The following is a 57,671-nucleotide window of genomic DNA, read 5'->3' on the forward strand; positions in this document are numbered from 1 at the left end:
ACCGCAATACCAACTATTGAAAAAAGAAATCGACGAATTGGTAGGTCGAATCAATGGGGAACTTTCCACTGTAAGCTGGACACCCATTTGGTATTTTTACAGATCGATGCCCTTTGATAACCTCATCGATTTGTACACAACGTGCGATATCGCCTGGCTTACCCCCATTAGAGATGGTATGAACCTTGTTGCCAAAGAATACATTGCCACAAGAACGGACAAGACCGGCGTGCTGATTTTGAGCGAAATGGCAGGTTCTGCAAATGAAATGAACGAATCCCTGTTGATAAACCCCAATAATTTTGAGCAAATTGCCGATACCTTGGATAGGGCCATCAACATGCCCCAGGAAGAGCAACAACAACGTAATTCCGTACTCCAAAAACGCTTGGAACGATATAATGTGGAGAAATGGGCGAACGATTTCATGAACTCATTGCTTAACCAAAAGGAAAAGGACCGTACGTATATTTCAAGAAGACTTTCGGTAGATCTGATGAATACGGTCATGAAGAAATATGTCTCGTCAAAAAAACGGCTCGTATTCCTCGACTATGACGGTACTTTGGCAGACTTCCACAAAGATCCCCAAATGGCAAAGCCAGATGAGCAACTTTATAAATTGTTGGATGAAATTGCCGCCCAGGAAAATACGGACATGTATTTGATCAGCGGAAGGGACAAAGAGACCTTTACCAAGTGGTTCATGCACAAGGGATATAATATGATTGTGGAACACGGGGTGTGGATTTCCCAGAATGGGGAGGATTTTAGGATGCTTGAGAAAGTTAAAAAGGATTGGATGGAAAAAATACATCCAGTCTTGGATTCCTTTGTGGACAGAACACCCGGAAGTTTTATCGAGGAGAAAAACTACTCCCTGGCATGGCACTACAGAAAGACGGATCCCGATTTCGGACAGAAACGTGCCGTGGAACTGAATACGGTATTGACCAGTTTGATCGCCAATGATGACCTCAGCGTTTTGAATGGAAATAAGGTAATGGAAATCAAAAGCAGCAACGTGAATAAGGGAAGGGCCTCCATGCGGGTATTTTCTGAACATGATTACGATTTTGTGTTTGCTATTGGGGACGATTGGACCGATGAATTTATGTTCCAGGAATTGCCTGAAGATGCCATTACGGTTAAAGTTGGAAGGCAAAAGACCCATGCCAAATACTTTGTGGACAACACAAAAAATGTTAGGGATATTTTAGGCCGATTTGCCGACATGCATTAAATTGGAACTTTATGAAATACGAATGAGTCGGTTACCAATCATTTCGCTACTCGCTTTATTTTTTTGTTTACAATGCTATTCCCAGTCGAGCACGGAAGTATTTCTGGCCGATTTGGAATGGAATGAGGGAACGCTCAAAATTGGGGAACCTAAGAATATTTCCAACAATGAAGGCTACGACAATCAACCTTCCTTTTACGATGATGACAGAATTCTTTTTGCTTCCACACGAAACGGACAGACAGATATAGCCCTTTACAATATTGATTCGGATTCAAAATCGTGGATCAACGATACCCCAAATGGAGGTGAATATTCCCCTTTGAGGATACAGGGCACGGAGGATATTTCTGCAATACGATTGGACGATGACGGCTTACAAAGATTGTATAAGTATGACTTTGAGACTGGAAATCACAAAGAACTTATTGCCGATTTAAAAGTAGGGTATCACGTATGGTACAGCGACCATATCCTAGTATGTACGGTCTTGATTGAAAACCGTATGGATTTAGTCGTCGTAAACCTTCAGGATAATACCCGCTACACCCTACAAAAAAATGTGGGCAGGTCGCTGCATAGGATTCCCAAAACGGAGATGATCAGTTATATTTCAAAAGAAAACGACACGGCCATGGTAAAATCCATGCATCCCATTTCTGGGGCAACAAGGAATATTGTTGGCCTTTTTGGTTCTGTAGAAGACGTAGTTTGGACCGATAGCGGTATGGTATTGGCAGGCTTTAGGAATAGCCTGTTGGGATTTGATTATATGGACGGGCAATCTTGGACACTTTTACATTCCTTTGACGAAAAGGAAATTCCGTCCCTATCCCGACTCTCCATAAGCCCCAATGGTAAAAGGATAGCATTCGTAACCGAGAATCCCAAATACAAAATCGTTCAAAAACAGGTGGAATCCTATAATTCGGGCGATTTGGATGCTTTTGTCAATTGTTATATGGAAAACGTATTAGTTCAAAATTTTCCGGCGGATACCCTTTATATCGGGCATCAAAAAATGCGGGAGAACTATCGGAACCTGTCCCCGAATAACAAAAAATATGATGTAGAAGTCGTAAACCGGATCACCTTGGGCAATTTTGTAATCGACCATGAAAAAGTTACGGGAGACGGAAGTATTTCTAAGCAAGTGGCCATATATGAAGTGTCCGACCGAATTTCGAGCATGACATTTATTTTTGAGAAAGGGTCGGAATCCAATCCCGAGAGTATCGTCCAGGACCAGTTGGATGCTTATAATAAAAGGGATATCGATGCATTTATGGCAACCTATACAGACACTGTTAAACTCTATAACTTCCCTAAAAACCTATCCACAGATGGACCTGAGGATATGCGAAAAAGCTACACCGAATTTTTTACATCCACCCCAGACCTCCATTGCGAAATCAAAAGCAGGATTGTCATTGGCAATAAAGTATTAGATGAAGAGCAGGTTACTGCCAATGGCAAAACGTTTTCCGCCGTAGCTATCTACGAAGTTGAAAATGGGAAAATAGCTAAAGTCACTTTCCTAAGGTAAATAAGGGGTTGAAACAAAAACCACACATTCTTCCAACGATTATAATTGCCCAGTTCGCATGTACATCACCATGGTTTGCAGGCAATACCATAGTGGATGAATTAATCCTAAAAACGGGCTTGGGCCACGAAATTATGGGTTGGGTGTTATCATCGGTCCAATTGGGTTTTATTGTAGGGACGTTACTTTTCGCCCTGCTTATGATTGCCGATAGGTTCTCGCCTTCACGGGTGTTTATGGTCTGTGCCTTTTTGGCCGCGCTTTGTAATCTCTACTTAATAACGGACCAAATGACCAAGTGGAGCTTGCTCTTGGCCCGTTTCGGTACAGGATTTTTCTTGGCGGGCATTTACCCGGTTGGAATGAAGATTGCAGCGGACTACTATGAAAAAGGATTGGGAATGGCATTGGGTTTTTTGGTGGGTGCCCTTGTTCTGGGTACCGGATTTCCCTACCTAATAAACAGTACGGCATGGGGAAGTGATCCTTATAGAATTATAGTGGCGACCTCTACCTTCACTTGTTTGGGAGGGGCATTGATGTACTTTTTGGTTCCGGATGGACCTTTTCTGAAAAAAAGCTTAAAAGTCAATCTATATTCAGGTCCAAGGCTATTCAAAATCAATGCATTCCGTAAGGCGGCATTCGGATATTTTGGGCATATGTGGGAACTCTATGCCTTTTGGGCCTTCACTCCATTGGCTATTTCATTTTACAATACGCTTCACGGAAGGGAAATTTTAGTGCCTTTATGGACAGGAATCATCATCGGCATCGGTAGTATTTCATGCGGTTTAGGAGGTATAATATCCGAAAAAATAGGAAGTAGAAAAGTAGCTATAACAGCACTCATCATATCTGGAATATGCTGTTTAATATCACCTATCCTGTTCGTGCTCCCTCCTGTTCTATTTTTAATGGTTTGGTCCTTATGGGGTTTTGCAGTGACTGCAGATTCACCCCAATTATCCAAATTAGTAGCAGCATCTGCCTCGGCCGATATAAAAGGTACGGCTCTTACCCTGGCCACTTGCATAGGTTTTGGCATTACCATCGTTAGCATTCAACTGCTTAGCTATTTACAGGACAGTATCGGCATCAACTATTTGTTTCTGGTATTGGCAATAGGTCCGGCGCTAGGAGTTTGGCATCTTTTAAAACTTAAAAACGTTTAATTTTTAATACTTTTAAGGACACTTCAAATGAAACCAAAAATGAAAAAATTGCTACTTCTAGGTCTTTTGACAATTTCGCTAACTTTAACGGCCCAGACGGACCAACGAATTTATGATATCATCGATGCCGTCTCTGCAGAACGTATAGAAAACGATGTTACCAAACTGGCCAATTTTGGCACTCGGCATACCCTGAGCGATACCGTTTCCCGAACCCGTGGTATTGGGGCCGCGAGGCGGTGGATCAAATCGGAATTTGAAAAAACTTCCCAGGCCTGTAATGGCTGTTTGAATGTCTTTTACCAGAAGGATTTAGTCAAAAAAGGGGCCAATCAACGTATTGTCCACGATGTGGAGGTAGTTAATGTCCTGGCCATTCAAAAAGGCACCAAATATCCCAACAGATATATCATTATGAGCGGGGATATCGATTCGCGCGTAAGCGACCCAACCAATTTTACGGACGATTCCCCCGGGGCCAACGACAATGCCAGTGGTATGGCCGGAACCTTGGAAGCTGCGCGGGTACTTTCTAAGTATACCTTTGAAAATAGCATCATCTACATGGGGCTTTCCGGGGAGGAACAGGGGTTGTTCGGTGGTGGCGGTGTGGCCCAATATGCCAAGGACCAAGGCTGGGAGATTATCGGGATTTTTAATAACGATATGATCGGTAACATCAAAGGGGTAGATGGCATTGTCAGCAATACCGATTTCCGAATCTTTTCCGAACCTGTTCCTCCCAATGAAACCGAGGAACAAAGACGCGCCAGAAGATTCTACGGAGGGGAAGTAGATGGTATCTCGAGACAATTGGCACGCTACGTACACAAAACCGTAAAAACCTACATGCCAGAAATGAATCCCATGATGATCTATCGTTTGGACCGTTTCGGGCGGGGTGGGCATCATAGGCCCTTTAATGACGCCGGTTTTGCAGGAATCCGGATTATGGAGGCGCATGAAAACTACACCCAACAACATCAGGATATTCGGGTAGATGACGGCATCGCCTATGGGGATGTATTGGAACACGTGAATTTCGAGTACGCGGCCAAACTCACCGCGGTAAACGCAATCAATTTGGCTTCCCTGGCATGGGCACCACCGGCCCCTAAAGAAGTTAAGATTGGGGGGATCGTAGAACCATCGGCGAAATTTCAATGGAGCAAGGTGGATGGGGCCAAAGGGTATAAAATTTATTGGAGGGATACCACTTCCCCTACTTGGGATAATAGCCGATACGTAGGGGATGTCACGGAGTTCACCCTAGAAGGCATCGTCATCGATAATTACTTTTTTGGCGTTTCAGCTGTGGGTGCAAACGGATTTGAAAGTCCGGTCGTGTTTCCCAATGGAATTTTTAGGTAATTTTCAAACCTGTCTGCTTTTAAAAACCTGACAGGTCTACTCAAAAAGCATATTTACTAGATATGAAATGAGCTATAACAAGTCTTGATACCTATTGAGCTGGTTACTGGCGAATTGCATCTGACCTATTAAAAGCAATAAAAATAAACAGATGAAAAACATAGTGTTGTATGTTGCCTTCTTGACTTACAGTCTTGGCATCTCCCAAACCTTTACGGAACAGGATACCCTTAGAGGCAGCATTACCCCGGAAAGGGCCTGGTGGGACCTTACTTACTATCATTTGGATATTTCCGTAGATCCCGATGAAAAATTTATTTCCGGTACGAATACCATCCGCTATAAGGTGCTCGATAAAAATCAAGTGCTACAAGTAGATCTCCAGCCACCTTTGGTTATCGAAAAAATTACACAAGATGGAAAAAACCTGTCTTTCGAAAGCAGTGGAAATGCCCATTTTGTTACACTCGAGAAAACTCAAAATGTGGGAGAATTTAACGAAATTGTAGTGCATTATTCCGGGCATCCCAAAGAAGCGGTGCGCGCCCCTTGGGACGGTGGCTTTTCATGGAAAAAAGATGAAAATGGGAAGGATTTTGTGGCCACCTCCTGTCAGGGTCTGGGCGCCAGTGTCTGGTGGCCCAATAAGGACCATATGTACGACGAGGTAGACAGTATGTTGATCAGCGTACAGGCCCCTAAAGGGCTCATGAACGTTTCCAATGGTCGGTTACGAAAAGTGGACGAAGAAACCAATACCTATCATTGGTTCGTATCCAGCCCCATTAACAATTATGGGGTCAATGTGAACATTGGGGATTACGTGCATTTTGGGGAAACCTATGATGGTGAAAAGGGCATGCTGGACATGGATTACTACGTTTTACGGGACAATCTGGAAAAAGCCAAGGAGCAGTTCAAACAGGCCCCCAAAATGATGGAAGCCTTTGAGCATTGGTTCGGCCCCTATCCTTTTTACGAGGACTCCTTTAAACTCGTGGAAGTCCCTTATTTGGGTATGGAACACCAAAGTTCCGTTACCTATGGCAATCAGTATGGGAATGGCTATTTAGGTCGAGATCTTTCAGGCACCGGATGGGGATTAAAGTTCGATTATATCATCATCCATGAGGCCGGACATGAATGGTTCGCCAATAATATTACCTACAAGGATATTGCCGATATGTGGGTACACGAAGGATTTACGATGTATTCCGAAAGCCTTTTCATTGAATATTATTATGGTAAAGAAGCGGCAGCGGAATATTTACTGGGCATACGAAAGAATATCCGAAACGACCGACCTTTAATTGGGCCCTACAACGTTAATAAAGCCGGGTCTGGCGATATGTACAACAAGGGAGCCAACATCCTACATACGTTCAGGCAAATCATGGACGATGATGAAAAGTGGCGGGCCACCCTACGCGGACTTAATGAGGAATTCTATCATCAAACGGTAACAACCAAACAGATTGAAAAGTATCTGGATGATCAAGTCGAAGGTGATTTTGAACCATTCTTTGAACAGTATCTCAGAACGGCCAATATCCCTGTTTTTGAATATGAAATCCAGAACGGCAAGCTAAAATACCGATTTACCAATGTCATCGATGGGTTTAAAATGCCCTTAAAGGTTGAGATGGCCGGAAAGACCGTTTGGATTACCCCTACCACAGCGTGGCAGTCAAAATCACTTAAAGGGAAAGATATACAAGTGGACCCAAACTTCTACGTGAACGTTAAAAAAGTATAAATAAAAGGCCTAAGATTATTTCAGGGGTAGCTGACAAATATCATATTCCCCAAACTGACAATATCCTTAAATTGCCCGTCGTTAGAGGAAATAGCAAATCATTGTTTTAAATACCTATTGATCAAAATGAATAGCATCCCTGAAAAAATATCGATACTTCTTGAAAAAAATCCCATCGATTGGCAAAACGTTTTGGAAGAGACGATCAGCCATTTTGATTGTTCCACCGGAACGTTGCACTTTTTAAGGCAGAACACTTCTATTTTGGAATTACAGGCTCAAAAAGGCATTCCCGATTTTTTGATGCCGAAGGTGTCCGAAATTCCCATAGGCAAAGGTATGGCGGGTATAGCCGCGGAACGGATGAAGCCCGTAGAGATGTGCAATCTACAGACCGATGCATCCGGCGTTGCGAGACCGGCAGCCAAGGAAACCAAAGTGGAAGGTTCCCTTGCGGCCCCATTGATCCACCAAGGAAAATTGTATGGCACCATTGGTATTGCCAAACCTGTTTCCTATGATTTTACCGAGGAAGAGATTTCATCCTTAATGGAGATTGGTAATCTCATTTGTCAAAAAATAAACTAAAGCTTCCAGAATTCTTTTAGTAACCATAAAATAAAAAAGCCCGCTTCATTGCGGGCTTTTTCCTGTACTAAATGATTATCTTTTACCTGAACATGGCTCCCGTCAAGGCGACCATGGATAGTTCCTTGCCTTCTTCGGCCTTGTAGGTTACATAATAAGGTCCATTGCCGGAAACGGTTCCGGTAATTGGTACGCTCACCTGTGTGCCCTGTCCTCCCGTCTGTGCAGGCATGGTTCCTTCACCAACAACAGGACCATCTGGGGTGTTCTCACGGATCTGGAAGGTAAAACTCAAATTAGGGGGACTTTGCCAACCAGCATTAAGTACTAGGGCATTCACACCTTTTAAAGAGGAATCCTTTAATTCCAACCATCCGGACGCACTGTTCAACAACATCAAATCCATACCACCAAATTTCATGGCCTGCATATTGCTTGTTTTCAAATCTTCCGTCAGTAATATGGTGCTACTGGGAATGGCCACCGCCTTGGAGCCGGTTAATGGAATGGTTCCTTCGGCGCCACCATCGGTATAACTGGCCGTCAAGACCAACATATTTCCGGGCGCTGAGGCTTCTGCCGTAATGGTACCATTTGTAGGCAATGATTTTTCTTCCTCTTTGTCCCCTACCAAAGAAAGGATGTATAGTCCGATCTGTCTTGTTTCGTCTGAGGTAATATTTGGATGTGCAGGCATGGTTACTTCGCCCCATACACCGCTACCTCCGGTTTTGATCCTAGACTGTAAATATTCCAAGGCATCCCTTCTATCCTTATATTTTTGGGCAACATCCATATAATTGGGTCCTATGGATGCTTCGGCTTCTTTATGGCACGTCTTGCAATCCATGGATTGTGCCAGAGCCTTTCCGGTTACCGCTGCAGATACCTGTTGATGACCGAGATTCATGGCTACCCTGTCCATTCCTTCCAAATAATCGACGCTCACGAAAATATTGCTCTGATCAATGGGGCTACCGTCCGGATCGCTAACGTTTACTTCATAATCGATTTTCTGACCAGCAAGATAAAAGGCAGGGGTCCCACCTTTTAAATTGATGGTAATTTCAGGTCTTGAATTTCCGGCAACTATATTGGTGCTTGAACTTATGGTAGCTTCACCCTTTTCGTCGGTCACCGTAACGTTCAAATTATACGATCCTGCATCTGCATAGGAATAACTTACCGTAGGTTCTGTAGTTTTCTTGGTTTCTCCGTTACCAAAATCCCAAGTGTAGGAAACACTATCATTCTCTCTGTCATGGGCCTCCACTGTTGCGGTGATAGCCAAGGGTGTCTGACCCGATGTGGTCTCCACAATCATATTATCGATTACCGGAGGCCTGTTTCCACCATTGTATTCAATATAGGCCAATCCGGAATTGGCATTTTGGGAGAACCAACCACTACCATATTCCAAGAGATATACCCTTCCATTGGGTCCCATCTCCATATCGATAAGATTGTTCAGTTTTACCTCTGGGGCAAAAGGTTCCATTCGGTTAAAACTTCCATCCTCTTTCAAGTGAACGGCAAACATCCAACCACGCATCCAGTCATAGATCAATACCTTACCGTCATAATAGCTAGGTAATTTTTCGTCCCCAGGATACAAATCTGAATAATAGGTAGGTCCCGCCATGGCATTTCTACCTCCAGTTCCCGTCTGTGGGAAATCACTGGATTCAACATAGGGATAGTACACGTAGGCCGGGGTTGCGGGTGGCAACTCAGTCAAACCCGTATTGTTCCTAGACGTATTCATTGGCTTTTCAGGGTCAAAAGCTTCTCCTGACTCTCCAGTTTCATAATTGTATTCATGGTAGGCATAATTGTCACCAATGAACATTGGCCATCCAAAGTTTCCTGGTTTGCGTGCCTGGTTCATTTCATCATAGCCCCTAGGACCTCTGGTTTCCAAACTATCGGCGCGGGCATCTGGGCCAACGTCGCCCCAATAAACATACCCTCTTTTTACATCGACTGAAATTCTATAAGGGTTTCTGTGTCCCATGGTATAAATTTCTGGTCGGGTTTTTTCAGTACCTACAGGGAACAAATTTCCTTCTGGAATATCATAACTTCCATCCTCGTTCACCTTGATTCTCAAAATTTTACCCCTAAGATCGTTTGTGTTTCCTGAACTCCTTCTAGCATCGAACTGTTCGTGGCCGGGCGTGTCGTTCAAGGGTGCAAAACCATTGTTTACATATTTTTCCCCTCTTTCATTAAACGGCGTAGAGTTGTCCCCAGTTGATAGATATAAGAGATTATCCGGTCCAAAGGCAATGGAACCACCAGTGTGACAGCAAATTTCCCGTTGGGAATCCACTTCCAAAATAATCTGCTCCGAAGCTAGGTCGAAATTTCCATCCATATATTTGAATCGGGATAAGCGATTTACCCATTTATCGCCCGTTGGAGCATAGTACAAATAAATCCAATGGTTGTTCGCATAATCAGGATCTTTCTGCAATCCCATTAACCCTTCTTCGGCATTTACGCCAGGCGTTTCCAATGTTTTAAAATATACATCCAACTTGGCAACTTCCTTGAGTTCCTGAGTCTCATTATTGAACAAAACTACCTCTCCCCTACGTTGTGCGATTAAAACGTCATTGTTAGGTAAGACGGCCATTTCGGTGGGTTCAAAAAACTGTCCTTCGGAAAGAACCACTTTGGAGAAACGGTCATTGTCCGGAGGTATTTGGGTGGTAACCTTGGAATAGTCCAAGAGTTCGTTATCACCAATAGCGTATTTGATTCCTCCCAATACATGCTTCAAGAATAGATCTTCAGAATAGCTTTCGTCTGTATGTCCGCCTCCGGTATAAAAGGCACGGCCACCGTCAAAATCATGGTACCAGGCAATGGGGTGAAAATCACCGTTGGCACCACCTTCGTACGTGGATTCATCCAAGGTCATCAAGACGTTCACATCTGGATTTATCTTTTTATAATTGTACAATTCGTCGTCCCTATTCCAAACGCTGTCCGTAAAAAATTTCGTAGCAATGAAGTTCTTGTCCTTTATTATGAAGTCCGCGTTTGGCGTACCCCTAGGATGGCTTAAAAACTGGGCTCCGGCCAAATCGTTGTACCAGCCCCAATCATATTCGGTATCGGCAGCGGCATGTATTCCCACGTACCCTCCACCTGCTTGAATGTAGCGTTCAAAGGCAGCTTCCTGAAATTGGTCCAAGACATTTCCTGTGGTACTCAAGAAAACAACGGCCGAATAATTCTGCAGATTTTCATCCGTGAACATTTCGGCATTTTTGGTGGTATCCACTACAAAGCCGTTCTCCTGACCAAGTTTTTGTAAGGCGGCGATGCCCGCAGGAATAGATGCGTGTTTAAACGCTGCTGTTTTAGAGAAAACCAATACCTTGGGTTCCCCGTCACGTTTATTGCCACCACATGAGACAATAATAAGCGCAAAGCCCAAGAGCAGCGCATTGAAAACTTTTTTCATACGTAAATTTTGATGTTTGTCGGTTTAATATAGCTTCAAAAATAGAATTAGATAGCATAGAAACCAATTGTTTGTCAGCTAAAATTGTATTTTACGTAGAATTTAACACGGAAAAAAGCCGATATGCCAAAAATACCGGAACTCTATTTTAAAAATGATACGGAATTTAGGGAATGGCTACATAGTAACCATACCCATTATGAGGGTATCCATTTGATCTTTTACAAAGTAGAACACGAGAACGACAGTATGCGCTGGGAAGAGGCCGTTAAAGTAGCCTTGTGCTATGGATGGATAGATAGTACGGTAAAAAGTCTGGGCAACGGCAAACGCAAACAATATTTTTGCCCAAGGAAACCGAAAAGCGTTTGGAGCAAAGTGAATAAGGACTATATCAACGATTTAAAGTCTAATGGGCTTATGCACGAAGCCGGCCTGGAGGCAGTAAAAATAGCCAAGGAGAACGGCTCTTGGTCTTCTTTGGACGACGTGGAGGCCGGAATCCTACCCGATGATTTACAGGCAGCATTCGAAGCTAACGAAAAGGCTTTCGAAAATTTTCAAAACTTCACCAGGGGACAACGCAAGAGTTATCTTTATTGGCTAAACCAGGCCAAAAGGGAAGAAACAAGACAAAAGCGCATCAGCGAAATAATACAGCATTGCCACGAAAATATTAAATATAGAAACGGAGATGGAAGGTAAAACCATCTCCTTTTGTCATATAAGCACTTGTATTACCAATGGAACTGAATAAAGCCCTATTTTTGCCTAGTAGTTGTTTGGTATGACAAGCTAGCGTGTTCCCGTTATTGTAATTTCAAGCAATTATCAGTAAAATGTCCAAATTACCCGAAGAATACCGTTTTTTCGATCTATCGGATTACGGAAGAGCAGTTGCCTTCCAACTGGTCCAAGTAATAAAAACAACCTCCCTCACCCCTATCCATATTACGGTTGCATTCTTTGTAAGTGGTTTAACCGCCATAGTATTGCTACTTAATGAATATTACGGATTGGCGTTTCTGTTTTTGATTTTAAAATCAATTTTAGATGCAGCCGATGGAGAATTGGCGAGGGCCAAAAATACACCTTCACATACGGGAAGGTATTTAGATTCAATATCTGATATTGTCTTAAACCTGATTCTATTCTTGGCTATCTGGTACATTACCGATGGTTCTTTACTGCTTACGGCAATATCCTTTATGTGTCTGCAATTACAGGGCACCCTCTACAATTACTACTATGTGATTCTACGGAACAGACACAATGGGGATACTACGAGTCGGGTTTTTGAAAATAAAAGTCCCAATGCACTTAAAGGGGAGAGACAGAAAACGGTAAACTCTATGTTCAAGATATATTCTTTGTGCTATGGTACTTTTGATTCCATCATCTACAGATTGGATAAAAATGCCGCCAAAGGCAAAGTCTTTCCAAATTGGTTTATGACTGCGGTTTCCTCATTTGGATTGGGCTTTCAACTATTGCTCATCGGTCTTATGTTTACGTTGGGTTGGCAGCAGTATATCATTCCATTTTTCATAGGCTATTCCATCATGATATTTATATTTATCATGATCAGGCAAGTACTGAATCGCTAATTCTTTTTACCTTCCGTATTCATTTTATTTTATATCTGATGAGATACAGTTTATCCTTACTAGGTATCGGAATGTTGTTTTTGCTGTTGATAAACTGTGAAGCAGATATAAGGGTTTCCTATGATACCCTTTTAAAGGGTGGGAATATCCTTAACCTGGAAGATGGCTCAGTCGTTGTTGGTGATATTTATATTTCCGATGGGCGCATTGCCAAAGTAGCGTATGATGAGATCTATGAAAACTCTACTGCGAAAAATGTGGTAGACGCCACAGGAAAATTCATTTTACCCGGATTTTGGGACAACCACGTACATTTTCGTGGGGGCGACTCCCTAATTGAGGCCAACAAACGTTTTTTAGGACTCTTCATCGCCAATGGAATCACCACGGTGCGAGATGCTGGCGGCGATCTGACCACGGCCGTCATGCAATGGAAAATGACTATTGAAAATGATGGTATGATTGGACCGACCATTTTTACCTCGGGACCAAAAATAGACGGTCCCGGGGCCACTTGGGCAGGTTCCCTCGAAGTTGAAAATCAAGAGGATATCAACAAGGCCTTGGATTCGCTGCAAGCCATCCCAACGGATTTTGTCAAAATCTATGACAGTAAGATTTCTGGAGAAAACTACCTCAATACGATTCGGGCTGCGGAAAAAAGAGGATTGATTACCTCGGGGCACATGCCCTTTACCGCTACGTTGGAATCCACCATAGATGCAGGAATCGACGCCGTGGAACATCTCTACTACATCATGAAAGGTTGCTCCACGGAGGAGGCCGCCATTACCCAACAACTTCAAGACAACAAGATAAGTTTTTGGGATGCCATGCCCATACTGCAATCCACTTACAATGACTCAGTGGCCAAGCAAACATTTGAGCACCTAAAACAAAAAAATGTGTTTGTGGTGCCAACACTTCATATTGGACATACCCTGAGTTACTTGGACGAGGTGGACCATAGTGAGGACGCATATTTGAAATATATGTCCCCTGGAATTCAAAAAACTTATGAAGGGCGTATCCAAAGGGCGCAAAATGCATCGGAAAAGGCGATACAGGACAGAAAGGAACTGGACACCTTTTTCAAAAAATTGGCATTGACCCTAAACCAAAACGACGTTTCCTTACTGGCGGGTTCAGACAGTGGGGCCTTTAATAGCTATACCTATCCCGGAATATCCCTTCACAAGGAAATGGAAGTCATGGTAGACGCGGGAATATCTCCATTGGATGCCCTAAAGGCTTCGGCCTATAATGGGGCCAAATTTCTAAAGAAGGAATCCGACTACGGCAGTTTGAAAACCGGAAAAAAGGCGGATATTGTCATCCTCAATCAAAATCCCTTGGAAAACATCCAAAATACCCAGGATATTTTTATGGTGCTAAAGAATGGAAACAGCTATAGCCAAGAAGATTTAAACAAATTACTACAATGAAACATCCATGTCAGAATTTCGGACATATATCGAAATGATTATATGGATGTTACATGTAACCGTTGAAAAACAATAAAATAAACACATGAAATTGATTATCGATTTAAACTTAGGGAGACTTACACTGGTGGCCCTGTTGTTATGTCTAGGCATATCGGTCCAAATACAAGCCCAAACCTTATTGAAACCTGACCGTGTATTTGATGGAACCGAAATGCATGAAAATTGGGTGGTATTGGTGGAAGGTAATAAAATAACGTATTCGGGCAATCTTGAAGGACATACATTCCCGAAAGCAACAACGGAAATAGACCTACACGGCACCACCTTGATGCCAGGTATCATCGAGGGACATTCCCACTTGTTGTTACATCCGTACAACGAAACCGACTGGAACGACCAGGTATTAAAGGAATCGCCCGTGGAGAGGGCCATCCGCGGCACCGTACATGCCAAAAACTCCCTGATGGCAGGAATAACTACCATGCGCGATCTGGGCGCCGAGGGTGCCGGGTATACGGATGTCTATTTGAAAAAGACCATTGAGCAAGGCATCATCCCCGGACCCCGATTATTGGTCGCAGGTCCTGCAATTGTCGCCACGGGTGCCTATGGTCCAAAAGGTTTTCACGATGGGGTCACCGTTCCCTTGGGAGCGGAAACCGTAAGCGGAAAAGAAGAAGCCATACGGACCGTACGCACACAGATGGGGAATGGGGCCGACCTGATTAAAATCTATGCCGATTACCGCTGGACGCCCGGAGCGGATTCCCAACCTACCTTTTTACAGAAAGAAATCGATGCCATGGTAGAAACCGCCAAAAGTGCGGGAAAATATGTGGTAGCCCATGCGAGCACGCCCGAAGGTATGAAAAGGGCCATTTTGGGAGGCGTGGAAACCATTGAGCATGGAGACGGCGGCACACTTGAAATTTTCAACATGATGAAGGAAAAAGGTATCGGCTTGTGCCCAACGTTGGCCGCGGGGGATGCCATTACCCAATATCAAGGGTGGAAAAAGGGAACTGATGCAGAACCGCGGCGCATTACCAACAAGAAAAAATCATTTAAGCTAGCCCTTGAATCGGGCGTACAGATCGTATTTGGTGGAGATGTAGGTGTGTTTACCCATGGGGAAAATTACAGGGAAATGGAGTTGATGGTAGTGTATGGCATGAAACCCTTGGACGTATTGATTTCGGCTACAAGCGGAAACGCCAAAATGTTCCATCTAGACCAATTGGGAAACCTAACGGAAGGCTTTTTAGCCGATATCATCGCGGTCAAAGGAAATCCTTTAAAAGACATTAAAGCGATGCGCGAACCTGTATTTGTGATGAAGGACGGGTACGTTGTTTTGAATGCAGAGTGAAGAGTGCAGAATTAAGAGTGAAGAGTGAAGAGTGAAAATTGAAAAACTAAAAGTGAATAGCTGTTAGTTTTTGGCTTTTAGCGTTTAGCGTTTAGCGTTTAGCGGAAAATGAAAAATGAAAAGTTAGATCTAAGACGTTAGATTTGAGACGTTAGACTTAAAAACAACTAATTCACTGTCTCACTAACTCACTCGAAATCTAACAACCAACCTCCCATGCCCACCAAAAAACCTAAAAAACCATGGCCCACCAAAGCCGTGATGGAGCAGATTTACGAGCAAAACCTTTGGGGCGGGAATCCGGGCGAATTTTACAGTGGTGATGGGTCGCACGATCCAGCAATGGTGGAACCGTATCTGAAAGCGGTTACCCATTTTTTAGGTTCCTTCCATCCCCCATTAACGGTTTGTGATTTGGGATGTGGGGATTTTACTATTGGTAAACGACTTGTACCGTACTCCCGGGAATATATTGCCGTAGATATTGTGGAGGACCTCATCGGATGGCATAAAAAGAACAATGCATTGGAGCATGTGAGCTTTCACTGTTTGGACATTGCCAAGGATAACCTTCCCAAAGCCGACTGCATCATCCTTCGGCAGGTTTTGCAACACCTTTCCAATGAGGAAATAAAGGCGATAGTCAAAAAACTATCAAACTACACGTACGTACTAGTAACGGAACACCTACCCGAAGGTGACTTTGAACCCAACATTGATATAATCTCCGGACAGAGCATCCGACTCAAAAAGCAGAGCGGTGTGGATTTGTTGGCACCACCCTTTCGATTAAAGGTTAAGGAAGTGAATGAATTGGTGTCGATACCCGAAATAAGCGGAAAAGGGGTTATTAAAACATACTTGTATGAACTCGCTTGAGTGTGCGAAAAGTGCACAAAACTATTTTAAGAACCCACCCGAACGTACGGTTAGGTACAGGCGGGGTCAGTGGCCTGTGAAACGGTTATCTGTGTTAGCCACTGGCATTTCTTTCACGTTGTATTGAATGTCCGTTATTTTTAATTTTAACCAAGTCCACTTACCGTTTTCCAATTCCCAACTTGCTTCACATTCAATAGGTATTTTAATTTCATTTCGTTCTTCTGTTCTTATTGCAATCACTGTCCATTTAGTAGGTTTGATTGCGTTTGAATCCTGAAAGCGCATTGCTACGAATTTTTTAAAATTTCCGTCTTTATCAAAATGGAATTCCCCTGAACCTTTGGTGCCTTTATATTCCATTGTTGCTCTGGCAGAATAGTCGTCTATAGTCTCCCATTTTATATATTGACTTAAAGATGCCGAAGGAAACCAAACGATTTCAGCCAAATATCGTTGCAATGTTGCTTGGTTTACCTTTTCGTCGTTCTTTGCATTTGCAACTGGAATAAGTGAAAGAAGTTTAATTATCATTTCGCCTTTACCATCTTCAAATTTGTCTCTACCTACTACACTCAATATTGGATTCATTTCAGTATAAATATTCCAATTGAACGCTGGCGGTTGAATGGTAAAATATTGTTCTGCCATACCATTGTTCCAACTTTTTTGTTCGGGTTTCATTTTGAGCTGTAGCTCTTGAACTAAATGCACATTAGAAATCAATTTCTTTTCGATTATTCCGCTATTAGTCAGCCATTTTTGAACAATTGGTGGTAAATAAACCAATGATTTTTCGGTAATAATCTCTTGAGTTTTGAGTTGCGAATTTTCAAATAGACTTATTCTTTCGCTTTTGATTTTATTTTTAAAGTTGAAACTTGAATATCCAATAATTGTCGGCAATAGAATAATGACGTTTGCTACCGTACCAAATTTTGCGTCAGACCAATAATTAAAAATCAACACCTGCGAAATAATTACGGCCAAAAAACCGCTTAACCACCAATAGTCCGAATGAATAAGTATTAAAATGATTGTAATAGCAAAAAGTAGAAATGTCAAGAACCAAAATATTCCGTAGATCTTTGAAATTGGTTGTGAAATCGCATTAAATTCAGATATCCCAAATGCCTTGAAAAATCCAAATAAATGGATAATTCCGTGTATTACTATCAATATGATTAAAGCTATTCGCATTGTTTTTTTTGCTAGTGGCTACGGTCCCGTATATGGCGCGTTTTAACGCGCTATATACATTGTTGGCACCAGTATTTTTTCTAATTTATTTTTCAAACCTTCTTTTGTCGATTCAAATAACTCAGCTAAATCAGTTTTAGTCTTTAATTCTGATTCAAGTAAATCCCGATTTATTATAGGGAGTTGAAACGCTTTAATTGAAATTTCTTTACCAGCGGCTAATGCATCTTTTATAGTTAATTCAGTTTGTTCTTCTTGATCTTGCTTTAAAGTGTTTGGGTAAAACAATATGATTTCATCAACTTCAAATCTAACAGCATAAGCGAGCATTTGATAAAGGTCTTTCTGCGAAATCCCTTTTTTGGGGTCTTTATCATCTGAATACACAATCTTATATTTAGTATCCGCAATCAGGGATTTATAATCAGTTTTGAGCCATAAATCTGGTTTTAAATTGAAGGTTTTGTCCTCATCCAAGTATGTATCACTTCTTTGAGACTTAGCCATAACTGTTTCAAGTTCCTTATCGATAAACCCGAAAATAAAATCTTCAAAAACATACTCCATAGGCAGTAAGAATGCGAATAGCTTCAAGTCGTTCTTATAATCAAAAGAAATGCAGTTAGTTAGAAACAATTGACAATAATCACGGACGGTTTCAAACTCTCCAAACATTGGGTTGAATGAAATTTTAGAACATTGTTCAGCAGTTGCCCTTTCATCAGACACTTCATCTAATATGAAAAGGATTTCTCGTAGATTCTTTTTGTTATCCTGATTTGATGAAACATTGAAGAGTAGAGTAGTTACATACTTTATTATGCGGTTGAATTCATTGTCAAAAACGAATGCATCATAAGTACAATTTAGTTTGTGCCATTTACCTGTACTAAGATTTTGGTGGATGTATTCATTTGTGTTTAGACGACCTTTTATAAAAGATAATTCACGATTTACTTCTTCATACTGCTGATAGATTGATGAATTAAGAAGCTCACGAGTATATTTTGAGAATAGGTAAATTAAGATTTCAAAAAAGTCACTCTTTGAGCTGCTAAGAGAGGCTTGATAGTTGGGAAATTTTATTTTACGACAATAGCTTAACCACCAAAGTATATGGTTCTGAATCTGGTTTATTTCATTTTCTGAGTACTCCTTTTCTTGGTTATAAAAAATTTTAGGTAATAGATTAATCTTTTTCCCTGCATAATGGATTACACCAACATATTTGTTCGATTTTAAACTATTCGTTTTGTGGATGAATTGCAGAAATCTTTGAGATTCAATTTTGTCGTTTCCATTTTCAGAATAATAGGAATTCTTTTCCCGACTATTCCAGATTTCATCAAGAAATCCTTCCAAGCCATCGAATGAAGCTTGAATATCTACTTTGTTTTGATATTCAAAAAGGTTAATCATTCTTCTCAGTAATTCTTAAAGGCCAAGACTTTTCATCAATATTATATTCGGTATTAGATAAAGCTTTGGAAACTATTTGTGCAACTGTTTTTGCGTCATTCATGAAGTATTCCAATAACAGAGGAATGACTTTCACATTCATTCTTCTTTCGAAATCATAAGGATCTTCTTTTGAATCCATAAAATAGGAGTGACCAATCTGGAAGTCATGCCCTTTATCTGAAATAATAGATTCGTTAATGGATTTTAAAACAGCTTCATCATTTACATTCAAACCATTCTCTGAGTATTTTGGATACATTGGTTCAAACTCGAATCTTCTTCTTAAGGCTATGTCAAGCAGAGCAATAGATTTATCAGCAGTATTCATGGTTCCAATGATGTATAAGTTTGATGGAACTATAAAAGTATCGCCAGAAGGTAACTTTGCTTCCATTGGGATTTTGCCATGTGAGCGTTTGTCTGGCTCAATTAATGTGATAAGTTCTCCGAAAACTCTAGAAATATTGGCACGATTTATTTCGTCAATAATGATGACATAGTTTTTTCTTTGTATAATTTCCTTTTTACCAGATGAGTCTTTTCCAATCTTTAGGAGTTCATCTAAAAGTGGAGAGTAGTAGGATGAGAGACCTTGAATATCTAGGACTGATTCAGCATCATACATTTTTCTTAAAGTTGAAATACTTAATGTATGTCCAGTACCACCACTAGTTTTTCTAAATTCTATTGATTTGTTAGTGATTGCGGTAATGAAGTAAGAGACTTTCTTCATTTTTACTTCAATCTCTTCTACTTCACCTTCGACTAGTGGATTAACAAATTCGTTGAATGTTTCTTCGAATGTCTTTTTTGCGATAGGTGGTTGTTCGGAAGCGATAATGTTTTTTAGTGCTCTATCTGCAATGACTTTAAAAACTCCATCCTTTCTTTCAAATGTTAATTCTTTATCGTTTTCTGTATCTGGCCTCAGACCTTGAATGAAGTCTTCATAGCTGTAGTTCTGATGAAAGGTGATAAATTCAATTTGACCGTGAAGATTGGCTTTGAAAATCCCAAGAGCTTCATCATAAGAATCTATTTTGCGATTCTCAATAATCTCTGCTGCCCTTAGGACTGTATTGTATGTTTTTCCAGTTCCTGGAGGACCATACAAAATGGTATTTAAAGGAAATGTCATGTTGTAATTATTTTCAGTGCTGATATCAAATTCAGGATAATTTCTTTTCAATAAGTCAAGAGCTTCTAAATACTTACCAGTTGCACTTTGATATTCTATATTAAATGGGGTCTTCTTGAGAATCCCTTTTTTATCGCCTTGAATTTCATAGCTATGCAAAATTTCCATTGCTAAAAATCCGCCTCCTCTAGCAGGTGCCTCTTCTCCTAAAACCTCAGATTGAATTTTTCGGTGGCTCAGAGAATTATTTAAATAATTATAGATGACTTCTGCATGAATTTTAGATTCAGTTTTCTCATTTGGAAACCAAATTTCTTTTACATGTTCTTCATTTGTGACCTCTTTTATTGTCGCCCAGTATCCACCAGAAAAATCTACTTCAAATGGACTGAAGTTCTTTTCCCAATTAACCTCTAGCTTTTTACCGTTATCATAATTTTTGGAAACTATGCCTCTGGCTTTAATCGCCATAACAGATTTAGTCTTTTCTCTTGTGAATGCTGCTTTTATCGCAATTCTACCGCCAACAGGAACCTTTTTGACTTCTTCAATAAATTTATCATCATAGCCATTTTCCCAGATACCATTTTGTAAAAAACGCTCTGTTTGGTCAGATGGATTGGATCCATCCCAATAAGCACCAACTAAAAAATATTGGTGTGATGAATTTAGGTTTTCATCTAAAATAGAATTGTAGCGTTCAATATTGATTACATCTTTTGTCAAGTACTTATATTCCTTTGAATCGGATGTTAACCTTATACCGCTAGAATTGATGTTTTTAGCAATTTGGATTCCGATTGTACCTAAGTATGTTGCAAAATTTAAGTGTCGATTTATTTCTGGAAAGGTTCTATAAAACTCACATATTGAATCGTAATCATCATTTTTAGATAAGACCTCACGGATGATATTTTTCCAATACTTGTAATAAATTGGATACTCACTTGGGTTTTGACAGTGTTTAATTACTGAATAGATGTGAGGTAAAAAGTTGTTAAGATTAGAGTTTAAAGGGTAATTGAAACTGTTTAGGTCGGTGGAATTCTTTACTGAGTTAAAAAAAATGTATAACTCTAATTTTGAACCATCATCTAATTTTGTTTCTTCTTTAAAGTTATTAATACGATTGGCAATTCTGACGATTGTGTTAACCTTACTAACAAATGTTGAAAGAATTTTGGTGTCATCTTTAGTGAAGGGATCATCTGCTTTTAGTTTTCCGATTACAGCATTCAGTTCAGCTTGATGTTTTACATTTTTGAGCAAATGAACTTTGTCTTCTAAGTTTCCAAGCCATTCTTTTTCTAGCTCATAAAGAGAGTTGAAATCTTCTTCACATTTAGATTTCAAATTATCATATGAGAAGTTGAACGTCTTTACATAATCCTTTAAATCCATTCAGTTTTTTCTTATTGGTGCCAACGTTTTGAATATCGTGCGTTTGGCATTACAATGTTCTTAACTTTCAAATTACTATTAAGTTTCTTAATAAATTCTATCTTCATTTTTAGCACTATCTGCCAAATGCACTATATTTTTTGTTGGCAACAGGTTTTTATATTCTTATTTCTCTTTTCATAAATCCGTAAAATGATACTAACAAGTAAAAACTCGTAGCAACTACAACACTTATTGAAATGATATCCAAAATTGGTGAAATAGCATACACATTATTTATTAAAGGCATTGAAACTCCAAAAACAATTAGTAATCCTGCAATCACAAATAAGTATTTAGTAATCCTCGGAAGTTCTGCATCCATATACCTTTGAATTCTAACTAATTTTGGTAAAATATCTTCAGTTAATTGAGTTCCAAGTTTAGCAAGTAATTCAGGTCCAAAATCTAAATCTTTATAACGTTCTTGGTCAATTCGTAGGCAATTGTCTTTCATTTCTTCTTTGTATCCAATATAAATATCTTCCATATTCATACTGTCTTTATAAACAGCATATTTGTGGTCGAAGTAATACCATAGACCATTCCCACAATCATAATCAATCCATTTTTGAACTATATCAGAGCTATAATACAAGGGAACATCAAACTCTGTAAATAAAGTATGGTCAAATGGATATTGGTCAAATTTGAATGATTTAAGTTCTAAATACAAACAAGCGAGACCACTGTATTCTTTATCATTAATAAATTCCTTCGCCTGCTCTGTTGGATTTGAATCAACAAATACAATCTCTCGAACGTCAAAATGTGTCAAACCTTTGTATTTTTTATCTATCAAGTGTCTTACGCCATCTGGCCAAATACGTGAATGGATTAATTTGTCGATTACACTTCTACATTTATGTAGTTTTTGAGTTTGTTCTGTTAATTCTGGAAGTCGCGCAATTTTCTCTTGTCTGATTTGAAGAACTTTGGCGGTTAGATAGGCAATTATTAAACCTGCTATTAGTCCACTAATTGTCAGTATATCAGTCCGATTTTCTGCTAATATTTCGGAAAAATTTTCCGTATTGCAAAGTTTATAAGTCAAAGTCCAAAAGAGTATAATGAAAACAATAATAGTCAGAATCAAAGGAATTGTTCTGGCAAATTTTTTCCATAATTTTTTAAGTTTATTCTTCATTCTTCAACTTGTTGCCAACGGTTGTATATAGTAACAAGTTAATATATTTCTATTTTAGTGGGATTACCCTAAAAATCCTACAAATTATTGGTTTTGGCAAGAGAAAGGTAAATATGTAGCGTTTTGTTTGAAATGAACGGGGAGGATCGGTCAATAAAGAGATGCTTCTTCCTCGCTACGCTCGTCATCAGAATGACAAGAAAATGGGAGGAATAGGAATAGAATTAAAGTTCCTTCACCATGTACACGGAACTGGAAGGGCATATTTCAGAGAATTCGGTAGTTCCAAGGATGGCCGTAGGAGCGGTGGACCGTTCCGTTACAGCAAAACCATAACGTTTAAAATAGGCATCTGCTGTAGTGGTCAGAAGGTGCAATCGTTGTATACCTTTTTGCCTACTGGTTTCACAAAGTTCGTCCAATAACTCCTTACCCACCCCTCTTCCTTTATGGGCATCGTCTACCGCCAAGGAACGCAGCAAACCATCCATTTCGTATGTTTCGATGCCAATACATCCAATAAGTTCGCCATTTTTTTCCTTGGTCAAAAAGGCCACTTTGGATTCTACCAAATCTTCAAAGGGCAGGTCGTTCGCTTTCAAAAGTTCCTGTATAGACTTTAGGTTGGTCACTGGGTTCATAGTACGCGTTTAAAAGTGGTAAGTTTGTAGTTGTTCATTCATTATGGCACCAAACCCAGGACTTGATGGTATTTTAATAGATTCTTCTTCTTGGCCATGCGCGTGATCAGAATAACTTACTTGTACGTTATATGGCCAGCCTACTTCACCTGCCCGATCAAAACCTCAATGGATTTTTCCAATTGCTGATCACGGCCTTTGGCGATGACCTCGGGTTGGTTTTTGACAAGGATATCTGGGTCGGTTTCATTGTTCTCCATCCACTCCCCTGCCTTATTCTTGGCACTTACGGGCACCACGCCCCAAACGCCTCCGTTTGGCAAACGCTCCCACCCGGCAAAGCTACAGGTCCCTGGAACCGGCATCCCCACCGTAGTCCCTATTTTCAATTCGGTATAGCCACTGGCAAAGCAGGAACCGTCACTGTACATGGACTCGTTATATAGGGCCAACGTTGGTTTGGTCCAGCGCGAAGTGGGCTCCCCTCCTACCACACGATCTTCTGTCTCATAGGATAAAAAGGCCTCGCCGGTAAAGAACATGGCCAGATCGGCCACCAAGTCGCCACCACCATTAAATCGGGTATCTACAATGACCCCTTTTTTGTCGAAAAACTTGCCCATCATTTCCTCGTAAATGGAGCGGTAGGGTCCGTCGCTCATTCCTGGAATGTGTACGTAGCCCAAAGTACCTTTACTTTTTTCAAGTACTTCCTTTTCATTGGTTTCCACCCACCGATTATATAACAAATCGCCCTCAGCATCCAAGGAAATGGGCTTAACGGTAATTTGCTTTGGGGTTTTGTTCTCACCTGTTATATCCAACAACAAAAATTCGCCTTCCTTGCGGTTCAAATAACTGGCTACATCACGATCGGACTGTAGGGTTTCGCCGTTTATTTTTTCGATGATCATCCCCGGCTTTAAATTGAAGCCGGCCTTGTCCAAAGGCCCGCCTTTTATGATCTCAGCGATTTTGATTCCGTTGCCTGTATGGGCATAGTCCATAAAAATTCCCAAGGATGCAGTTTCGTCTCCATTATCGATAGTGTCGTTATACCTGCCTCCGGCATGTGAAACATTCAACTCCCCTAAAAGCTCCGATATCATTTCCGCGAACTCGTAATTATTCTCAATGAAGGGCAGGTATTTTTCGTATTCGGTACGCATAGCGGTCCAATCGATACCGTGAAAGTTGCTGTGATAGAAAATACCATTGGTTCGCAACCAAATATGGTCGAACATATACCGGCGTTCGGCATCAGCATCCAAGACCATTTCCGATTTCAATTTTACAGGTTCCTTCTTCCCGGCCTTTACATCGATTTTGGATATGCTGCCATCAGCCAACAAAAAGAGGTTTTCCTGCTTTTTATCCCATTGCAAACCTCCTGATTTTGCGCCTAGGGACAGTAATTTTTTGGTCTCCTTGGTACGGATTTCCGTTTCCCAAAGGTCCAGATCCTCCTCAAAACGCGTGAGATAATACAGTTTTTCACCGTCCTTGGACAACACGGCATCGCTCAATTTTGAGGAGTGGATGGTGAGTCGGCTTTTCCTATCCTCGGTGCCCTCCAAATCGAACTTCAGGGGTTTTACGGGTTCCTCCTTAGTGTCTTCATCCTTCTTCTTTTTCTTTTTATCGTCCTTATTTTCGTCCTTGTCTTCGTCCTTTTTATCGCCTTCCTCGATCAATTTCATCAAATCGTATTCGTCCTTGGACAGATTGAACTTGTCCCAAGCATCCTGGGTAAGGAACATGGTGTAGACATCAAATTCCGACTGCCCACTGGTGGCATAGCTTTTTAAGCCGTGTCTGTTGGAGAACCAAATGATCTGGTTGCCTTCACTAATCCACTTGGGCTGCATGTCATAGTAGCCACTTTCGGTAAGATTCTTACGGGTCTTGCCATCGGCAGAAATCAAAAGGATTTCATTGTTGCTCAAAGTAACGCCCCAATCCACCAACAACCATTTGCTATCCGGGCTCCATTGATAGTATTGGTCCCCATCGGAGAAATGGTACAAATCCTTTGGCGTTAGTAAGATAACGGTCTCCTTTGTTTTTAAATTCTTGACTTTCAAGGTTCTACGCCCTTCCACATAAGCGACTAGATTACCGTCTGGCGAGAATTCAGGCAAATAGACATCGGTACTATCGGTTACCAAGGTATCCTCCTTTACCAAGGTGGAAGCAAAAAAATAGGTTTCCTCGGTACGTTGTTTTACGGTCTTGAAAATAGACCATTTACCGTTTCGCTCGCTGGAATAGGCAATGGCCTTGCCATCTGGCATATATTTTAAAAAACGTTCCTGCTCCGGCGTATTGGTCAATCGCTTCGTCATGGTGCCATCTACCGAAGTGGCAAATACCTCGCCCCGACTAATAAAGGCGATTTCCTTCCCATTGGGCGAAATGTCCATTTCCCTGACTCCGCCGTTGACGGAAACGTATTCCACCGCATTGGAGGCCGATTGTGTGCGGATGATCACATCCACCTTCTGAGGTTCGCCACCTTCCTCAAAAGTATAGAGCTCCCCATCATAACTGAAGGCCATAATCCCGTTCCCGATGCTTAAAAACCGAACGGGATGGGTCTTCAAGGAGGTCAATTGCTCCTTATTTTCGGGATTTTCCAGATTCAATGTATGGACGTTGAAAGACCCGCTTTCCTCACTGAGGTAGTAGAGGGAATTACCATCGTCACTGAAAACAGGATTACGGTCCTCCCCGTTAAAACTGGTTAGCTTGGTATGTGTGCCGGTCGCTACATCGTATTTCCAAATATCGCGCGTAATGGCAGATGTATGGTGTTTTCTGAACGTATTTTCATAACCTTTTTTATCGTGATAGACCATCAAAGTGCCCTCGGAATTTACCTGTACATCTTCCGCAGGGACGGTCAATACCTGGTTAACCCGACCACCAATGACGGGAACACTATACAGCTCCGGTTGTTGTCCCATGGGATACTGCCGATGTTTCACATCATCCTGACGTGCAGCTCCAAAAATGACGCTTGTATCATCCGCCGAAAACGAATAGGGCGTCTCATCGTTGCTGTGGAAGGTCAATCGGGTCGCTTCGCCCCCTTTGGCGTTCATTACGTAGATATCAAAATTCCCGAATCGGTTGGAGGCAAAGGCCAGCGAGTCCCCATCCTTGCTCCACACGGCCTGATAATCGTGCGCCTTATGGAAGGTCAATTGCTGTGCAACACCCCCTTCTTTGGGAACCCTGTAAATATCTCCCTTGTAGGTAAAGGCGATGGTGGAACCATCAGGGGAGATAGCCGGATACCGAAGCCATTTGGGGTCTTCCTGGGAAAATACACTATTAAAAAGAACGATGGAAAAGAAAAACAAATACAGGTAATTTCTCATGTTTGGTCCGCTTGATTTTAATCCGCCGAAGATAGGTAAATTGTGTATAAATGGACACCGAATTTGTATGATCTGCACCCATAGCGGCATGGCTATCAAAAATGTCCTTATTTTCGTCTTTCTAAGCACGCCGCTATGGACGACAAAACCTATTGGACCCAACGATACGAGGCCGGTACCACGGGCTGGAACATTGGCTACCCTTCCACCCCCATCAAGGAATACGCGGACCAATTGACGGACAAAAACCTAAAAATCCTGATACCCGGTGCCGGTAATGGATATGAGGCCGAATATCTTTTTGAAATCGGCTTTAAAAATGTGCACGTACTGGATGTTGCCGAAATTCCGTTGACCGAGTTCAAAAAACGCAACCCGCATTTTCCCGAAGCCCAGGTGATTCATGCCGATTTCTTTGCGCATGAAGGAAGCTACGACCTAATTCTGGAGCAGACCTTTTTCTGTTCCATAGTACCTACGGATGCCAATAGGAGCGCGTACTTTAAGCAGATGCGCCGGTTGCTCAAGCCTGATGGCATCCTTGCAGGGCTCTGGTTCGATTTTCCCCTGACGGACGATATGGAAAAAAGACCTTATGGCGGCAACAAGGAACTTTATTTGGGCTATCTGGACCCCTATTTTACCGTTCGTACATTTGCACGGTGTTACAATTCCATCCCGCCCAGAAAGGGAAACGAACTGTTCGGGATTTTTGAGCGAAAATAACCAAGTGCCCCAAAACTTCGGGCCTTAAAAACTTAGGGGGACTTTTAAGTAGGCCTTACATTTCATTTACCGTATCTTTAGGCACATTGGTTTTTAGCCGATATGTTCACATTCAAAAAAATCAATCCCATGAAACGAACACTATTAAAATGTATGCCTGTAAAAGGTTTAGCCATGATTGCTTCTATTACCATGATTGCATGGAGCTGCAAGGAAACTCCCAAAGAAAACCCGGACGCTGCCATCACTAAAACGGTGAAATCCTATACCATTGAGCAAATGATGGACAACGAGGCCATTGGCGGTGGCAGTTTTTCGCCGGATAATAGCAAGCTCTTGATTTCAAGTAATAGGTCCGGCATCTACAATATGTACACAATTTCAACAGAAGGTGGTGAGATGATGCCCGTAACGGAATCGGACAGTTCCTCGGTCTTTGCCATTTCCTATTTTCCTAAGGACGAGCGTATGCTCTTTAGGATGGACGGAAACGGCGACGAAATCTACCATATCTATTTAAGAAACCTCAATGGAAGCATTACGGATTTGACCCCTGAGGAGGGCGCAAGGGCGAGTTTCCATGCGTGGGCAGCCGATAAAAAGAGCTTCTTTTTCACGTCCAACAAACGGGATGCCCGCTATATGGACCTCTATCAAATGGATTTCTTGGATTACAGACCCCAACTCATATATCAAAACAATGAAGGTTATGACATTGGGCCTATAAGCAAGGACCAAAAATACCTGGCCCTCTCCAAATCCCTGAATACGAATGATGTCAATCTCTTCCTTCAGAATTTGGAAACGGGTGAAAAGACACAGATCAACGAAGCGCAGAGCGCCAATAGCGGTCAGGATTTTACTCCGGACAGCGGTGCGTTGTATTACACGACCGATTTGGATAGCGAATTTTCCTATGTAATGAAATACGATATACAATCTGGCGAACGCAGCAAGGTCATGGAGCGCGATTGGGATATTATGGGCAGTTATTTCACCGAGAACGGCACCTATCAGGTAACCTATATAAACGAGGACGCAAAGAACGTTATTGCCGTTACGGAGACCGCAACGGGAACGAATATCGACCTTCCCTCCCTACCCAATATGGACATCACCAATGTAGGTTTTTCGGATGACGAAAAACTAATGAGTCTCTACGCAGGCGGGTCGCAAACACCCAGTAATCTATATGTGTATGATTTAGAGACCAAAGAGCTGAAACAGCTTACCAATGTACTGAACCCGGAAATAGAACCAAGCGATTTGGTCTCGGCGGAGGTGATCCGGTATAAATCCTTTGATGGAATGGAAATTCCTGCCATTTATTACAAACCTCATCAAGCTTCCGAAACCAACAAGGTGCCCGCTTTGGTTTGGGTACACGGTGGTCCAGGCGGACAATCCAGGCAGAATTTCAGTTCCTTCATTCAATACTTGGTAAACCATGGGTATGCCGTGTTGGCGGTGAACAACCGCGGAAGCAGCGGTTATGGGAAGTCGTTCTACAAAATGGACGACCTCAACCATGGTGACAAGGATTTGAAGGATTGTGTGGAGGGCAAGAATTGGTTGGCCAACCAACCAGAAATCGATGGAGACAAAATCGGGATTATTGGAGGTTCCTACGGCGGATATATGACCATGGCGGCCTTGACCTATACACCGGAAGAGTTTGCCGTGGGCGTAAACCTATTTGGGGTAACGAACTGGATCAGGACCTTACGAAGTATACCGCCCTGGTGGGAATCCTTTAAGGATGCCCTGTATTTAGAGCTGGGTGACCCCAACAGTGCGGATTCCGTTCGGCTTAAGGCCATTTCCCCGCTTTTTCATACCGATAAGGTTACCAAACCCCTGATCGTGCTGCAAGGTTCCAAAGATCCTAGGGTGCTTCAGGTAGAATCGGACGAAATCGTGGCCGGCGTCAAGAAAAATGGCGTTCCCGTGGAATACGTGCTCTTTGAGGATGAAGGCCATGGATTTGTAAAAAAGGAAAACCAGATCGAGGCCTACAGCAGGGTACTACAATTTTTGGATGTCTATCTCAAAGGAGACGCGGGCACGCCCATTGAGGACGGCGAATCCATGGAAAGCGATATTTAATCGAAGGTCTAATTTCAAGACTTGAATTTTTGAATATAGAATCAGGCATATTTATGAGGAGATTACTAGTTGTTGTATTGGGTATTGTTGTGACTTCGGCCTTGGGCCAAGAGATTGGGGAAGACAAACTGGGAAGCTGGCACATGTATTTTGGCACCAATCAGATTGCGGAAAAGTGGAGCATTCATACAGAAGCACAACTTCGATATTTTGAACAGGCAAAAAACTTCAATCAATTGTTACTTAGGACAGGACTCAATTATCACATTGATGACAATGCCATTGCTACTGTGGGGTACGCCTATATAAAAACGGATCCAACTTATTTCGAGGCGGCCCTGATTGATTTGGATGAACCAGCTTCCGATAATATTTCGGAAAACCGAATTTTTGAACAGTTCATTTTGAAGAATAAAGTATGGGAACTTTTATTTGAACATCGGTATCGTTTGGAACAACGTTTTATAACAAATAATGACCTGAATAGAAAAAGCGCTGAACACCGTGCCCGCTATCGGTTACAGATGACGGTCCCCCTAACGGACATTTTCTTTTTTAATTTTTATGATGAAATTTTTATCAATCTACAGAACGAGGCCTTTGACCAAAACCGATTGTATGCAGCAGTGGGACTTAATGTGACCCATAATCTAAGTGTACAGGCCGGTTATCTTAAAAATCATTTCAGAACCGTGAATTATGACAGGCTACAGGTGGCTGTATTCTATAATCCAGATTTACGTGGGCTTTTCAATAAAAAATAGGATTGCCGGTATTTTCCTTCGCAGCTCCATCAAATTTCCCAATCCTGTTAAAATGATTGGGATATGAGTTCATATAGCGCACGAAATTTCGTAATTTTAACAAACTTAAATTTTAAAACTAGAAAAAATAAAACCCTCATTGAGGGATTTGTTCTGGTGAGTTAAATACCTCTACAAAAGGAAATATTTAAGAATCAAGCTATTAATTTAATTTTAAACGTATGAAAAAAGTAATAAAATTACCACTGGCCGCATTGGCCCTTTTTGCAGTCTTTAGTTGTAAAGAAGTTAAAAAGGAAACCAACGATGCTGCAAATGAAGTGGAAGAAACCATGGAAGAAATGACCATGGAAGAGGAAGAAGTGGAATCCGTTAAATTTATGATGGAGCCAAAAAGTGATAGTGGCGTTCAGGGCGAGGTCACCTTTACCGAAGAAAACGGAGAGGTAAAAATGATGGCGTCCTTCACAGGACTCTCCGAAGGCGAGCATGCCATACACATACACGAAAAGGCAGATTGCTCCGCGGATGATGGAACTTCTACGGGAGGCCATTGGAACCCTACCAACGAACCCCATGGAAAATGGGGTGCCAGTGAAGGCTATCACAAAGGGGATATTGGCAACTTTATGGCCGATTCTGACGGTAACGGAATGGTCGAATTTTCAACGGCTGAATGGTGTATTGGTTGTGACGACCCCAATAAAAATATTGTGGGCAAGGCGGTAATCGTACACCAAGGTACGGATGATTTCACCAGTCAACCGAGCGGTGCGGCCGGTGCCAGAGTAAGTTGTACCGGAATTATCCAATAGGATTAAAAAATAATATGATAAAAGCCACCTGATAGGGTGGCTTTTTCTATTTTTAATAGCTAAATTCAGCCCTATGCAATTGGAACAACTGGTTGAGAGATTTCGGGAGAAGGATGTTTCCGCCTTCGAGACACTTTATGGCATGTATTCCGAAAATATCTGCGGGGTAATCAACACCATTGTCAAAAACGAAGTGCGCTCCCAAGAAATCTGTCAGGATGTATTCGTCAAAATATGGGACAATGCGGACAGTTATAATGCATCCAAAGGCCGATTTTTTACCTGGATCTTGAACATTGCGAGAAATGCGGCCATCGATGAAATACGTAGTAAGTCGTATAAAAATGAAAAAAAGAACCTTTCCGCAGATTACTTCGTACGTATTTTGGAAAGTAAGGAAGAGGAAGTTGTTGCTACAGTAGAAACCGAAGGACTCTTTAAGTTAGTCCGGAGTCTAAAGAAAAAGTGTATACAACTAATTGAAATGCTTTACTTTAGAGGGTATACACAAAAGGAAGCGGCCGAAGAACTGGCCATTCCCGTTGGAACCGTTAAAACTAGAAATAGAAGCTGTATTTCCAAGCTCAGGGAAAACATGGAGATAAAATAAATGGATGTTCAAGAATACATAGCGTCTGGAATTTTGGAACTGTACGTCGCAGGGGCCCTTTCGGAGAAAGAAAACCTGGAAATACATAGATATGCACAGGAATATCCAGAAATAAAGGCAGAAATTGTGGCTATAGAGGCGGCCATCCTAGAGATTTCACAAAAAGCGAATACCGTAACCCCTGTCGGTTTTGAAACCCTAAGATCACAATTGAATGCTGGGGATACATCGAAGGTTGTTCCACTGACCAAAGAATCAAGGCCTTGGACGCAATACCTGGGTTGGGCGGCTTCCATACTTTTGGCCATTGGACTTTTTTGGGTCTATAATCAAAATAAGGAATTGAAATCCCAGTTGGAATTGGTAGAAAGTCAAAACCAACAGTTAGAACAACAAATAGCCGAGTCTAATTCCTCCTTGGAAAAATCGCGGGAGCTCCTCAATACGCTGAGGGACCAAAATATTTTGGTAATCCCTTTAGGTGGGCAACAAGTTTCTCCGGATTCCTACGCAAAGGCGTATTGGAACAAACAAGAGGAAAAAGTGTTTATTGACGCGAAGGGTCTTCCGGAACCACCGGATGGTTTTGTTTATCAAGTTTGGTCCTTAAAATTATCGCCCTTAACCCCTACGAGCATGGGTCTTTTAGAAGATTTTACCGAGGATGAAAACAAGGTGTTTGCGCTGAACAATCCAAATAATTCCGAAGCCTTTGGGATAACTTTGGAACCTGCCGGAGGTAGTGAAACACCCACATTGGAGCAACTCTATGCACTTGGAGCGGTTGCATCCTCCTAAATTATTTGAATCCCACTATAGATTGCTTACTGGAAAAATTAGTATTTTTCGACCATGGATATAAAGAAACTCTTTGGTACCATTCTCACCCTGTTAGGAATTGGGGGGTTGGTCTACGCCGCCATATTATTTGGCAATAGTACAGGAACAACAAAGGCCTTGATCGTATATGCCGTTCTGGGCGGTATATTTTTCTTCTCGGGAATCGGGCTTTTGAGAACAACAAAAAGTTAAATGATCTACTGGATTTAGATATCCTTGGAGACCTTATGAAATCGCAATGTTCGTACCATCCATTTAGGTAATGGTTTATGCGGATTTCGTTTTTTTAAATCAAGGTAGATACCCAATGGTTTTAAAATAGGTACTTTATGGGTTTCCACGAATTCTATTAAGGTTCCATCTGGGTCTTCCACATAACTAAAATGGCCCGCCGCGTCGCCCATATCAAAACTTTGGGCGCTATCTACGGTAAATGGATAGTTTAAGGAGGCTGCACGGTTCCTTAATTTTTCCATCCCTTGTACATCAAAACATACGTGGATATATCCTAAATCACCCCATAACCTATCCTCGAATATTCTATTTGGTTTTCTATCCAATGCTTGCAGTAATTCTATTTGGGTTGGTCCCAACAACTCCCCAAAACCACCAAAATTAGGTCGGGAATGCGCTAGTACCACTTTCCTGAATAAACCAAAATTTGTATCAGGTGTGTTGTTAAGGGGCAAATCTAAAGTTTGGTCCGATACCAAAATACTATAGCCCAACAAATCACTGTAGAACCGTATCGATTCCGATATTTGTGAAACCCCTATCACGACTCCCAGCACGCCACCCGTGCTCAAACTTGTCTTATTAAAAAAGTATCTATCCTGTACAACTTCGACCAGATTGTCCCAGGGGTCCTGAAAATAGAAAGAAATTCCATTCTTCACAGTTTTATTTATACCTGTCAAATATTTTAATTCCAGCCCCCTCAACGAATCATAACTCTTCTGAATATCGTTGCTCCGTATTTTCATAGCATTTATCCCTAAATCACCAAGAATTATTGGGAATTTGGGTTTTTGGGGAGTTCTGCTCAAAAACTGCCAGATTTCCAAACCACCCCCTCCCAGCATATTTAAGGACAAATAAGCATTTCTATGGCATATCTCACCACTTGTATACCTTTTCATGAGTACTGCCGGCGCTTCGTCCTTGAAAACAAGAATATCAAAACCCAAGTGCTTTCTATACCAATTAAAAACTGCCTTGGTGTCCGACACTCCTATACCTACTTGTTGTATGCCATTTATGATGTCAGGTGTTGTAGGGCGTTCTGATGAGTTTGTCATGAATCGTTTTTAGTTTTTTACTTGGATATCCCAACCTAAACAGGATTACAAGCAAGAGGTTGGAAAGGTTCACCCGTAGATAGGAGTTGGCTTCGTACTTTCTAGCAGATACTATCAAATCGTTTTTTATGATCTTGTAGCGTATCCCATTCTTTTTCATGCGCTCAAAAAACTCGAAGTCCTCCATCAAAACCTGGGTTTCCTTAAAACAGCCCAAGGTTTCAAAAACTTGTCTTATTATAAACAAGCATTGATCACCACCACCTGTAAATATGCCGTCCTTAGCCGTGAAATATGAATTGATCTTCAATGGCAAACTTTCCCTATCGAACCTGTATGAAAAGAATCCGGCGTCAAATCCACTCTTTATAGTCTTCTGGATATCGAACAAGAAGGAGTCCGGTGGTTTTACATCGGCGTGCAAAAAAGCCAAGACCTCCCCTTTTGCCAATTTGGCCGCTTCGTTCATCTGGCATGCCCTACCCTTCTTAGTGCACCTTATAATATCGGCCTTATCCAGGGTTTCCCTTTTAAAATCCATTTCGCTCTCAGGTGAAAGTGCCACTAGTATTTCAAAGGGAACTTGCGAGGAAAAGCTTGACAATCTACCGACCAATAGGTCGATATTTACGGTTTCTTTATGCGATGGAATTATAATACTGATCATAGCAACAAATAGGTCGTTCCCCAAGTCCGTAACTTTAATTTTCAGGGGATTTTCTAAATCTACGGAATTAGCACCATAAGGGTTTTAAAATCGTCACTATAATTCTTTAGATTCTACTGAAAGTTCAAAAATAATTTACGACAAAGATTAAAACAGCAAAGGATATACTGTGGTAATCCCAACAATAATTAAGGTAGTCTATAGGTTATCAAAATAAAACCATTTACGGATTCGTACGTAGGTACTAAAAACAAAACACATGAAGCGTTCAAAATATATAGCAGACTACTTTGGGGCAAGCCTACGGTGCATTCACCAAAAACAATCCTTTAATTTAAAGGCAGGCCTCCGAGAATTCTACCACTTGGCGGTGCCAATCAACTTACTTTTTATCCTATTGATAGGCACTTGGAACGGTTTTGGCCAAAGCACATCCAAGTCCGAAACTATTGACTTCAACAAGCTTTCGGTAGAATTCCTGGTCAAAATCAAGAACCAAGAAAATACCCAAAAAATCCAGGATACCTTTTCGAATGTCACCATTAAGGAATTGGAAGATGCCCTTGACACGAACCAAAAGAAATTGGCTTTTTGGGTCAATATTTACAATGCCTATATCCAGGTAATACTGGGGAACAACCCAGATTTGTATAAGGATCGAAGCAAGTTTTTTAAGGCGGACCAGATTTCTTTTGCCGGGGAAATGATTTCCTTTGAATTGATTGAGCATGGCATCATAAGGGGGTCTCAATGGGAATATGGTTTGGGGTTTATCGGTAAACTATTTCCTGGGGAATTCGAAAAAAGATTACGGGTAGAAGAGCCCGACTATCGAATCCATTTTGCCCTCAATTGCGGCGCAAAGGACTGTCCTCCCGTAGCCATTTACGAGTGGAAAAGGTTGGATGAACAGTTCGCCAAAAGTACCAGCAATTACCTGAAGCGGACCACGGAGTACGATGCAGGCAAAAAAGAGGCAAGGGTAACATCCTTGTTCAGTTGGTTCAGGGGAGATTTTGGCGGTACGGACGGTATAAAGGAGATATTGAAGCAGGAAGGCGTGATTCCGACCACCAAGGGCATTGATCTTGAGTACAAAAATTATGATTGGACCTTGGAATTGGATAATTTTGCGACCCTTTAATGGAAGTGTCGCCAAATGAACCATCTTTCCCAAGTAAAAAAAATCTGTATATTTCTTTTTGTAATACTGGGTATATACTCGGCTACCTTACTTCCCAATCTTAGATTTTCATTTGATTTTAGTCAGTTTTTTCCCGAAGAAGATCCAGATCTGGAGTTTTATCAAGATTTTGTGGCCGAATTTGGTACCGATGATAATTTTCTGCTCATCGCCGTTGAAAACAAACCTACCGTTTTCAATCAAGAATTTTTGAAGAGATTCCATGCTTTTTCGGAAGACAGCAAGGACTTTGATTTTGTTGAGGAGCGTTCATCCTTAACGACATTATCCTATCCACTTAAAACTAGCTTTGGTTATACCCAGTTGCCCATAATCCATTTGGATGACCCTTCGGCCTATGAAAAGGACTGGGAAAAAATTAAGCAGGACAAGCTTTTTACCAATTTCCTAATAGATCAAAAAGCTACCTCTACGGTTGTTGCCCTACGCACACAGGACGATATCGATTACCAACAGGCGGAGATTTTACTTTCCCAGGTACGGTCGTCCTTAAAGAAACATCAATTGGATGAATACCATATCTTGGGGAGGGCCTTCTTTTTGGAAGCCATTGTGGACATGCAAAAAAGCGAAGTCTTAAAGACCAGCATCATAGCCGCTATTTTAGTCCTGATTATTTTATTATTGGTGTACCGAAGCCTGCCCTTGGTCCTTATTTCAATGTTGTCCATAAGTGTTTCCCTTTTACTTTTTTTAGGCATTTTGGCACTTTGGGGAAAAGAACTGAACGCTATGGCTGCCTTTTACCCTGTTTTGATGCTCATTGTTGGTACTTCGGATGTGATACACGTAACGGACAGTTTTATACGCAAAATCCAGTCGGGAATTCCTAGATACAAAGCCATCCGTTCCTCGCTTCGTGAAGTGGGACTCACTACCTTACTGACATCGGTCACCACGGCGGTGGGCTTTATGACGCTGTTGTCCTCCAGGTTGGCCAGCATTCAGGAATTTGGCATCAACGCAGCTATTGGGGTCATGGTGGCTTACATCACCATTATCTTCTTTACCGGATCGCTGTTGATAAGTCTTCCCGAAAGGATGCTGTTGGGAAGAAAAAGTGTCTCAAAGAAATGGGTGGACCTACTTCAAGGAGTGAACACTTTCACCAAAGATTATCCAAGACCCATTCTGTTAGGTACAACGGTGTTCACGATTTTATGCTTATGGGGTATCAGTCTGATAAGTACCAATTATGAGTTTAAAAGAACGTTGCCCAATAGAAGTGAAATTGCGGCTGATTTTGAATATTTTCAAAATAACTATGCCGGCTTCCGGCCCTTGGAAATCGCGGTCATGTCCAAAAACGACTATTCAGTCTTGGACTACTCCGTAGCATTGGAAATTAATAAATTGATGAATTATTTGGCCGAAATTCCTTCTATAGGCAACCTGCAATCCTCCAATTTACCATTCCAAGTGTTGCACAAGGCACATAATCTAAATAAATCCGAATTTCTGACCTTACCCGATGATGCGGCCACTTTTGAAAAATACAAGAAGGATATCCAAAAATTGGGAAGGCAGCAATTGGAACGGTTCGTAAACAAGGATGCCTCCATGGCACGTATCAATGGAAGATTACAGGATATAGGCACGGATAGCTTAAAACTGGTATATGAGAAGATTGAAAATTATGCTGACACTAAACTGGATACCACACAAATAAAGGTCAAAGTAACCGGAAAAAGCATGCTCTTGGATAAAAACGCGGAATACATTCGAAGCAGTCTGCTGGAAGGGCTGTTCTTTGGCCTACTGCTCATTGGCGTCATAATGGTCTTGGTGTTCAGGAACTTAAAATTATTTATCATTTCCTTGATTCCCAACATGTTGCCGATTCTTTTTGCCGGTAGCGTACTGGGCTATTTGAATATCCCATTGGAAGCTTCCCTTTCGGTGGTATTTGCCATTGTATTTGGTATAGCCGTGGATGATACCATACATTTTTTAGGGAAATACAAACTTGGTATCACGCAAGGACTCACTCAGGAACAGGCCCTGGAAAAGACATTTGCACATACAGGAAGGGCGTTGGTAATTACGACCGTTATCCTCTTTTTTGGGTTTTTGGTGCTCTTGTTTTCAATACACCAACCCAGCATTACGATAGGCATCATAATTAGCGTAACCCTAGTAACCGCTTTGATTTTGGATATACTATTGTTGCCCGTGTTAATCCGTAAAATGATAAAGGAAGCGTAATTTATTTTCTATCCAAAAGTTTTTTTAGTGAACGATGGGCCAGAATTGTTTTTCCTAACAATAGTACCATAAGAGCAATCCACAAAGAAAAGAGTAGGTATTCCATAACACGTGAATTTTAAAGTTTCGGTTTGGTTAAATCATATCCTATTTAAAAGTTTTGGGGCTTATAAATAGATTTAAATATGCATTTCACCGTTAAATATATGTATTTCATCCTGTCCATTGTTAAAAATCGGTAACTTTTCGATGAAATGCATCCTGATAAAACGCCATGACCAAAAGGTCATGGCGCAAACAACAAAACAATCCAACCTAAAACAAACCGGTAATGAAAAAATAGTACTCCAATTACAGTTCTTGAATTTGCCTTTCCATTAACGGGCCCAATTCATACACTGCACCAATAAGTTCCTTTTTCAAATCCTTTACTCTTTCCGCATCGTTATTGGCCTTATAGACTTCGGCAGCATGGTACAGAAGGGCAGGTTCATACGTTTTATGAAGTACATAATTATCCATCAATTCCTTGGCCTTTTCTATATTGCCCATCTTTAGGTGGCTATACGCCAACCAGCTATAAGACTCTGGCGTAGGTCTGTTGAAAACCTCCTTCTTTGCCAGTTCCAATGCCTTTTCATACTGCGCGGTTTCATCAATAAACAATCCTACATTGTAGGCGTTGTACATATCGCCATAGGATGGGTTATCCACTTTTTGGAAATATTCGTTTAAGTTTTTGAGGCGTATCAGGTCATTGTCCATGTAATCGGCTATTTCCGCCTTAAGCAAATAGTAATCGGGAGCTTGATAGTTCTTTGTTACAGAATCCAGTATTCTAAGGGCCTCCTCCGGATTTTTATCATTGGAAAACACAATCCAGGCAATGCCCTTTTTCGCATAGGCATAATTGGAATCCAGTTCCAAAGCCATTAAGTAGTGGGCATAGGAATCCTGTAGTCTTCCCGCATGACCATAATAATCGGCCAAATTGGTGATACTCCACAAGATTAGTGCCTCGTTTTTGGAAGAAATAGCAATAGCCTTGGCCTTCTCCATAAAGTTGATGGTCGTATCCAAATCGCCCTTGTAGTCGTTCCATTTTGCCAACCGGATCAAGTATCCAAAGTCCTTCATATTCTTTATGCTGTCCAAATACTTTTCTGCAGTATCGTAGTTTCCCAACTCCATATGAACATCAAAAAGTAGGTACCGATTTTCCCTGGGATCCGAACCAATTTCCCGTGCCTCTTCCGCCAAGACCAACGCTTCCTTAAACCTATGCTGTGATATGTAGTTTCTGGCCAAGGACCTTCTATACCCTGCCCTGCCTACGGCAGCTATTTTTACGGCTCTTTGGAGACTTTTCTCCGCTTTTTTTAAATACTCAATATCACCTGTCTCCTTAAAAAAACGATTGTACTCACCCCCTACTATCCCAAAACTAGTCAGTTGCATACTGTCTGCCCTGATCTTGGAATTCCATAGTTCAAAATATTTGGAGGTTGTTTTTGGGGTCTCTACCGTTAAATATTTATTGTAATCATTTGCATTGGCCACCTCGTACTGTTTCTTTTCTGAACAAGAAAGTAGTACGGTAATTAGTGCCAAAAAGTATAAATAGCGTTTCATAATCTGTTTATTTGGATTGTCATTTAGAATTTTAAAATAAGGGGGAGGTTTTAAACTCCCCCTCGCTCCTCTTTTTCATAGTCTTTATTCAGGAGCTCCCAAATAAGGGAATGTTGTAGCTATGTCCGCGGTTAGGCCAACCCCGTCCGAGGTCAATCTTGGCAAATCTGGTGTTCCGTCCATATCAATGTCCTGACCACTAAAGCGATCCCCTTCCATACCACCAAACAATAAAATCAGGGAAACATCGATTACATCATCCTGAGGCCTTCTACCGGTCAATGCAACTTCGTCACCATCGGGCACCAAAATTCTTCCATCCATATCATTATCGGTTCCTGGATCAAAGTAGGTCGTTGGCAGATCCGGAGCTACTTCCAACACATCGGCAGCCAAATATCCTGTAAGCGTGGCCGCATCCAAACCTAGGATATTGGGTTCATAGTTAACATCTTCTGGGTTAGCTCCCAATAAATTGGCGTACACGTCATGATAGGCTTCCAATCTAGCCTCAAAACCAGCTTGGAACATGGCGCCCATTTGAGAAGGTATGGCCATGTTGTGCGCATTTTTTGTTTCGTCATCAGCGCTCAACACTGTATTAATCCCCGGCCTTCCCATAAAGTCTATCTGCACGTAGGTTCCTGAGAAATCTGGCATCATAGGTCCCATTCCATCTTCGCAAGGTGTGCAGGAACCCCCGCAATCGACAGCCGTTTCATCTCCGTTCATGATACCATCATCGCACGTTGCATTGGCCATTGGAGGAGTAAAATCATCATCGTTGTTACAGGCTACCAGTGTTAAAACGGTACAGACCGTAAGAAACAAGAACTTTATTTTATTTAGTTTCATCTTTTTATTTTTTTAGCGATCGTTATTATTGTTTTGCATTGGTAGTCACCCAAGTCTTGTAAACCGTTAAGCCCAAGGCATTTGTTGCCGTTGTTTCCCCTAACATGGTGTTGGGAATTTCTACTACGATAGACATGGTATTGGCCCCATCAAAGGTATCGACCGCTGTAGTGTCATCATCTGCTGTTGAATTGGGGTCTCCGGCAGGCTTAAATCCTTCAGGTGCCATTCCGCCTATGACCGCATTGAATTGAAAAAAGTCAAAAAAGAAGGCATCCTGCCTTGGCCCTGCAAATAGGGAAACACCACTGGAAGTCGTTTCCACAATGGCCGTATCAACAGAAATATCAACAGAACCCAATGGACTATCGACCATTACCTGACCGCTAGTTCCTGTGGTAGTTGGGGCAACAGGACCAAAGAAATACATTTTTCCATCCCTAGGAATCGCTTGTATAACCAAGTCTTCAACTAAATCCCCATTAGTATCGATATTGATTTCGGTCAACACATTTTCATCGAAGGTACCATAGGCCAAATCTGGCAGTACATTCGACTGAAGGTCTACGGCAAACACCGTGTTGTCCGAGCCCAAGGATGGCTCAAAAGCGTAATAATCGGCAATATCAGCACTGGTTCCCATAGAATCCGGAGCATCGATGTGGTCCGCAGCTACTAAGAGAGCCGCAATGAGGGACAATACCCCAAGACCGGTAATAAGATTTTTGTTTTTCATTATTAAAGTTTTTAGATTAAATCACCCTTACCTACGGAACTGAATATTAGAAGTTTGCTTTTAAATGTTAAAGTATTCTTAATATATTCCCGATATCAATCTCTTAAAAGGAACAGAAGCAATTTGATTTATTATTTTCTGGGTTAGCCCATAGAACAAATTGTGTAACAATTTTGACCAAGGAACAGAATTGGTAATTTGCTAACTTTGCCACCTCGCAATAAAAACAAAATGAACCCATCGGCAAACGGCTGGATAGATAAGTTTGGCTCTCTGGTAAAATACCACGATGGGAGATACACCTGTTTTGATATTTTATTCGAGGACCTAAACAGTTGGGGCTTTGTCTACGGCATTAATACGGGTTTCCCAGATTTCATTACCCCGGAGCATGAGTTTTCAGAGGATGAAAAGGCCAAGATCAATTTGTTGACCGCGCTCTATTTCACCTTAAAAATTGCACAGCCACAAACCGATTTTCAAGATTTTCTTGAAAAGATATTTCGGTTTTACGAGACCTTGGAAGTCAATAAAGTTTCTTTTTTGGGAAAACTCTTCTCCGGAAACAAAACCTCCTCAAAGCTTGAGAAAATTCTGGATTCAAGGGTGTATCTTGAGGATAATATTATCAGCAAAACCTTCAATAGTTCCATTACGAATTCCCTCCTATTCATTGATGTGCTGCTATTTAAAAGGTATCTAATGCATGCAAAGGGTATTAAAAAACATGCACAACGGCTGGAATATCTTGCCATCAACATTACTTATCATGCCCTGACTTCCAAGCGGAAGAACAAAAAGGATAAAAAGCTGGCGCAATTATTGGCCTCGTCATTGACCTTTATCGATGGTGATTCACAAAAGTTTGATAACTCTTATAGAAACCAGTTGCTTACAAATGATGACCTATGGGAAAAAAGGTATCTTTTGAAACTGGCATGTTTAACGGTTTGGGAAGATGGATCCCTGGAATTTATGGAGTCCGAGTTCATAAAGATCCTAGGAAAGGACCTCCAATTAGATGCCCACACCATAAAAAATTCCTTGGCGCATGTTTCCAATTTTATAAATTCCAACAAGGAAACCATTCCCTTTTTGCAGGACCAGAATATGGCCATAAAGTTCTACGACAGTATGTCCAGACTGGTCAACCGTTTAATTCTAAGGAACAAAAAGAGATTACTCAGGGAACTTTCCGGAAGTGCCGAGTTGGTGTCCTTGCTTTCAAAATCCACCGTAAGGGACCTTACGAAAGAGGAAAAGAAAAAGGTGCAAACCCAATTGCTGGATATTTTTAAGAGTATACCGTCCCTGGCCATCTTCCTGCTTCCTGGGGGCGCTATCCTTTTACCTATTTTTATTAAGCTGATTCCTACCCTATTACCCTCTGCATTTGATGAGAACCGGGTGGAGAATGAGGAGTGACAGTTGGCAGTTGGCAGTAACAGTTGGCAGTAAGCGTTAAGCAAAAAATCACTTTTAATTTTTCACTTTGAACTTTTCACTTTCCACTCACTCCAACCACAGCTTAAAATCCTTTACGCGTTCCCGGCTTACAATGATTTCCTGCTCCGAAAAGGAATTGAGTTTGATTTGTAAGCGCGAATTGGTGTAGGAAATAATGTCCTTTATATAGTTTATGTTCACGTAAAATTTGCGGCTCACCCTAAAGAAAGTATCGGGTTTGAGTTCCTCCTCCAGATTTTCCAAGGTGGTGTCCAGTAGATAGTTCCTACCATCTGAAGTGGCAGCATATGTACCTTTATTCTCACTGTAGAAGCATTCTACCTCATCGGCATTTATAATCTTTAAATGCTGACCAACCCTGGCAGTAAAACGCTTTTTGTACTCACGCTCCAACGGATTTACCAGTAGCTTTTTGATATCCTCAAAATCCAAACTTAATTTCTTGGCTTCGGGTTTTAGGTTTCGGTATTTTTTTACGGCGCTCTCCAGTTCCTCATCGTCAATGGGCTTTAGCAAGTAATCTATACTATTGAGCTTAAAGGCCTGAAGGGCGTATTCATCGTAGGCCGTTGTAAAGATGATGGCACTTTTTACATCCACTGCATCAAAAATTTCAAAGGAAAGACCATCGGACAATTGAATATCCAAAAAAATAAGATCGGGATGCTCGTTCTCCTGAAACCAGGCGATGGATTCCTCTACGGAATGTAACATGATAGAAACGGCTACATCCAACTCGCCGAGTAAACGGCCTAGTCTTCTGGCGGCCGGTTTTTCATCCTCAATGATAATTACGTTCATACGAGTGTTAATTCAAAAATTTATAGTTCAAAAAAATAACTCTTACTCTCTCATTGAACCTTTCTCTTCCTCTTCTCTCAAAAATTTTTCCATTTGCCTTTTCTCCCAATTCTTGATGAATGTAGGCTTTAGTTCCTCCCATGATTTCGATTTAAACCTAAAAACATAGAGTGCGTGGGCCAATAAACCTATTCCCCAGAGTATGGGAGTTCCTATAACGTTCCAACTTACCCAACCACTAAAGTTTGGGTCCTGCATCCAATCATATTCACCTTTGAACCAATTGAATAGGTTCAATTTAACGATTATCAAAAGAGCATTTATAATGATATACACTCTTAGATGACTGTAGAATTTTTTGATCTGCTGCACCTGTCGTTGCGCCTTTTTATATTTCTCCGATTGTTTTAGACTACCTTCCATGCCTACCGAATTTTTCAGCTTCACGCTTATCCTCTTCCATAAATTTCTGAATCTGTCGTTTCTCCCATTCCTTTGAAAATAGCGGGTTATAGGAAAACACTTTCATCCCATGGAAAAATAGGCCTATGCCCCAAAAAAACCAGATAGAAAAACTTCCAAAATCCAGGACATCCCAAAAATCCGCCCCGCTTCCCATCCTACCAATGATGGTGGAAATGGTAATAAATGTGTTCACTCCAATATATGCAGCCAAATGCCAGTAGAAACCCTTTAGTTCCTTAAGCCGTTCTTTGGCCCTTTCCATTTTGTTTTGATCTCTTTCCATTACTTCCATTTTGTTTGTTCCTCCTCCTCCTGCATCAGTTCGTTAATTTTACGTTCTTCCCAATTCTTTCCTAGAATTGGGTTAAATCCAAAAGCTTTTACTCCTTGGAAAACCAGCCCTATGCCCCACCCGAAAGCGGCCCACAAAAACCACGGATAATTCCATTCGTTCAGCCAATAATTTAGTCCGGCCAAAAAGCCAATGAAGATTACATAGGACAGTGCACTTGTATAAAACTTTTTTATGTTTTCAACCCGTTCCTTGGCCTTAAAGTATTTTGATTCTTGATCTCTGTTATTCATGACGTTACGTTTGTTGATTCTTCGGTTACCTTAAAGATACCGTTTTCCTTAAAGTTTGTCGTTCTTCATAAACTCTTCCAATTTTCTTCGTTCCCAGTCCTTTCCAAAAAATGGGTTATAGTCAAAGGCATTGGCCGCATGGCCCAACAAACCCAAGCCCCAACCAAAAGCGGGAAAGAAGGCCCAGGGAAAACTGGTAGTTTGATAGTTGATCCATATCAAAAACGGAATGACGAGGCAATATGCCAATAGATTGCTATAAAAACCTTTGATTTCGGCCACTTTTTCCTTGGCCCTTCGGTATCTGTAATCGCTCGTATTTTCCATAATTTTTTCATTTTAGGAAGGTATTTCTTCCGGTTATTTTTTATTGATATATCAAATTTCAGGGATTATCAGGGGTTTTGAAAAAGTGGTTTACCCAATTGTACAATTTGAAGGATAAACTGTCATCCGGAACGGTAGGGATGGAAAACGATGTCTATAAATAAGAATTTTCCATGGAAGTATGAAGGTATCCATCAAGGAAAGCATCAGAAATCATCCTTGTCCATAAGCTCCTTGAGCTTGCGCTCCTCCCAACGTTTCCCCCAAATAGGGTGATAGCCAAAAACCTCCATACCGTGGGTCAACAGACCAAAACCCCATCCAACAACCGGAAATATCACCCAAGGAAAGCTTGTGGTCTTATGGTTCAAATAGACCATAAATGGAATAACGATACAATAGGCTATAAGGTTCCCGTAGAAGCCTTTGATATTTTCCACTTTCTCCTTTGCCTTCTGATAGCGCTTGTCCTCGATGAATTCCTCTTGGGTCTCCACAATGGAAACTTTTTGGGTCAACATTGGAAGTTCTACGGTGAAATTACCGTCGGTTTTATGGATTTCCATTTTTCGGTGGCTCAAAAGTTCATAGCGCTGCTGAATATTCTGTAGGCCAACACCACTGCTTTTCTTGACCACCTGTTTTTCCTGAAGGTTATTTGTTACCTTTAAATTCCCGTCTTCCTCGAAAATCCTTATATGCAAAGGTTTTGAAGCGTTTACTATGTTGTGCTTTACGGCATTTTCAAGTAATAGTTGTAGGGAGAGCGGAACGATCTTAGCCTCAGGATTGGAGGAATTTTCCGGAATATCCAGAACGATACTGTCCTCGAAGCGCATTTTCAATAGTTTCACGTAGGTTTTGGCGAACTGTAACTCCTCATCCACTGAAACCAAATCCTTGTTTTTTTGTTCCAATACATATCGATAGACCTTGGAAAGCGAGGTGGTGAACTTTTGGGCCTGGTCCGGGTCCTCTTCGATCAAACTTGTTAAAACGTTCAAACTATTGAATAGAAAATGGGGATCTAACTGGTTCTTCAAAGCATCGAACTTCGCCGATGCCGTCCCAGCTATTACCTTCTGCTCCTTGACCTTACTGTCCTGTAAGGCCTTATAAAAATAAAAGGCATGCAATATCGCCGAGACCAAAATAGCAATGAGCAAGGTATAGAAATAGGTTGAAAAGTCTTCGTTCCTCAAAAATTCCTGAAAACTATTCCCAAAATAACCTACTTCTACAAAGATTCTGGCCAGGCCATAGGAAAGTACCGTAAGGAGTATCGATCCCACAGCTCCAAACCATAGCCGTTTTTGCGTTTGGGTTTCCCAACTGAATTTTTCGGAAAGGAAATCGTTATAAAAGATATTGCATGCGGTAATTGTGAAGGCATATACGAAGGTAATCGCTACATCCTGCAATTCATGCTTCCATACAATACCATTCTGCAGGGCGAAAATGATATTGATTGCAGAAATACCTAGCGTAATATACAAGCTTATCCTTAAAACCTTCCTGATGGTTTCAATAGAAAACTTACTCTCCTGTCCCAAATCTTTTGATGCTTCCATCGCACAACATTATCCATTACAACTTTCATGGGTTTGCTTCGCCCTGTCCTCCCCCCAATTGGGATAAAAAGGACCTTTAGGCTTAAAGTTAGCAAAAAGTTCCAAGGACCTTTCCACATCCTTACAAAATGGGGCGGTATCCTGACCAAAATAAGCTGCGGATCCCATGTCCCACTCCGCCTTTGAAAACACCACCCTAGGGTTATCCGGCGCAATGCGTAAAGCTTCATTGTATAGGGAGACAACCTTGGCAGAATGGGTCATTCCATAGGTAGCCCCATCAAAGGCGATCCATGCCGTATACAGCATGGCCTGTTGGACCATAATCTCTGGGTTATTGGGCGAAATCCGCTTGGCGATGTCCAAAAACTGTTGGGCCTTTTCCAATTGCTGTTTCAATTTACTTTCGTCCTTTTCGCCAAAGGAGTTGATGGTATTGATTTGTGCTACATAATAATAGGGCAGCCAATTATCTTGCTCCGCATTGCTTATTCTTTCAAAAAGATTGGAAGCTTCCATGGACTTGCCCTCGCCCCAAAGCGTAAAGGCTTTTTCCATTCCTTTGGTAAATTGATCTTGGCACCAGGCACTAGTAGTAAGCACTACTAGCAGCAGTGTGATAATTTTTTTCATTTTGAACAGCTTTTAGTGAATTTGAATTGAATGTTTCAATGTTCCGCCCAATAGCTGAAATTTTGCGTCCCGCCATCTTGGGGGACCAAATCTTGAAGGTGCGTTGTTGGAAGCTCCAAAACGTTCAGTAGGCAGTCCAAAAAGCCGGTTTAGCTTTCCGTCGTTGTCCTTGTCGTGAAACACGGAAATGGCATAAACCCCTTCTGGAATATCCCTAAAAATAACTGTGGTGACCCCATTAGCTATTTTTCCGAAAGCTCCCTTAAATGGCTTTAGCAACCAACCCTCCTCAGAATTGTAAAGTCCCACCAACATCTGCCCTTCGTCGTTTTCCATCCCAGTAATTTCCAGTTCTATGGTGCCCATGGTGGCGGTTTGCGCCATCCCTAAGCTCAACCAAAAAATACAGATGATGGTAATAAGACATTTCATTGGGTAAACATTAATTTGCTGTTCAAATTTCCATGAACGATACTGCAATTTATAAAAAGAATTACCCAATTGTAGATTTTGGAAGACGGATTGTATTTTTTTTAACCAGTAGTGTTTGAGAAAAAATGGTGCTTTAGTTTTGAAACCTTTCCTTATAGTTTTCCAACCACTTCAGGGATTAACCAAATAATGCAATTTTAAAATTGGGGTATCTAGTTCTTATTGACTCGATAGGTAATACGTCTGTTTGTAATAATCGAACGAACCCCAACAGTCAATAAAGCTGGCAGGGATGCTACTGCCGGACATGAAGAAGCCGAATTCGATAGCAACACACGGTAACGATAACCATTCTTTTGCAAGTCAACTGCATTAGCCTGAATTTGCAAGTTGGACGTTTGTACCCCGCTATATCCACTACCATTAAGGAGGTTGCTAAATGACACTCCCCCATTCGTGCTTACTTGCCACTGGTATTGGTCCACATTGTTCGCCGTAACCGAAAAAACCACATTAGTACCTGCAGCGGTATTGACATCCATTGGTTGGGAAAGAATTTCCGATTGATAAACGGAAATTATCTGGAAAACATTTGTTGTATTCCCAGCAGCATCGGTAATTGAATAGGTCCTTGTAATCGTTTCAGGATTATAGCCTCCATCCGTACTATCGCCCACGTGGATTACGGTCAAGGGGCCTACGCAGTTATCGGCTTCATCCAAGACTAGGGAAGTATCAGGGACTGGTACATCGGCACTACAATAAACACTTATAGCGCCCGGATTACTAGCTGTTGGCGCTGTGGTATCTTGTACTGTAATGGTCTTAGTAAAGGGAACGCTAATATTTCCACTGCTATCTGTTGCCATATAGGTAATTACCCTTGTAAAATCATTTTCGGAATTGAAAGTTGTTATTTGATCCGATATAATCGAAATGTTCGCGACCGAACAATCATCCGTGGCCACTGGGGGTGCAAAGGGTATCGATCCACAAAAAACCGAAATTCCATTGGAAGTGGGATCAAAGCCAAAATTGACACCAGACCATTGAATATTGCCTCCAGGGATACCTCCATACGGCGCAATAGGGCCCGTTCCGGTAAGTGTTAGGTCGAAAGTGCCGTCCCCATTGTCCAATTGGGAATAGGTAAACGCTCCTTGATTGCTTAATTGGGAAACATTCAACTGGTAGTCGGCATTAGGAATTTGCACTTCCCAAGCATCGATCTGTGAGCCTGTATTATTTTGAAGACCAAAACCCCAAGAATACTGAGCCTCGTTAAAAAAAGTAACACTTAAAGAGCCACAAACCGACAAAGAAGGAACATCTGATGCACATTGGTAAGATTCGTCCAATGATCCACTGGCACTTACCCAGGTAGGCGCAGTGTCATCCATGGTTAAACTTGTGGTGGCACTAATATTGAGTACAGGGTCCCCTGGCATACCACCGTACTCCACCACATAACCTTGTGGAGCATATGCACCACTTCCTCCTCCATTGGGCAGGTCGTTCCAAGAACCCAACGGAGCTCCACCCCTTACTACCGATGGATCTGTGATATGGGCATAGTCTTCATTACCCGATTGGTTAGGCTCCCCTCCGTTCCAATTCGCAAAATTGGTGGGTGGTAACGTACTCCCATCAGCGCGACCACTCCAAAATGGGGTCCCAGCTTCTGGACCGGTAACCCAAAACCATTCTCCTTCCGTGGCCGCATCACTTGCTCCGATCCATCCAACACCTTGTGCTTGCGAACCGGAAAAATCAGCCTCCTCTTGGGTCGTCAATGTAGCCAGATAGCCTTGTAATCCAAAATATGTTCGGTTACTGGCGGCTACTTCAGCATCCGTCCAAGAAATTCCAACGTCCGCCACGTATTCATAATAATGGCCGGTAGCTGGCAAAAAGTTCGCCTCGCCTACCGTGATGGAAAACTGCCTACTTCCTGTAGGATTTGGAGAACTAGTACTATAATGAACGTCCAAAATCGCATTTTCAAAAGCTGAATAGGTTGCAGGTCCTTGTAAGGTGAGTTTTCCCTCTACGGCATCCCAAGTTGACGTAATTCCTGGATGACTGCCTGTGAGGGTCAAAAGATCTTCCCCAGCTATATAACCATTTGAAATTTGCATATAAACTGCCGTAGTAGAAGTATCGTCCGGATCTGTAATACTGATAGTTTGGGCAATAGGTGTGTTACCACCATTACAATGTATTTGATTTCCTGTTGCAATCAATACCGGTGGGTCGTCAGGAAATACTACCGTAAACAGTACATTATCAACATATAAGGTTTCGGAATTGCTCCAATTACCACTACCTGAAATAAACCGGATACCTGCATTGGCGTTCATTTGATTGGCATTCAAACTATAGTTGAACGAACCAGATCCATCTAAATTTCCTACTGTAGAATATGTACTACCATCATATAGTTGAACCGTAACAATTTCGTCCCCGTTGGTCCGTTGAAAATCGAAAGTAAGTGTTGCCGTTAGGGCATTTGCCAAGTTCAGGTTTCTAGTAATGTAATTATTGTCCAAATTTTGAAATCGGAGACGTTGTCCATCAATTTGTATTCTTCCGGAACCTGGGTCGTTTGCTTCACCAGTTTCAGACCACCCCCCAGCGAAGGACATGCTTCCCTCGTTGCCGCTATAGGAAAAAGCTGAAAATGTATCCAAATAGGTTTCTTGGCCATACATGGAATGTATGCCAATAACGGTAAAAACTAATAAAACAATAAGGTATTTCAAATCAATTTCCTCTAGCCATTTGACGCTAAAGTAACCAACAAAGAAGCCTTTCTCTATTTATTGTTGTGTGCTACCCGTTTTGCGTTGCAAATGAACTCTAAGGCAGAGTGAAAATTCTAAAGATTTTACATTTTGCGTACACAAGCATTAAACCTTAATGGATACTTCTCATAATAAAGGTCATTTTCCATCTAAGAAAGCGTAAAATCGGGCAATTTGATAATAGCCCCGCCTTTTTGTGCCGACTCATGGGCCAAAATCCCCACACAAGTAATGTTGGCCGATTGCTTGGCATTTGGATAGGGCGACCTATCTTGAATCAGAGCCTCGACAAATTCATGCACCAAATGCGGATGTGACCCCCCGTGGCCTGCGCCTTGTGTAAAGGATAGATGTTCATTCTCCTTGGAATCGTAAACTCCTTGGGTGGTAAAATGTTGGATTTCCTTGGGCAATAGCTTGGCATAATCCGGACTTTCAACCTCTTCCGGAATTTCTGGTTCCGGTTTCTTTGCTGTATGCACGACCAAGGGTTTTCCTTCTATCAAGGGCCATTCCACAGATTTTTTGGAACCATATACTTCAAAACTTTCCCGATACTGCCTAGCTACATCAAATAACGACCGATACACTTGTGCACTTAAATCGGAATCCTTGAATTTAATATGGGTGGTTTCCACGGCATAGGGCGAATTGTATTCTTTAATCAATTCCTCCCTTATAGTACCAGAACCGAAGCAGGAAACATATTCAGCCTCACCTTGGGTCAACGCCAATACAGGTCCCACACAATGCGTTGCATAGTGCATAGGTGGCAATCCAGGCCAGTAATTAGGCCATCCATCCATATCCTGTTGGTGACTTGCCTTTAAAAATTGAACCTTGCCCAACTCCCCATTTTCATAAAGTTCTTTCATATATAAAAATTCCCGGGCATAGACCACCGTTTCCATCATCATGTAGGTAAGTCCCGTTGCTTGTGTCAATTTTACGATCTCTTCGCATTCCTCAACCGTGGTGGCCATGGGTACCGTACAGGCCACATGTTTACCGGCTTTTAAGGCCTTAATGGATTGCTCCCCATGATTGGGTATGGGTGTATTGATATGCACGGCATCAATTTCCGGATCTTTCAGCAGCTCCTCATATGAGGTATATCTTTTGTCGATACCGAAGGCGTCCGCCAATTCGTTCAACTTGGCCTCGTTTCGTTGGCAGAGGGCCAATAAATTCGCATTGGGATGCTTTTGATATATGGGAATAAATTCTGCACCAAAACCTAAACCGATAATGGCTACGTTCACTTTCTTTGTACTCATATTTTTCAATTTTACTTAAACGTATTCTTTAAAAATTTTAATCCTTCGAATGCAAATGCATCCTGTGTGTCTGCCAGTTTTTTCCAAATATTGACGGCCGCTGCCAATTCAGGAATTTCTGGAGTAAAGCTTTCAATTACTATGGCCCCAGAATAATTCACGTCCTGTAATCCTTTTGTAAATTCGGCCCAAGGTGTCAAACCCGTACCGGGAATCCCCCGGTGGTTTTCCGAAACCTGAACATGAATCAATCTATCACCGGCCAAATTAATGGCTTTACGAATATCCTGTTCTTCTATGGTCATGTGAAATCCGTCCAGAATAATTTTCATGTTATCCTTTTCGATTTCATCCAATAATCTGACTACATCCGAAGTCGTATTGATCAAATCAGATTCAAACCTATTCAAGGGCTCCAATGCAATATCCAAACCGTATACCGCGGCAATATCTGACAGTACCCTTAAGTTCTTAACGGACCTCTTCCATTCCTTCTTCTTAACATCCTCGGGTGCCAAACGTGCCTTTCCCACAGCGGCATAGAGCGGTCCGGCGACAAAATTTGCACCAAGCGCGGAAGCTAGGGAAAAACATTTTTCCGCATGTTCAAAACAATTTTTGTGTAAAGTCTCATCTTGAGAGGTCAAATCCTTATCATCGCCAAAAACAATACAAATCGTTGGTTGTAGTCCATGGACATCCAATGCATCCTTTAAAACTTTAACATCAATTAAAGTCGGGTCTTCTACGGGAATTTCCACAACGTCAAAACCCATGGCCTTGATTTTTGGAAAAAGCGTTATTGTTTCCGTTGTAAAGGGCGATTGCCAAAGCCAAGTGCTTACACCAAAATTTATCTTGTTCTTCATGCTTCTCTTCCTAAATTTTGGATATTATTTTACGACCATTACCCCTTGCATAATTCTCCAGTGACCAGGGAAGGTACATATAAATGGGTATTCACCGGGGGTTGTTGGTGCCGTGAATTTCAATGAATAGCTGTCGTTCGGATTTAATAACGGAGTTGCAAATAATACATCATCAGTCTGAGGAATATAAAAGAGTTCCGCCGCATCTGGGTCCGCTGCCATTTTATCCGCCGCGGCACCTACCGCTTCCTTTTTACCAGGCTTGGTAATAATGAGGTTATGCTGCATAAAATCAGGGTTTTCCAATATCAATTCTACCTGTTCTCCAGCTTTCACTTCAAACTTGGTAACATCATATTTCATCTCGTTCGTTATTGTTTTTATAACGATCTTTTTCGCATTGGAAAAATCTTCATCAGTCATATCAGAAGAGACACCATCTTCATTGCCATAATTCTTTATAAGTAGTACGGCAAAATCCGCTTCTGTATATGTTTTTGCAATTTTATCAGTATAATTCTTTTCCACTTTATACTTCCATGGTCCGGCCAATGAGTATCTTTCCTCACCCACCCTGATGTTCATGGACCAACTTCTACCATAAATTCCGCCTTCACCCCCCGTATCATCAACACGTACGGTAATTACATTTTTCCCTGCTCTTAGAACACCTTTTGGAATATCATATCTTCGCATGGATTTATAGCTGGCCGCCATGCTTCCAACTTCGATTCCATTGATATATGTTACATCGGAATCATCAACGGGTCCCAAGGAAATTGTACCTACTTTATCCGAGGCCGATGAAGGTAAAGAGATTTCCTTCCTAAACCAGATAACTCCGTCTATATCCAATCCTGCGTCCTCTATATACTGTGGTAATTCCATACTCTCCCAATCCGCATCATTGTATCCCATGGCCGCCATATCATTGGTAGTTGCCTGAGGCATTTTGTAATTAGGGTTTTGCTGTTTAAAGGCGTTTAAAAACCCATCACTGTGTTTAGCGGATGCAGCATATATTCCTTTGAACATCCACTCGTCGTTTAAAACAGCTTCGTTCTTACCCAAATCATAGAGCAAAGAACCTATCTTTTGTGAGGAGGGCCTTTCTGAAAAATAAAGCAGTGCCTCCAGTTGTACATTCGGATCACGATCGTTAAGGGTATTCGCCTTGAACAAGGCATCGTCAGAATCGTCATTTCGAGGCAATAACTGAATGGCCGCTTTACGAACGCCTGCAGCCTTATGGTATAACGCTCCTTTCACCACCCCAAGGGCATTAGAATCTGATTCCAAAGCACCAAGGCCATCAATCGTCCAAAGTGCATGTAACGCGGCATTATTCAAGCCTTCGCTGTCAACCTCTTTTGTATTCGCCAATTTATACAGGTCATTTAAAACATCGGTTTCTCCTCGTTCCACCAAAAGACGTTGAGCGGTCAATCTCCAAAATTGATTATCGTTGCTTAAAGCATCTACCAATTTATCCGGATCATCCTTAGACAGTGTTATGGGTTCGTAGGAATAGTCATATTTTGGAACTATCCTGTAAATCCTGCCATGAGCCTTATCACGTAATGGATTCACATAGGCATTTCCATCCCCATTTTCTGCATCATAACCGCCCCTATCCTTATTTGGGGTGGGATTATGCTGCACAATAAAATTATACCAGTCCGCGACCCAGACCACACCATCCGGACCCACTTTGGCTTCCACTGGGGAAGACCATTCATCGGCGGACGCGAAAAGATTACCAGCATCTTCCTCTACATATCCTGCGCCATCCTTTACGATTCTTGCTTGGTGCACCAGTCCTCCCGTAGGCTCGCATACAAAGGCTATCTTGTTCCAATACTTTTCTGGGTAAGCCCTAGCGGTATAGAAATGATGTCCGGCAGCGGCCGTAAAGCCACCAAAAACATCGACCTGTCGGTAATTGGGCGTAATAGGTTGCATGTCATAGTGACCATCTATTTTAGCACTACCATCCGTTCCTATTCCTTTTACATGGGTAAAATTGGCATTGGGTATGCCTACAAAAACGCTGTGCGTATTGTTTGCCGTAGATGCGAAGATTGAATTATCCTCGGTCAAACCTAATCCCCACGTATTATTTGAGGTGTTCGTCAATACTTCAAAGGTGCTTTTTTTAGGATTGAACCTATACACGTTTTGGTTAAATTTAAAATCCTCTCCAAAAATCTGGCCCTCGAATCCGGAGTAGCCAACTACACCATATAGTTTATTGTCTATACCATATTGTAAATTGGAAGGACCTGCATGCGTGTCAAAGGTACCCCAGCCTTCAATCAGGGTCTCCCGAACGTCTGCCTTGTCATCACCGTCCGTATCCTTTAAAAAGATGAATTCCGGTGCTTGGGAGACAACGATACCGCCATCGTAAAAAGCAAAACTGGTAGGGATATTCAATTTATCCGCAAATACAGTCACCTTATCGGCCTTGCCATCACCATCGGTATCTTCTAAAATTTTTACTTTATCATCACCTATACTATCATCATTTCTCACGGTATTGGGATAATCCACCGTTTCAATCACCCAAAGACGGCCTTTTTCATCCCAGTTCATCGCGATAGGATTTATGATATCCGGTTCAGAAGCAAATAATTGGGCTTCAAAGCCTGCCGGCACCTGAATGAACTTCTGGGATTGTTCGGGGGATAAAGGTAATTGATACTTTGGGGCGGGATCCCTTTGCTCGTAATTAGGAATATTATCCCTATCCTCATATTTCAAGGTAGGAATATCGGTAGTGAAAGCCAACCAATTCTCTTTTGCCTTTTCTGGAACGGCCCAAAGAATTCCCTCCTTGACCAAATTTTGGAAACCAGTGTTGTTCCAAGTGCGCTCATCGTGTCCGTATGCCGTGTAGAACACTTTTCCTTCCCCATAATTCTTAACCCAGGTCCATGGCTCCCTATGGTCACCCTCCACACGTTCCATTAAAACGTGAATATCATCTGCAATTTTATCATGTACGTAGGTTTCGTCCCATGTTTCAAAAGGTTTTAAATCCTTTGTGATCGGATGCTCCTTATCTACAACTTCAGCCGTGAAGGTACTGGTCTCGTGACTCATGAACTGCGCCCCTACCAAGTCTATATATTCGGGTGAATTTTTAAAACAAAAACTAGCCGAATGAATAGGAATAAACCCATGGCCTTCACGAACATAATCCAACAAGGCTTTTTCCTGCGCGTCCGTTATTTCTTCGTGATTGGCATAAACTATAAGTCCGTCATACAACGAAAGGTTTTCTGGATTTAGGTCATCCACATCCTCCGTATACGTAATGTTTATACCGTCCTTTGTTAAGGCCGTGGCCAATATGGGAAAGTACTCCCCAGAATTGTGGTGCTCAATGGAGTGCCCTAAGAACAGAAGTTCTATGCGGCGAGGAGCATCATCTTTCCAAGTGGTTTCATTTTTTTGTTCCGACTTACAGCCTGAAAATAGAAGGAAAGCACTAAAAACGACTGCAGATATCCTATAAAAAGTCTTCATAAAATGACAGATGTTGATTCAAGTACCAATTTTAATTATAATTTGACAATAAAAATCCCTGTGATTTATCCTATCCTGACTGTATTTTACCATATATCCGATTAAATTGTTAAATTTAAAGGCAAATAAGTGTTTTATTCTTGGCGGATCATTGATTATTAAAAATTCCCAATATTGAAATTAGCCTTAGAAAAATCCCCGATACCTAAGTCCCATGCCTTGGTTACCAAGGCTCTAAAACAGCCTATCTTCGATCCAAATTGGCATTTCCATCCAGAGTATCAATTGTTCATGGTATTAAAAGGAAGGGGCACACAGTTTATTGGAGATAGCATTAGACCCTACAAGGAAGGGGAGATTACGTTTACGGGACCTAATCTGCCTCATCTCTGGCGGAGCGATATTGAAACAGGAAAAACCACAAAAGAAAATTTCTCGAAGGGTATCGTGGTTTATTTCAATCAAAATATATTGGGTGAAAACCTGTTGCAGAAAGAGGAAGGCCTAAAACTAAAACATCTGCTCGAAAGAAGTCTCAGGGGTCTATTAGTTACGGGTGTGACGGCCGAAAAAATCAAAACGCTGATGCAAAACCTAGCACATCAGGAGGGATTGGAGAAAGTGGTTGGCCTCTTGGAAATTTTGCACTTATTAAGCCAGACCGATGACTTGGAAGTTCTTGCCAGTCCTGGATATATCAATTCCCTAAAACAAGGGGATACAGAGCGCATGAACATTGTATATGCCTACGTAATGCAAAATTTTAGAAGTAAGATAGGATTGGAGGAATTGGCCGAGCTCACCAATATGACCCCTACATCGTTCAGCCGTTATTTTAAGGTCCACGCCAACAAGACCTTTTCAGAATTTGTAAGTGAAATACGGATTGGGCATGCATGCAAGTTGCTTCTGGAAGAAAAAATGAACGCTTCCCAGGCCTGTTATTCAAGCGGTTTCCAAACCCTTTCCAATTTCAACAAGCAATTTAAGGCCATCACCCGTAGAACACCATCGGCCTATAAAAAGGAGTTTGGCCCACTTTAAGTATCCGTTTCTTTAGAGTAATTTTACCATCATGATGAGAAACATTCAGTTGCGGGTTAGTTTGGAGGAAGCTGGGGATGAAAATATACTGGAACAAAAAATAGCCCGCCACTTGGGGATGTCCACCGGTGAATTTACCTTTAAGGTCCTTCGGAAATCCATTGACGCCCGTAAGCCCGCCATCTACTTTAATTATAAGTTGGCGGTATATGCCAAGGGTGAAACCTTGGATAAAACCGACTATACATTTGAGTATAAAGATGTTTCAAAGGCCAAGCCTATTCACATCATAGGATTTGGTCCCGCAGGAATGTGGGCGGCCCTGAGATGTCTTGAACTTGGGTATAAGCCGATTGTTTTTGAACGTGGTAAAAATGTACAGGACCGCAGGCGTGACCTTAAGGCCATTAATCAGGACCATATCGTATGTGAGGATTCCAATTACTGCTTTGGTGAAGGTGGAGCGGGGACCTATTCGGACGGAAAGCTCTACACCCGTAGCTTAAAACGCGGCGATGTAAGACGTATATTCGAAAGTCT

Annotated in this window: 47 protein-coding genes (2 of these 47 only partly in view); 23 read left to right on the forward strand and 24 right to left on the reverse strand. The window is 41.6% G+C overall.

Annotated features, from left to right (window positions below; translation table 11 throughout):
• The 6 genes from PP181_RS12280 to PP181_RS12305 form a co-directional block, all read left to right on the forward strand.
• On the forward strand, positions 1-1,243 hold the 3' portion of the coding sequence (locus tag PP181_RS12280; protein WP_272637329.1) for a bifunctional alpha,alpha-trehalose-phosphate synthase (UDP-forming)/trehalose-phosphatase. Its footprint begins 971 nt before the window's first position; 1,243 of the gene's 2,214 nt are visible here — the last part of the coding sequence; the start codon falls outside the window, past its left edge; the stop codon is at positions 1,241-1,243.
• 22 nt (positions 1,244-1,265) lie between these two features.
• Entirely contained in the window at positions 1,266-2,789 is a 1,524-nt protein-coding gene (locus tag PP181_RS12285; protein ID WP_272637330.1) for a nuclear transport factor 2 family protein, read from the forward strand.
• 8 nt (positions 2,790-2,797) lie between these two features.
• Entirely contained in the window at positions 2,798-3,964 is a 1,167-nt protein-coding gene (locus tag PP181_RS12290; RefSeq protein ID WP_272637331.1) for an MFS transporter, read from the forward strand.
• A gap of 39 nt (positions 3,965-4,003) precedes the next feature.
• Entirely contained in the window at positions 4,004-5,335 is a 1,332-nt protein-coding gene (locus PP181_RS12295) for a M28 family peptidase (protein ID WP_272637332.1), read from the forward strand.
• A gap of 151 nt (positions 5,336-5,486) precedes the next feature.
• The gene (locus PP181_RS12300) at positions 5,487-7,091 is read left to right on the forward strand and encodes a M1 family metallopeptidase (RefSeq protein WP_272637333.1); all 1,605 of its coding nucleotides are present in this window, start codon (positions 5,487-5,489) and stop codon (positions 7,089-7,091) included.
• A gap of 126 nt (positions 7,092-7,217) precedes the next feature.
• A complete protein-coding gene (locus PP181_RS12305; RefSeq protein WP_272637334.1) occupies positions 7,218-7,679 on the forward strand; it encodes a GAF domain-containing protein in 462 nt (153 codons plus the stop codon).
• Positions 7,680-7,761: 82 nt separating this feature from the next.
• Here the strand turns inward: PP181_RS12305 and PP181_RS12310 are convergent, their stop codons facing one another.
• Positions 7,762-11,154: a ThuA domain-containing protein gene (locus tag PP181_RS12310; protein WP_272637335.1), complete on the reverse strand. Its 3,393-nt coding sequence runs from the start codon at positions 11,152-11,154 to the stop codon at positions 7,762-7,764.
• A gap of 123 nt (positions 11,155-11,277) precedes the next feature.
• On the opposite strand from PP181_RS12310, the gene PP181_RS12315 reads away from it, so the two are divergent.
• From PP181_RS12315 to PP181_RS12335, 5 genes are all read left to right on the forward strand, one after another.
• Positions 11,278-11,859, forward strand: a complete 582-nt coding sequence (locus PP181_RS12315) for a YdeI/OmpD-associated family protein (RefSeq protein ID WP_154918896.1) — start codon at positions 11,278-11,280, stop codon at positions 11,857-11,859.
• Between the two features lie 134 nt (positions 11,860-11,993).
• Positions 11,994-12,761 (forward strand): CDP-alcohol phosphatidyltransferase family protein, encoded by a 768-nt coding sequence (locus PP181_RS12320; protein ID WP_272637336.1) that lies wholly within the window; start codon positions 11,994-11,996, stop codon positions 12,759-12,761.
• A 38-nt stretch (positions 12,762-12,799) separates the two neighbouring features.
• Complete coding sequence (locus PP181_RS12325; RefSeq protein ID WP_272637337.1) at positions 12,800-14,206, forward strand: amidohydrolase family protein; 1,407 nt, start codon at positions 12,800-12,802, stop codon at positions 14,204-14,206.
• An 85-nt stretch (positions 14,207-14,291) separates the two neighbouring features.
• On the forward strand, positions 14,292-15,578 hold the full coding sequence (locus PP181_RS12330; RefSeq protein ID WP_272637338.1) for a metal-dependent hydrolase family protein: 1,287 nt from the start codon (positions 14,292-14,294) through the stop codon (positions 15,576-15,578).
• Positions 15,579-15,794: 216 nt separating this feature from the next.
• Entirely contained in the window at positions 15,795-16,457 is a 663-nt protein-coding gene (locus PP181_RS12335) for a class I SAM-dependent methyltransferase (protein WP_272637339.1), read from the forward strand.
• Positions 16,458-16,523: 66 nt separating this feature from the next.
• On the opposite strand, the gene PP181_RS12340 is transcribed toward PP181_RS12335, so the two are convergent.
• From PP181_RS12340 to PP181_RS12365, 6 genes are all read right to left on the reverse strand, one after another.
• Positions 16,524-17,657: a DUF6920 family protein gene (locus PP181_RS12340; protein ID WP_272637340.1), complete on the reverse strand. Its 1,134-nt coding sequence runs from the start codon at positions 17,655-17,657 to the stop codon at positions 16,524-16,526.
• A 42-nt stretch (positions 17,658-17,699) separates the two neighbouring features.
• Positions 17,700-19,076, reverse strand: coding sequence for an McrC family protein (locus tag PP181_RS12345; protein ID WP_272637341.1), 1,377 nt, complete (start codon positions 19,074-19,076; stop codon positions 17,700-17,702).
• Positions 19,069-21,657: an McrB family protein gene (locus PP181_RS12350; protein WP_272637342.1), complete on the reverse strand. Its 2,589-nt coding sequence runs from the start codon at positions 21,655-21,657 to the stop codon at positions 19,069-19,071. Before PP181_RS12350 ends, PP181_RS12345 begins: the two co-directional genes overlap by 8 nt.
• Positions 21,658-21,814: 157 nt before the next feature.
• Positions 21,815-22,843: a hypothetical protein gene (locus tag PP181_RS12355; RefSeq protein WP_272637343.1), complete on the reverse strand. Its 1,029-nt coding sequence runs from the start codon at positions 22,841-22,843 to the stop codon at positions 21,815-21,817.
• A gap of 224 nt (positions 22,844-23,067) precedes the next feature.
• Complete coding sequence (arsN2, locus tag PP181_RS12360; protein WP_154918889.1) at positions 23,068-23,484, reverse strand: arsenic resistance N-acetyltransferase ArsN2; 417 nt, start codon at positions 23,482-23,484, stop codon at positions 23,068-23,070.
• A gap of 140 nt (positions 23,485-23,624) precedes the next feature.
• Positions 23,625-26,867 carry a S41 family peptidase gene (locus PP181_RS12365; protein WP_272637344.1) on the reverse strand — a complete coding sequence of 1,081 codons (3,243 nt, stop codon included), beginning with the start codon at positions 26,865-26,867 and terminating at the stop codon, positions 23,625-23,627.
• A gap of 135 nt (positions 26,868-27,002) precedes the next feature.
• Between PP181_RS12365 and PP181_RS12370 the strand changes: the two genes are divergently transcribed.
• The 7 genes from PP181_RS12370 (at position 27,003) to PP181_RS12400 (ending at position 32,920) form a co-directional block, all read left to right on the forward strand.
• Complete coding sequence (locus PP181_RS12370; protein WP_272637345.1) at positions 27,003-27,593, forward strand: methyltransferase domain-containing protein; 591 nt, start codon at positions 27,003-27,005, stop codon at positions 27,591-27,593.
• 129 nt (positions 27,594-27,722) lie between these two features.
• Positions 27,723-29,699 carry a S9 family peptidase gene (locus PP181_RS12375; RefSeq protein WP_272637346.1) on the forward strand — a complete coding sequence of 659 codons (1,977 nt, stop codon included), beginning with the start codon at positions 27,723-27,725 and terminating at the stop codon, positions 29,697-29,699.
• A gap of 53 nt (positions 29,700-29,752) precedes the next feature.
• Positions 29,753-30,463: a DUF2490 domain-containing protein gene (locus PP181_RS12380; RefSeq protein ID WP_272637347.1), complete on the forward strand. Its 711-nt coding sequence runs from the start codon at positions 29,753-29,755 to the stop codon at positions 30,461-30,463.
• A gap of 221 nt (positions 30,464-30,684) precedes the next feature.
• Entirely contained in the window at positions 30,685-31,278 is a 594-nt protein-coding gene (locus PP181_RS12385) for a superoxide dismutase family protein (RefSeq protein ID WP_272637348.1), read from the forward strand.
• Positions 31,279-31,351: 73 nt separating this feature from the next.
• Positions 31,352-31,888 carry an RNA polymerase sigma factor gene (locus PP181_RS12390; protein ID WP_154918883.1) on the forward strand — a complete coding sequence of 179 codons (537 nt, stop codon included), beginning with the start codon at positions 31,352-31,354 and terminating at the stop codon, positions 31,886-31,888.
• Entirely contained in the window at positions 31,889-32,686 is a 798-nt protein-coding gene (locus tag PP181_RS12395) for an anti-sigma factor (RefSeq protein ID WP_272637349.1), read from the forward strand. It abuts the gene before it with no gap.
• Between the two features lie 54 nt (positions 32,687-32,740).
• Positions 32,741-32,920: a hypothetical protein gene (locus tag PP181_RS12400; protein ID WP_154918881.1), complete on the forward strand. Its 180-nt coding sequence runs from the start codon at positions 32,741-32,743 to the stop codon at positions 32,918-32,920.
• Between the two features lie 14 nt (positions 32,921-32,934).
• On the opposite strand, the gene PP181_RS12405 is transcribed toward PP181_RS12400, so the two are convergent.
• Together PP181_RS12405 and PP181_RS12410 are read right to left on the reverse strand one after the other, a co-directional pair.
• Positions 32,935-34,026 carry a VOC family protein gene (locus tag PP181_RS12405; protein WP_272637350.1) on the reverse strand — a complete coding sequence of 364 codons (1,092 nt, stop codon included), beginning with the start codon at positions 34,024-34,026 and terminating at the stop codon, positions 32,935-32,937.
• Positions 33,992-34,693, reverse strand: a complete 702-nt coding sequence (locus PP181_RS12410; protein ID WP_154918879.1) for a glycosyltransferase — start codon at positions 34,691-34,693, stop codon at positions 33,992-33,994. The genes PP181_RS12405 and PP181_RS12410 overlap by 35 nt, the downstream gene beginning before the upstream one ends.
• A gap of 259 nt (positions 34,694-34,952) precedes the next feature.
• Between PP181_RS12410 and PP181_RS12415 the strand changes: the two genes are divergently transcribed.
• Positions 34,953-35,837 (forward strand): DUF547 domain-containing protein, encoded by an 885-nt coding sequence (locus tag PP181_RS12415; protein ID WP_154918878.1) that lies wholly within the window; start codon positions 34,953-34,955, stop codon positions 35,835-35,837.
• Between the two features lie 15 nt (positions 35,838-35,852).
• Positions 35,853-38,102 (forward strand): efflux RND transporter permease subunit, encoded by a 2,250-nt coding sequence (locus PP181_RS12420; protein ID WP_272637351.1) that lies wholly within the window; start codon positions 35,853-35,855, stop codon positions 38,100-38,102.
• Between the two features lie 351 nt (positions 38,103-38,453).
• On the opposite strand, the gene PP181_RS12425 is transcribed toward PP181_RS12420, so the two are convergent.
• The 3 genes from PP181_RS12425 to PP181_RS12435 form a co-directional block, all read right to left on the reverse strand.
• Entirely contained in the window at positions 38,454-39,734 is a 1,281-nt protein-coding gene (locus PP181_RS12425; RefSeq protein WP_272637352.1) for a tetratricopeptide repeat protein, read from the reverse strand.
• Between the two features lie 84 nt (positions 39,735-39,818).
• Positions 39,819-40,589 (reverse strand): DUF4331 family protein, encoded by a 771-nt coding sequence (locus PP181_RS12430; protein WP_272637353.1) that lies wholly within the window; start codon positions 40,587-40,589, stop codon positions 39,819-39,821.
• Positions 40,590-40,614: 25 nt separating this feature from the next.
• A complete protein-coding gene (locus PP181_RS12435; RefSeq protein ID WP_272637354.1) occupies positions 40,615-41,325 on the reverse strand; it encodes a DUF4331 family protein in 711 nt (236 codons plus the stop codon).
• 231 nt (positions 41,326-41,556) lie between these two features.
• Here PP181_RS12435 and PP181_RS12440 point away from each other — a divergent pair, with 231 nt between their 5' ends.
• Positions 41,557-42,750, forward strand: coding sequence for an LETM1-related biofilm-associated protein (locus tag PP181_RS12440; protein WP_272637355.1), 1,194 nt, complete (start codon positions 41,557-41,559; stop codon positions 42,748-42,750).
• Between the two features lie 87 nt (positions 42,751-42,837).
• Here PP181_RS12440 and PP181_RS12445 read toward each other — a convergent pair whose 3' ends face one another.
• The 12 genes from PP181_RS12445 to PP181_RS12500 form a co-directional block, all read right to left on the reverse strand.
• On the reverse strand, positions 42,838-43,593 hold the full coding sequence (locus PP181_RS12445; RefSeq protein ID WP_272637356.1) for a LytR/AlgR family response regulator transcription factor: 756 nt from the start codon (positions 43,591-43,593) through the stop codon (positions 42,838-42,840).
• Positions 43,594-43,635: 42 nt separating this feature from the next.
• Complete coding sequence (locus PP181_RS12450; RefSeq protein WP_138259741.1) at positions 43,636-44,016, reverse strand: 2TM domain-containing protein; 381 nt, start codon at positions 44,014-44,016, stop codon at positions 43,636-43,638.
• A complete protein-coding gene (locus tag PP181_RS12455; protein ID WP_240042786.1) occupies positions 44,006-44,341 on the reverse strand; it encodes a 2TM domain-containing protein in 336 nt (111 codons plus the stop codon). The genes PP181_RS12450 and PP181_RS12455 overlap by 11 nt, the downstream gene beginning before the upstream one ends.
• On the reverse strand, positions 44,341-44,643 hold the full coding sequence (locus tag PP181_RS12460; RefSeq protein WP_272637357.1) for a 2TM domain-containing protein: 303 nt from the start codon (positions 44,641-44,643) through the stop codon (positions 44,341-44,343). The genes PP181_RS12455 and PP181_RS12460 overlap by 1 nt, the downstream gene beginning before the upstream one ends.
• A gap of 48 nt (positions 44,644-44,691) precedes the next feature.
• A complete protein-coding gene (locus tag PP181_RS12465; RefSeq protein ID WP_272637358.1) occupies positions 44,692-44,970 on the reverse strand; it encodes a 2TM domain-containing protein in 279 nt (92 codons plus the stop codon).
• 206 nt (positions 44,971-45,176) lie between these two features.
• The gene (locus PP181_RS12470; protein WP_272637359.1) at positions 45,177-46,541 is read right to left on the reverse strand and encodes a 2TM domain-containing protein; all 1,365 of its coding nucleotides are present in this window, start codon (positions 46,539-46,541) and stop codon (positions 45,177-45,179) included.
• 9 nt (positions 46,542-46,550) lie between these two features.
• Complete coding sequence (locus tag PP181_RS12475) at positions 46,551-47,174, reverse strand: hypothetical protein (RefSeq protein WP_154918867.1); 624 nt, start codon at positions 47,172-47,174, stop codon at positions 46,551-46,553.
• Between the two features lie 12 nt (positions 47,175-47,186).
• A complete protein-coding gene (locus PP181_RS12480) occupies positions 47,187-47,606 on the reverse strand; it encodes a DUF2141 domain-containing protein (RefSeq protein WP_138259747.1) in 420 nt (139 codons plus the stop codon).
• A gap of 212 nt (positions 47,607-47,818) precedes the next feature.
• The gene (locus tag PP181_RS12485; RefSeq protein ID WP_272637360.1) at positions 47,819-50,368 is read right to left on the reverse strand and encodes a C-type lectin domain-containing protein; all 2,550 of its coding nucleotides are present in this window, start codon (positions 50,366-50,368) and stop codon (positions 47,819-47,821) included.
• Positions 50,369-50,559: 191 nt separating this feature from the next.
• Positions 50,560-51,687, reverse strand: a complete 1,128-nt coding sequence (locus tag PP181_RS12490; RefSeq protein WP_272637361.1) for a Gfo/Idh/MocA family oxidoreductase — start codon at positions 51,685-51,687, stop codon at positions 50,560-50,562.
• 11 nt (positions 51,688-51,698) lie between these two features.
• A complete protein-coding gene (locus tag PP181_RS12495; RefSeq protein WP_272637362.1) occupies positions 51,699-52,556 on the reverse strand; it encodes a sugar phosphate isomerase/epimerase family protein in 858 nt (285 codons plus the stop codon).
• Positions 52,557-52,580: 24 nt separating this feature from the next.
• Positions 52,581-56,087 (reverse strand): PVC-type heme-binding CxxCH protein, encoded by a 3,507-nt coding sequence (locus PP181_RS12500; protein ID WP_272637363.1) that lies wholly within the window; start codon positions 56,085-56,087, stop codon positions 52,581-52,583.
• A 174-nt stretch (positions 56,088-56,261) separates the two neighbouring features.
• On the opposite strand from PP181_RS12500, the gene PP181_RS12505 reads away from it, so the two are divergent.
• Together PP181_RS12505 and PP181_RS12510 are read left to right on the forward strand one after the other, a co-directional pair.
• Complete coding sequence (locus tag PP181_RS12505; protein WP_272637364.1) at positions 56,262-57,131, forward strand: AraC family transcriptional regulator; 870 nt, start codon at positions 56,262-56,264, stop codon at positions 57,129-57,131.
• 31 nt (positions 57,132-57,162) lie between these two features.
• A protein-coding gene (locus PP181_RS12510; RefSeq protein WP_272637365.1) for an NAD(P)/FAD-dependent oxidoreductase crosses the window boundary here: on the forward strand, positions 57,163-57,671 show its beginning. 1,045 nt of this gene lie beyond the right edge of the window; the window shows 509 of its 1,554 coding nt (coding positions 1-509); the start codon lies at positions 57,163-57,165; the stop codon falls past the right edge of the window.

Origin of the sequence: Maribacter sp. PR66 (assembly GCF_028464205.1) — a bacterium.
GTDB classification, from domain to species: Bacteria; Bacteroidota; Bacteroidia; order Flavobacteriales; family Flavobacteriaceae; genus Maribacter; species Maribacter flavus.

Excerpts from the sequence above, each read along its gene's own strand:
- PP181_RS12500 (WP_272637363.1), bottom strand. The coding sequence starts at position 56,087 with ATGAAGACTTTTTATAGGATATCTGCAGTCGTTTTTAGTGCTTTCCTT.
- PP181_RS12315 (WP_154918896.1), top strand. The coding sequence starts at position 11,278 with ATGCCAAAAATACCGGAACTCTATTTTAAAAATGATACGGAATTTAGG.
- PP181_RS12305 (WP_272637334.1), top strand. The coding sequence starts at position 7,218 with ATGAATAGCATCCCTGAAAAAATATCGATACTTCTTGAAAAAAATCCC.
- PP181_RS12310 (WP_272637335.1), bottom strand. The coding sequence starts at position 11,154 with ATGAAAAAAGTTTTCAATGCGCTGCTCTTGGGCTTTGCGCTTATTATT.
- PP181_RS12480 (WP_138259747.1), bottom strand. The coding sequence starts at position 47,606 with ATGAAATGTCTTATTACCATCATCTGTATTTTTTGGTTGAGCTTAGGG.
- PP181_RS12335 (WP_272637339.1), top strand. The coding sequence starts at position 15,795 with ATGCCCACCAAAAAACCTAAAAAACCATGGCCCACCAAAGCCGTGATG.
- PP181_RS12325 (WP_272637337.1), top strand. The coding sequence starts at position 12,800 with ATGAGATACAGTTTATCCTTACTAGGTATCGGAATGTTGTTTTTGCTG.
- PP181_RS12495 (WP_272637362.1), bottom strand. The coding sequence starts at position 52,556 with ATGAAGAACAAGATAAATTTTGGTGTAAGCACTTGGCTTTGGCAATCG.
- PP181_RS12300 (WP_272637333.1), top strand. The coding sequence starts at position 5,487 with ATGAAAAACATAGTGTTGTATGTTGCCTTCTTGACTTACAGTCTTGGC.
- PP181_RS12455 (WP_240042786.1), bottom strand. The coding sequence starts at position 44,341 with ATGGAAAGAGATCAAAACAAAATGGAAAGGGCCAAAGAACGGCTTAAG.
- PP181_RS12435 (WP_272637354.1), bottom strand. The coding sequence starts at position 41,325 with ATGAAAAACAAAAATCTTATTACCGGTCTTGGGGTATTGTCCCTCATT.
- PP181_RS12470 (WP_272637359.1), bottom strand. The coding sequence starts at position 46,541 with ATGGAAGCATCAAAAGATTTGGGACAGGAGAGTAAGTTTTCTATTGAA.
- PP181_RS12460 (WP_272637357.1), bottom strand. The coding sequence starts at position 44,643 with ATGAATAACAGAGATCAAGAATCAAAATACTTTAAGGCCAAGGAACGG.
- PP181_RS12330 (WP_272637338.1), top strand. The coding sequence starts at position 14,292 with ATGAAATTGATTATCGATTTAAACTTAGGGAGACTTACACTGGTGGCC.
- PP181_RS12365 (WP_272637344.1), bottom strand. The coding sequence starts at position 26,867 with ATGAGAAATTACCTGTATTTGTTTTTCTTTTCCATCGTTCTTTTTAAT.
- PP181_RS12430 (WP_272637353.1), bottom strand. The coding sequence starts at position 40,589 with ATGAAACTAAATAAAATAAAGTTCTTGTTTCTTACGGTCTGTACCGTT.
- PP181_RS12405 (WP_272637350.1), bottom strand. The coding sequence starts at position 34,026 with ATGACAAACTCATCAGAACGCCCTACAACACCTGACATCATAAATGGC.
- PP181_RS12385 (WP_272637348.1), top strand. The coding sequence starts at position 30,685 with ATGAAAAAAGTAATAAAATTACCACTGGCCGCATTGGCCCTTTTTGCA.
- PP181_RS12295 (WP_272637332.1), top strand. The coding sequence starts at position 4,004 with ATGAAAAAATTGCTACTTCTAGGTCTTTTGACAATTTCGCTAACTTTA.
- PP181_RS12370 (WP_272637345.1), top strand. The coding sequence starts at position 27,003 with ATGGACGACAAAACCTATTGGACCCAACGATACGAGGCCGGTACCACG.
- PP181_RS12440 (WP_272637355.1), top strand. The coding sequence starts at position 41,557 with ATGAACCCATCGGCAAACGGCTGGATAGATAAGTTTGGCTCTCTGGTA.
- PP181_RS12450 (WP_138259741.1), bottom strand. The coding sequence starts at position 44,016 with ATGGAAGGTAGTCTAAAACAATCGGAGAAATATAAAAAGGCGCAACGA.
- PP181_RS12340 (WP_272637340.1), bottom strand. The coding sequence starts at position 17,657 with ATGCGAATAGCTTTAATCATATTGATAGTAATACACGGAATTATCCAT.
- PP181_RS12320 (WP_272637336.1), top strand. The coding sequence starts at position 11,994 with ATGTCCAAATTACCCGAAGAATACCGTTTTTTCGATCTATCGGATTAC.
- PP181_RS12425 (WP_272637352.1), bottom strand. The coding sequence starts at position 39,734 with ATGAAACGCTATTTATACTTTTTGGCACTAATTACCGTACTACTTTCT.
- PP181_RS12475 (WP_154918867.1), bottom strand. The coding sequence starts at position 47,174 with ATGAAAAAAATTATCACACTGCTGCTAGTAGTGCTTACTACTAGTGCC.
- PP181_RS12345 (WP_272637341.1), bottom strand. The coding sequence starts at position 19,076 with ATGATTAACCTTTTTGAATATCAAAACAAAGTAGATATTCAAGCTTCA.
- PP181_RS12490 (WP_272637361.1), bottom strand. The coding sequence starts at position 51,687 with ATGAGTACAAAGAAAGTGAACGTAGCCATTATCGGTTTAGGTTTTGGT.
- PP181_RS12410 (WP_154918879.1), bottom strand. The coding sequence starts at position 34,693 with ATGATCAGTATTATAATTCCATCGCATAAAGAAACCGTAAATATCGAC.
- PP181_RS12355 (WP_272637343.1), bottom strand. The coding sequence starts at position 22,843 with ATGAAGAATAAACTTAAAAAATTATGGAAAAAATTTGCCAGAACAATT.
- PP181_RS12465 (WP_272637358.1), bottom strand. The coding sequence starts at position 44,970 with ATGGAAAATACGAGCGATTACAGATACCGAAGGGCCAAGGAAAAAGTG.
- PP181_RS12395 (WP_272637349.1), top strand. The coding sequence starts at position 31,889 with ATGGATGTTCAAGAATACATAGCGTCTGGAATTTTGGAACTGTACGTC.
- PP181_RS12380 (WP_272637347.1), top strand. The coding sequence starts at position 29,753 with ATGAGGAGATTACTAGTTGTTGTATTGGGTATTGTTGTGACTTCGGCC.
- PP181_RS12390 (WP_154918883.1), top strand. The coding sequence starts at position 31,352 with ATGCAATTGGAACAACTGGTTGAGAGATTTCGGGAGAAGGATGTTTCC.
- PP181_RS12285 (WP_272637330.1), top strand. The coding sequence starts at position 1,266 with ATGAGTCGGTTACCAATCATTTCGCTACTCGCTTTATTTTTTTGTTTA.
- arsN2 (WP_154918889.1), bottom strand. The coding sequence starts at position 23,484 with ATGAACCCAGTGACCAACCTAAAGTCTATACAGGAACTTTTGAAAGCG.
- PP181_RS12400 (WP_154918881.1), top strand. The coding sequence starts at position 32,741 with ATGGATATAAAGAAACTCTTTGGTACCATTCTCACCCTGTTAGGAATT.
- PP181_RS12350 (WP_272637342.1), bottom strand. The coding sequence starts at position 21,657 with ATGGATTTAAAGGATTATGTAAAGACGTTCAACTTCTCATATGATAAT.
- PP181_RS12445 (WP_272637356.1), bottom strand. The coding sequence starts at position 43,593 with ATGAACGTAATTATCATTGAGGATGAAAAACCGGCCGCCAGAAGACTA.
- PP181_RS12375 (WP_272637346.1), top strand. The coding sequence starts at position 27,723 with ATGAAACGAACACTATTAAAATGTATGCCTGTAAAAGGTTTAGCCATG.
- PP181_RS12415 (WP_154918878.1), top strand. The coding sequence starts at position 34,953 with ATGAAGCGTTCAAAATATATAGCAGACTACTTTGGGGCAAGCCTACGG.
- PP181_RS12420 (WP_272637351.1), top strand. The coding sequence starts at position 35,853 with ATGAACCATCTTTCCCAAGTAAAAAAAATCTGTATATTTCTTTTTGTA.